57 protein-coding genes (1 of these 57 running past the window's edge) are annotated in these 57,671 nt (G+C 39.0%); 33 read left to right on the top strand and 24 right to left on the bottom strand.

What is annotated here, in order from left to right:
- The 3 genes from RFW85_RS18065 to RFW85_RS18055 all read right to left on the bottom strand — a co-directional run.
- On the bottom strand, positions 1-273 hold the 5' end (the start) of the coding sequence (locus RFW85_RS18065; RefSeq protein ID WP_309171752.1) for an NAD(P)-dependent oxidoreductase. The gene continues 594 nt to the left of window position 1, outside the view; the window shows 273 of its 867 coding nt (coding positions 1-273); its start codon is at positions 271-273; its stop codon lies off the left edge, out of view.
- A 12-nt stretch (positions 274-285) separates the two neighbouring features.
- Positions 286-1,074 carry a crotonase/enoyl-CoA hydratase family protein gene (locus RFW85_RS18060; protein ID WP_309171751.1) on the bottom strand — a complete coding sequence of 263 codons (789 nt, stop codon included), beginning with the start codon at positions 1,072-1,074 and terminating at the stop codon, positions 286-288.
- Positions 1,075-1,167: 93 nt separating this feature from the next.
- The gene (locus RFW85_RS18055; RefSeq protein WP_086264969.1) at positions 1,168-3,975 is read right to left on the bottom strand and encodes an ATP-binding protein; all 2,808 of its coding nucleotides are present in this window, start codon (positions 3,973-3,975) and stop codon (positions 1,168-1,170) included.
- Between the two features lie 172 nt (positions 3,976-4,147).
- Between RFW85_RS18055 and cysM the strand changes: the two genes are divergently transcribed.
- From cysM to RFW85_RS18035, 4 genes are read left to right on the top strand one after another with little or no spacing between them, the layout of a single operon-like run.
- Positions 4,148-5,080, top strand: coding sequence for a cysteine synthase CysM (gene cysM, locus RFW85_RS18050; protein ID WP_002117176.1), 933 nt, complete (start codon positions 4,148-4,150; stop codon positions 5,078-5,080).
- 12 nt (positions 5,081-5,092) lie between these two features.
- Positions 5,093-5,911, top strand: coding sequence for a 3'-5' exonuclease (locus RFW85_RS18045; RefSeq protein ID WP_005066255.1), 819 nt, complete (start codon positions 5,093-5,095; stop codon positions 5,909-5,911).
- 9 nt (positions 5,912-5,920) lie between these two features.
- Positions 5,921-7,312, top strand: a complete 1,392-nt coding sequence (rlmD, locus tag RFW85_RS18040; protein ID WP_170247672.1) for a 23S rRNA (uracil(1939)-C(5))-methyltransferase RlmD — start codon at positions 5,921-5,923, stop codon at positions 7,310-7,312.
- Positions 7,313-7,342: 30 nt separating this feature from the next.
- Entirely contained in the window at positions 7,343-9,649 is a 2,307-nt protein-coding gene (locus RFW85_RS18035; RefSeq protein ID WP_002117181.1) for a bifunctional (p)ppGpp synthetase/guanosine-3',5'-bis(diphosphate) 3'-pyrophosphohydrolase, read from the top strand.
- Between the two features lie 40 nt (positions 9,650-9,689).
- Here RFW85_RS18035 and RFW85_RS18030 read toward each other — a convergent pair whose 3' ends face one another.
- The 5 genes from RFW85_RS18030 to RFW85_RS18010 all read right to left on the bottom strand — a co-directional run bounded on the left by RFW85_RS18030 (position 9,690) and on the right by RFW85_RS18010 (position 14,457).
- Positions 9,690-10,694, bottom strand: coding sequence for a CsgG/HfaB family protein (locus RFW85_RS18030; RefSeq protein WP_170247673.1), 1,005 nt, complete (start codon positions 10,692-10,694; stop codon positions 9,690-9,692).
- Positions 10,695-10,764: 70 nt separating this feature from the next.
- Complete coding sequence (gene lpoB / locus RFW85_RS18025) at positions 10,765-11,367, bottom strand: penicillin-binding protein activator LpoB (protein WP_046812598.1); 603 nt, start codon at positions 11,365-11,367, stop codon at positions 10,765-10,767.
- A gap of 53 nt (positions 11,368-11,420) precedes the next feature.
- Positions 11,421-11,831, bottom strand: coding sequence for a YcfL family protein (locus tag RFW85_RS18020; protein WP_170247674.1), 411 nt, complete (start codon positions 11,829-11,831; stop codon positions 11,421-11,423).
- Between the two features lie 19 nt (positions 11,832-11,850).
- Positions 11,851-13,215, bottom strand: a complete 1,365-nt coding sequence (locus tag RFW85_RS18015; protein WP_133480842.1) for a COG3014 family protein — start codon at positions 13,213-13,215, stop codon at positions 11,851-11,853.
- Positions 13,216-13,683: 468 nt separating this feature from the next.
- Entirely contained in the window at positions 13,684-14,457 is a 774-nt protein-coding gene (locus tag RFW85_RS18010) for an SDR family oxidoreductase (protein ID WP_170247675.1), read from the bottom strand.
- Positions 14,458-14,569: 112 nt separating this feature from the next.
- Here RFW85_RS18010 and mazG point away from each other — a divergent pair, with 112 nt between their 5' ends.
- The 9 genes from mazG to yjgA all read left to right on the top strand — a co-directional run bounded on the left by mazG (position 14,570) and on the right by yjgA (position 21,204).
- Positions 14,570-15,376 (top strand): nucleoside triphosphate pyrophosphohydrolase, encoded by an 807-nt coding sequence (gene mazG / locus RFW85_RS18005; RefSeq protein WP_170247676.1) that lies wholly within the window; start codon positions 14,570-14,572, stop codon positions 15,374-15,376.
- Positions 15,345-15,749: a ComEA family DNA-binding protein gene (locus RFW85_RS18000; RefSeq protein ID WP_170247677.1), complete on the top strand. Its 405-nt coding sequence runs from the start codon at positions 15,345-15,347 to the stop codon at positions 15,747-15,749. Before mazG ends, RFW85_RS18000 begins: the two co-directional genes overlap by 32 nt.
- Positions 15,750-15,874: 125 nt before the next feature.
- On the top strand, positions 15,875-17,338 hold the full coding sequence (gene pcnB, locus RFW85_RS17995) for a polynucleotide adenylyltransferase PcnB (protein ID WP_086264971.1): 1,464 nt from the start codon (positions 15,875-15,877) through the stop codon (positions 17,336-17,338).
- Positions 17,335-17,817, top strand: coding sequence for a 2-amino-4-hydroxy-6-hydroxymethyldihydropteridine diphosphokinase (gene folK, locus RFW85_RS17990; protein WP_086264972.1), 483 nt, complete (start codon positions 17,335-17,337; stop codon positions 17,815-17,817). The genes pcnB and folK overlap by 4 nt, the downstream gene beginning before the upstream one ends.
- A 45-nt stretch (positions 17,818-17,862) precedes the next feature.
- Positions 17,863-18,672: a 3-methyl-2-oxobutanoate hydroxymethyltransferase gene (gene panB / locus RFW85_RS17985; protein WP_002117298.1), complete on the top strand. Its 810-nt coding sequence runs from the start codon at positions 17,863-17,865 to the stop codon at positions 18,670-18,672.
- A gap of 3 nt (positions 18,673-18,675) precedes the next feature.
- On the top strand, positions 18,676-19,524 hold the full coding sequence (gene panC / locus RFW85_RS17980) for a pantoate--beta-alanine ligase (RefSeq protein WP_170247678.1): 849 nt from the start codon (positions 18,676-18,678) through the stop codon (positions 19,522-19,524).
- A gap of 23 nt (positions 19,525-19,547) precedes the next feature.
- Complete coding sequence (gene rapZ / locus RFW85_RS17975) at positions 19,548-20,399, top strand: RNase adapter RapZ (protein ID WP_002117179.1); 852 nt, start codon at positions 19,548-19,550, stop codon at positions 20,397-20,399.
- Positions 20,396-20,665: an HPr family phosphocarrier protein gene (locus RFW85_RS17970; protein ID WP_000567533.1), complete on the top strand. Its 270-nt coding sequence runs from the start codon at positions 20,396-20,398 to the stop codon at positions 20,663-20,665. Before rapZ ends, RFW85_RS17970 begins: the two co-directional genes overlap by 4 nt.
- 2 nt (positions 20,666-20,667) lie before the next feature.
- Entirely contained in the window at positions 20,668-21,204 is a 537-nt protein-coding gene (yjgA, locus tag RFW85_RS17965) for a ribosome biogenesis factor YjgA (protein WP_002117241.1), read from the top strand.
- A 43-nt stretch (positions 21,205-21,247) separates the two neighbouring features.
- On the opposite strand, the gene RFW85_RS17960 is transcribed toward yjgA, so the two are convergent.
- A complete protein-coding gene (locus RFW85_RS17960) occupies positions 21,248-22,885 on the bottom strand; it encodes an acyl-CoA synthetase (RefSeq protein WP_170247679.1) in 1,638 nt (545 codons plus the stop codon).
- Positions 22,886-23,279: 394 nt separating this feature from the next.
- On the opposite strand from RFW85_RS17960, the gene thrS reads away from it, so the two are divergent.
- The 4 genes from thrS (at position 23,280) to RFW85_RS17940 (ending at position 27,089) form a co-directional block, all read left to right on the top strand.
- Positions 23,280-25,202, top strand: coding sequence for a threonine--tRNA ligase (thrS, locus tag RFW85_RS17955; RefSeq protein WP_002117224.1), 1,923 nt, complete (start codon positions 23,280-23,282; stop codon positions 25,200-25,202).
- A gap of 5 nt (positions 25,203-25,207) precedes the next feature.
- Positions 25,208-25,759, top strand: a complete 552-nt coding sequence (gene infC, locus RFW85_RS17950) for a translation initiation factor IF-3 (RefSeq protein WP_075383312.1) — start codon at positions 25,208-25,210, stop codon at positions 25,757-25,759.
- A 227-nt stretch (positions 25,760-25,986) separates the two neighbouring features.
- Positions 25,987-26,607 (top strand): glutathione S-transferase N-terminal domain-containing protein, encoded by a 621-nt coding sequence (locus tag RFW85_RS17945; RefSeq protein ID WP_170247680.1) that lies wholly within the window; start codon positions 25,987-25,989, stop codon positions 26,605-26,607.
- 53 nt (positions 26,608-26,660) lie between these two features.
- Entirely contained in the window at positions 26,661-27,089 is a 429-nt protein-coding gene (locus RFW85_RS17940; protein WP_170247681.1) for a YqaA family protein, read from the top strand.
- Between the two features lie 40 nt (positions 27,090-27,129).
- Here RFW85_RS17940 and nreB read toward each other — a convergent pair whose 3' ends face one another.
- A complete protein-coding gene (gene nreB / locus RFW85_RS17935; protein WP_309171750.1) occupies positions 27,130-28,380 on the bottom strand; it encodes a nickel resistance MFS transporter NreB in 1,251 nt (416 codons plus the stop codon).
- 38 nt (positions 28,381-28,418) lie between these two features.
- Between nreB and RFW85_RS17930 the strand changes: the two genes are divergently transcribed.
- From RFW85_RS17930 to RFW85_RS17910, 5 genes are all read left to right on the top strand, one after another.
- Entirely contained in the window at positions 28,419-28,631 is a 213-nt protein-coding gene (locus RFW85_RS17930) for a hypothetical protein (protein WP_032062463.1), read from the top strand.
- Positions 28,619-28,813 (top strand): 50S ribosomal protein L35, encoded by a 195-nt coding sequence (gene rpmI, locus RFW85_RS17925; RefSeq protein ID WP_002054552.1) that lies wholly within the window; start codon positions 28,619-28,621, stop codon positions 28,811-28,813. The genes RFW85_RS17930 and rpmI overlap by 13 nt, the downstream gene beginning before the upstream one ends.
- 11 nt (positions 28,814-28,824) lie before the next feature.
- Complete coding sequence (rplT, locus tag RFW85_RS17920) at positions 28,825-29,184, top strand: 50S ribosomal protein L20 (RefSeq protein ID WP_000124858.1); 360 nt, start codon at positions 28,825-28,827, stop codon at positions 29,182-29,184.
- Between the two features lie 91 nt (positions 29,185-29,275).
- Entirely contained in the window at positions 29,276-29,833 is a 558-nt protein-coding gene (locus RFW85_RS17915; protein ID WP_170247682.1) for an NADAR family protein, read from the top strand.
- 57 nt (positions 29,834-29,890) lie between these two features.
- On the top strand, positions 29,891-30,394 hold the full coding sequence (locus RFW85_RS17910; RefSeq protein WP_170247683.1) for a GNAT family N-acetyltransferase: 504 nt from the start codon (positions 29,891-29,893) through the stop codon (positions 30,392-30,394).
- Between the two features lie 3 nt (positions 30,395-30,397).
- On the opposite strand, the gene RFW85_RS17905 is transcribed toward RFW85_RS17910, so the two are convergent.
- On the bottom strand, positions 30,398-31,390 hold the full coding sequence (locus tag RFW85_RS17905; RefSeq protein ID WP_170247708.1) for a hypothetical protein: 993 nt from the start codon (positions 31,388-31,390) through the stop codon (positions 30,398-30,400).
- A gap of 158 nt (positions 31,391-31,548) precedes the next feature.
- On the opposite strand from RFW85_RS17905, the gene pheS reads away from it, so the two are divergent.
- From pheS to RFW85_RS17890, 3 genes are read left to right on the top strand one after another with little or no spacing between them, the layout of a single operon-like run.
- Positions 31,549-32,529, top strand: coding sequence for a phenylalanine--tRNA ligase subunit alpha (gene pheS, locus RFW85_RS17900; protein WP_002117277.1), 981 nt, complete (start codon positions 31,549-31,551; stop codon positions 32,527-32,529).
- Positions 32,530-32,561: 32 nt separating this feature from the next.
- Positions 32,562-34,943 (top strand): phenylalanine--tRNA ligase subunit beta, encoded by a 2,382-nt coding sequence (gene pheT / locus RFW85_RS17895; protein ID WP_170247684.1) that lies wholly within the window; start codon positions 32,562-32,564, stop codon positions 34,941-34,943.
- A complete protein-coding gene (locus RFW85_RS17890) occupies positions 34,940-35,236 on the top strand; it encodes an integration host factor subunit alpha (protein WP_000126166.1) in 297 nt (98 codons plus the stop codon). The genes pheT and RFW85_RS17890 overlap by 4 nt, the downstream gene beginning before the upstream one ends.
- 140 nt (positions 35,237-35,376) lie before the next feature.
- On the opposite strand, the gene RFW85_RS17885 is transcribed toward RFW85_RS17890, so the two are convergent.
- Positions 35,377-35,616: a hypothetical protein gene (locus tag RFW85_RS17885; protein WP_086264983.1), complete on the bottom strand. Its 240-nt coding sequence runs from the start codon at positions 35,614-35,616 to the stop codon at positions 35,377-35,379.
- Positions 35,617-35,710: 94 nt separating this feature from the next.
- Here RFW85_RS17885 and RFW85_RS17880 point away from each other — a divergent pair, with 94 nt between their 5' ends.
- Entirely contained in the window at positions 35,711-35,836 is a 126-nt protein-coding gene (locus RFW85_RS17880; protein ID WP_170247685.1) for a hypothetical protein, read from the top strand.
- 190 nt (positions 35,837-36,026) lie between these two features.
- Here the strand turns inward: RFW85_RS17880 and rho are convergent, their stop codons facing one another.
- Together rho and trxA are read right to left on the bottom strand one after the other, a co-directional pair.
- Positions 36,027-37,295, bottom strand: coding sequence for a transcription termination factor Rho (rho, locus tag RFW85_RS17875; RefSeq protein WP_002117304.1), 1,269 nt, complete (start codon positions 37,293-37,295; stop codon positions 36,027-36,029).
- Between the two features lie 322 nt (positions 37,296-37,617).
- Positions 37,618-37,944, bottom strand: a complete 327-nt coding sequence (trxA, locus tag RFW85_RS17870) for a thioredoxin (protein ID WP_002054512.1) — start codon at positions 37,942-37,944, stop codon at positions 37,618-37,620.
- Positions 37,945-38,220: 276 nt separating this feature from the next.
- Here trxA and ppx point away from each other — a divergent pair, with 276 nt between their 5' ends.
- From ppx to RFW85_RS17845, 5 genes are read left to right on the top strand one after another with little or no spacing between them, the layout of a single operon-like run.
- Complete coding sequence (ppx, locus tag RFW85_RS17865; RefSeq protein ID WP_170247686.1) at positions 38,221-39,741, top strand: exopolyphosphatase; 1,521 nt, start codon at positions 38,221-38,223, stop codon at positions 39,739-39,741.
- A gap of 18 nt (positions 39,742-39,759) precedes the next feature.
- Positions 39,760-40,581, top strand: a complete 822-nt coding sequence (locus tag RFW85_RS17860) for an acetyl-CoA carboxylase carboxyltransferase subunit alpha (protein ID WP_005066304.1) — start codon at positions 39,760-39,762, stop codon at positions 40,579-40,581.
- Positions 40,518-41,918 carry a tRNA lysidine(34) synthetase TilS gene (gene tilS / locus RFW85_RS17855; protein WP_170247687.1) on the top strand — a complete coding sequence of 467 codons (1,401 nt, stop codon included), beginning with the start codon at positions 40,518-40,520 and terminating at the stop codon, positions 41,916-41,918. The genes RFW85_RS17860 and tilS overlap by 64 nt, the downstream gene beginning before the upstream one ends.
- On the top strand, positions 41,893-42,729 hold the full coding sequence (gene proC, locus RFW85_RS17850) for a pyrroline-5-carboxylate reductase (RefSeq protein WP_170247688.1): 837 nt from the start codon (positions 41,893-41,895) through the stop codon (positions 42,727-42,729). The genes tilS and proC overlap by 26 nt, the downstream gene beginning before the upstream one ends.
- Before the next feature lie 21 nt (positions 42,730-42,750).
- The gene (locus RFW85_RS17845; RefSeq protein WP_003655065.1) at positions 42,751-43,320 is read left to right on the top strand and encodes a YggT family protein; all 570 of its coding nucleotides are present in this window, start codon (positions 42,751-42,753) and stop codon (positions 43,318-43,320) included.
- A 53-nt stretch (positions 43,321-43,373) separates the two neighbouring features.
- Here the strand turns inward: RFW85_RS17845 and polA are convergent, their stop codons facing one another.
- Entirely contained in the window at positions 43,374-46,145 is a 2,772-nt protein-coding gene (gene polA / locus RFW85_RS17840; protein WP_170247689.1) for a DNA polymerase I, read from the bottom strand.
- A 154-nt stretch (positions 46,146-46,299) separates the two neighbouring features.
- Here polA and RFW85_RS17835 point away from each other — a divergent pair, with 154 nt between their 5' ends.
- Entirely contained in the window at positions 46,300-49,104 is a 2,805-nt protein-coding gene (locus RFW85_RS17835) for a DUF2339 domain-containing protein (RefSeq protein WP_170247690.1), read from the top strand.
- Here RFW85_RS17835 and RFW85_RS17830 read toward each other — a convergent pair.
- Positions 49,094-50,011, bottom strand: a complete 918-nt coding sequence (locus RFW85_RS17830; protein ID WP_170247691.1) for a mechanosensitive ion channel family protein — start codon at positions 50,009-50,011, stop codon at positions 49,094-49,096. The two genes, RFW85_RS17835 and RFW85_RS17830, sit on opposite strands and share 11 nt — an antisense overlap.
- 9 nt (positions 50,012-50,020) lie before the next feature.
- Entirely contained in the window at positions 50,021-50,842 is an 822-nt protein-coding gene (locus RFW85_RS17825; RefSeq protein WP_170247692.1) for a hypothetical protein, read from the bottom strand.
- Between the two features lie 96 nt (positions 50,843-50,938).
- Here RFW85_RS17825 and gspE point away from each other — a divergent pair, with 96 nt between their 5' ends.
- A complete protein-coding gene (gene gspE, locus RFW85_RS17820; RefSeq protein WP_170247693.1) occupies positions 50,939-52,429 on the top strand; it encodes a type II secretion system ATPase GspE in 1,491 nt (496 codons plus the stop codon).
- 55 nt (positions 52,430-52,484) lie between these two features.
- On the opposite strand, the gene RFW85_RS17815 is transcribed toward gspE, so the two are convergent.
- From RFW85_RS17815 to RFW85_RS17785, 7 genes are all read right to left on the bottom strand, one after another.
- Positions 52,485-52,916 (bottom strand): organic hydroperoxide resistance protein, encoded by a 432-nt coding sequence (locus tag RFW85_RS17815; protein WP_005066315.1) that lies wholly within the window; start codon positions 52,914-52,916, stop codon positions 52,485-52,487.
- 88 nt (positions 52,917-53,004) lie between these two features.
- Positions 53,005-53,442: a MarR family winged helix-turn-helix transcriptional regulator gene (locus RFW85_RS17810; RefSeq protein WP_170247694.1), complete on the bottom strand. Its 438-nt coding sequence runs from the start codon at positions 53,440-53,442 to the stop codon at positions 53,005-53,007.
- A gap of 165 nt (positions 53,443-53,607) precedes the next feature.
- Complete coding sequence (locus RFW85_RS17805) at positions 53,608-53,982, bottom strand: DUF4951 domain-containing protein (protein WP_005804300.1); 375 nt, start codon at positions 53,980-53,982, stop codon at positions 53,608-53,610.
- 14 nt (positions 53,983-53,996) lie between these two features.
- On the bottom strand, positions 53,997-54,821 hold the full coding sequence (locus RFW85_RS17800) for a carbon-nitrogen hydrolase family protein (protein ID WP_309171749.1): 825 nt from the start codon (positions 54,819-54,821) through the stop codon (positions 53,997-53,999).
- A 25-nt stretch (positions 54,822-54,846) separates the two neighbouring features.
- The gene (gigB, locus tag RFW85_RS17795; RefSeq protein ID WP_002117273.1) at positions 54,847-55,368 is read right to left on the bottom strand and encodes an anti-anti-sigma factor GigB; all 522 of its coding nucleotides are present in this window, start codon (positions 55,366-55,368) and stop codon (positions 54,847-54,849) included.
- A gap of 102 nt (positions 55,369-55,470) precedes the next feature.
- On the bottom strand, positions 55,471-56,439 hold the full coding sequence (gigA, locus tag RFW85_RS17790; protein WP_002117221.1) for an RsbU family protein phosphatase GigA: 969 nt from the start codon (positions 56,437-56,439) through the stop codon (positions 55,471-55,473).
- Positions 56,440-56,550: 111 nt separating this feature from the next.
- Positions 56,551-57,429 carry a VacJ family lipoprotein gene (locus RFW85_RS17785; RefSeq protein WP_171545191.1) on the bottom strand — a complete coding sequence of 293 codons (879 nt, stop codon included), beginning with the start codon at positions 57,427-57,429 and terminating at the stop codon, positions 56,551-56,553.
- Between the last annotated feature and the right edge of the window lie 242 nt (positions 57,430-57,671).

Genomic DNA, 57,671 nt, shown 5'->3' with positions numbered 1-57,671 from the left:
AATTACCTGTTTAGCTTTTAAATTAGGCTGAATTTGTTCAAATACTGCTTCTACAGCTTTGTCATCTGCTAGGCAGGTTAAAATAATTGGATACTCACCAATATCTGAAAGTTCTAAAGGCTGTGCGCCGATATCAATCAGTTCTTCACATGCAGAAAAGGTTCGATTCCAAACTGCAACTTGAAAACCAGCCTGAATAAGACGGGTTGCCATGCGGCTCCCCATCAGCCCTATACCTAAAAAAGCAATAGGGGTATTACGATCAAAATTCATAATCTAAGCTCTTTATTTATATTGGCGTGGTAAAAAATTAACTTCCGGATGTTTGTCTTTTTTACGAGCAAGTTTGCTATTTTTACCAAGTAATAATTTAAGTTGCCAGATTTTTTCTAGACGTAATGACTTTTCAGGTTGGTGTTCCATTGCATCAAGTACACGTTTTGCTGCAGTTAGGGCATCAGGTGAGCGTTGTAACATTTCAGCAGCTATTTCATTGGCTTTTTCTAGTGGAGAGTTGCTTAAATGAGTCACAAGACCAATTTCTTTTGCATAATTCGCATCAAAAACACGGGCTGTTAAGGTGAGTTCTTTTGCAAGGTCAACACCAATTAAGCCTTTCAATGAGCGAGTAAGTCCCATATCTGGAACTAAGCCCCAACGGCTTTCCATAATCGACATTTTAGTGTCTGGATGAGAAATTCGAATATCAGCTGCTAAGGCAAGTTGCATTCCGGCGCCAAAACAATATCCTTCAAGAGCTGCAATCACAGGTATAGGTAAATTTTGCCAAATCAGGAATGCTTTTTGGAACAAGCTTTGTCCAGGCTTCACAAGCTCCCAAATGGCAAAGGCAGAATTTTTTGGATTGTTAAGATCAGATAAATCAATTCCGGCACTAAAAACTTGTGCTTCACCTGTCAAAATCACACAGCGAATCTCTCTATCCTTTTTAATGGCTTTTGCTGTGGAAACGAGTTCTTTTAATAAGGCAAAACTCATGGCATTGCGTTTGTCGGGGCGGTTTAGATAAACTGTTGCAATGCCATTATTCTTTTCAATACGTAAAAGTGCCATGAAATTCCCGCTTATTTTTTTATCGATAAGCGGAGCATAACATGGCTGTAATTTGGAAACATGACAGCTCAGTCATACCAGTTGGTAGATATGCTAGTCAGGAATCACCAAGATTTGATGAGCAGCACTTTCAACTTCTTTAACAACAAGTCCTAACTCATCAAAGCGTCTCATAACTTCTTCAATAAATCCTTCATCGGCTATACGGCGTTCTTTGCGTAGTGTTGAAATAAATTGCTCAAAATCACCTGTCACTTGTTGCAGTTTTGGAGTACCTACATAGCGGGTAGCACCATAAAGACGATGTAAAACATGCTCAAGTTGAGGGAAGTCTTCAAGCTCGATGAGCTGCTGCATTTCGTCTAGCTCAGTTGGGAAACTATCAACTAACATTTTAAGTAAATCTTGAGCAAGATCTTCTTTATTTGCTGCAAGCTGCAAACTTTGTTGCCAGTTTAGAATTTCTGGGTCTAATGCTTCTGCAACGACATGATGGTCTTTATCTAGAGCTTTTGATGTAAAGTTGTTTTTGGTCCATTGCGTTAAAATTTGGATAATTTGTTCCATTTGAATTGGCTTGGTAACATAGTCATTCATGCCTACTTTGAGGAGTTTTTGCTTTTCATCAGCAAGGGCATGCGCTGTTAATGCAATAATTGGAAGCTGCATTTCACCATCTAAAGTCGACTCTAATGAGCGAATAGCGCGAGTTGTATCAATACCTGACATAACAGGCATTTGAATATCCATAAATACCAAATCAAATGGTTTAAGCTTCTGGTCAATTCGCTCTTGGATCAGGTTCAGCGCTTCTTGACCGCTGAGAGCTTTAGTTGTTCTAACGTTGAGTTCACCTAGCAAGGCTTCTAAAACAATTAAGTTAGGTAAGTGGTCATCGACTGCCAGAATGTGTAAACCTTGACCATTAAAATCTTGTTGCTCCTCTTCAAAAATAGGCTGATCATTTAATAATTGAATGAGTCCGCTTCGACTTAATGGTTGATATAAAGGGCGAGCACGATATTCATTGAGCATATTTGGCTCAAGTGTCATTTGATAGCCATAGACTGCCAAATTGCCTTGATAACGACTACGGATTTCTTTTAATAACGCTTCAGTATCGCCGCTGTGGTCAACAATGAGCCATGTATTGTCTTTTTGATCAAGATGCTTTAAACGACTAAATAAGTCCAGAATCGATTGTGTCTCGATATGAGGAACATGATAGTTCTCAAGGTAATAACGTAAAACACTTGCTGTAGCAGGGTGGGCAAGATAAGACACCACTTGTAAATGTTCAAAGTGCGGGTGTTCAATCTCGTAATCTTCATCTACCACAAATTGTGCTGTAAACCAGAAGGTCGAGCCCTTTTCTGTTGGGGCGCGTTCTTGGTTATCCTCAAAGCCAATTTGACCATGCATGAGATGGACAAGCTGTTTAGAGATCGCAAGGCCTAAACCTGTACCGCCAAATTGACGTGTAACGGATGCATCACCTTGCGAGAATGATTCAAATAATTTTTTACGGTCAGTTCCGCTTAAACCAATACCACTGTCTTGAACACTAAAATGAAGTAGGCATTGTCCGATATCATCATGTTCCATACGAACACGAACAATAATTTCGCCATCTGGAGTGAACTTAATCGCATTTGAAATCAAATTAGTTAGAATTTGTTTAAAGCGTAAAGCATCACCAATCACTTGTTGTGGAATATTGTCCGCATAATAAAAAGCCATTGCGATATGCTTTTGAGCAGCCAGTGGAGACAGCATATCCATGACATCAAAGACAGCTTCTTCTAAATCAAACGGTGCTGTTTCAAGCTCTAACTTACCGGCATCAATTTTTGAGAAATCTAATACATCATTAATTAATGCTAATAAATGGGCAGATGATTTGCGAATAGTTTGCAGGTAAAGGTTTTGTTCGTTATTTAGATTTTGCTGACGAAGTAATAAATGAATAAAGCCATCAATACTGTTTAGAGGTGTTCGAAGTTCATGACTAATATTGGCAAGGAAAACTGATTTTGCTTGGTTCGATGAAATCGCTTGGTCACGTGCTTGACGATAAGTGATGTTTTGAACTTCTAAGGTATCTAACGTTCTACGTAAGTCTTCTTCGGTTTGTTCGGTGTGTTCTTTTAACTCTAAAAAGCTAAAGTGTAATCGTTTAACAACGTTTGCAATATCTCGCTGTAATAAGCGTAATTCACCTGTACTGTTAATGACCATATGCTGGTCCAACGTGTCTGCATTTAAACGTTGCAACTGCATGCGAATTTCGTACATCGGTGCAATCCAGCGACGCGAGTAAAAATTCAAGCAAAGTAAAAGTAACAATAAGGTCATTAAGCCAGTAATGACGAGGGCAATCAAAATACGGTAACGTGCCAATTCTAGTGGCTGATTATCCATTTCAATGACGAGCCAGACAGGTGCTTTTCCGGGTGTGTCGCTAATCCGCTGTCCATAAATATTGTTGTGGTTATAAGATATTGGACCAAAAAAATTACTACTTTGCGTAAAGTTTGGCCAGTAGCGATTATCGCGATAACCGATACTTAAATAGGTCTGGCCATTACTATCAATTAAAGCAGCACGTTTTAGATTTTTTTCACTAAACATGCTTTGCATGATGTGCTGGGCGTGATCATATTCATCGGGCTCTAGTTCAACAAGCTTATATAAATCGATCGCGATTTGATTGTAGCGAGCTAAAATTGCTGAGGCATGATGTAGCTGTTGTTGTTTTACTGAATGTGAGGTTTCAGTTAAAACCAGAAAAGCACCAACACACGTTAAAATCATGATGGGCACAAAAATAAGAGCAATTAATTGTCCATATGCATGATTCAGACGTAAGCGTTTCGATAAGGTTTTATTGAAATTAGACATGGCTACATCAGATTTATCTCTCTGTAGGGCATCTTATCACGCTTTATTTTAAAACAGACGGCATTTTATAAATGACCGAGCTTTAATCGCTTTCATGAAAAAGCATATTGAAATGGGTGCAGTACCGAGCATTTTTTCATACAATAGGCCCACCTCGATATAGGTGTTGATCATGAGTAATACACAACCTGATTTTTTAGCCGACGAATTTTTGTTAGATCACTATGTAGGTAAGACGCCTCTAGTTCGTTTGCAGCGATTAGCTTCTCATACGCAAGCGATAGTTTTAGCAAAATTGGAAGGTAATAATCCGGCAGGTTCTGTAAAAGACCGTCCTGCATATAACATGATTATGCAGGCAGAAAAACGTGGTCAAATTAAACCGGGTGATACATTAATTGAAGCAACCAGCGGTAATACAGGTATTGCTTTGGCTATGGTTGCGGCAATGCGCGGCTATAAAATGAAACTTATTATGCCGAACAATATGAGCCAAGAGCGTAAAGACGCAATGTTGGCTTATGGCGCAGAGCTGATTGAAGTGACACCACAGCAAGGAATGGAAGGTGCACGTGATTTAGCCTTACAAATGGAAAAAGAGGGTAAGGGGCACGTTTTAAATCAGTTTGGTAATCCTGATAATGTTGAAGCTCATTATCTAACGACTGGTCCTGAAATCTGGAAACAAACAGGCGGTAAAATTACCCATTTTGTGAGTTCAATGGGCACAACAGGTACCATTATGGGTGTTTCTAAATATTTAAAAGAACAAAACCCAGATATTCAAATTGTTGGTTTACAGCCAGCAGACGGATCAAGTATTGCCGGTATTCGCCGTTGGCCAAAAGAATATTTGCCTACTATTTTTGATAGTAGCCGTGTTGATCGTATTATCGATATTCCACAAATTGAAGCTGAAAAAACTATGCGTAAATTAGCTCGTATGGAAGGTGTTAGTGCTGGTACATCTTCAGGCGGTGCAGTTTGGGCATCAATTAAAATTGCAGAAGAAAATCCGGATGCTGTTATTGTTTGCATTATCTGTGACCGTGGCGATCGCTACTTGTCTACAGGTCTGTTTTCAGTACAGGACGATAACTCATAATTGAGAGAAATAATGCGTTTCCCTACCTTAGTTTTTGATATTGAAACTTTAACTGATTTAAAAGCGGGTGCGCATTTATATCATCTTGATTTACCTGAGGCCGATGTAGAGCAAGCATTGACGAAAATCCGTCGCCAAGAATCTGGTATGGACTTTCAGCGTTTGCCTTTACATGAAATTGTTTGTATTTCTGGCTTATGGATCGATGAGTCTGGTTTTCGATTATTTTCTTTTAGTCGAGAACAATATTCTGAAGCAGAAATTTTACAGAAATTTTTATCTATTTTTGATAAGCGCCATCCGACTCTAGTAAGCTGGAATGGTTCACAATTTGATTTACCAGTTATCCTATTTCGCGCTATGTATCATGGGCTATCTGCCCCCGGTCTGTTTGATCAAGGCGAGATTGATAGCCAGAAGCGTTTTAATAATTACCAAAACCGTTATCACCATCGCCATATAGACTTAATGGACGTTATGGCAATGTTTAATGGCCGTAATTTTCAAAAGCTTGACGATATTGCCTGTATTTTAGGTTTGCCGGGTAAGCGTGGTGAGTCGGGTTATCATGTGCCTGAATATGTTCGTAATCAACAGTGGTTAAAATTGACGAGCTATTGTGAAGGGGATGTGCTCAATACATGGTTTATTTATTTGCGTTGGTTAGTACTAAAAGGCCAATTAAATGCAGATGAGCATAACCATTGGATCAGTTCGAGTATTGAATATTTACAGACTATGCCACAGCAAGCCGATTTCCTTGAAGTATGGGAACGTACTTCGAAACATACCGAATTTACTTCTCACTATTTTAATTCTTCAGATTTTTAGGTTCATTCTTTGAAACAACAAGCCAAATCTCGCAACCTTCAACAGCCTGAATATATTTTTCAGGTTGAAACACTTTCTCATGAGGGGCGTGGAATTGCGCATTATGGTTCTCATCCTGAGCACCCTGCAGATAAGCATGGCAAAAAAGTTTTTATTCGTTATGCATTGCCAGGAGAAACTGTAAAAGCTCGGATTACCCATCAAGCGAAGCGTCTTGAAGAAGCTGAAATGTTGCAGTTGTTAGGAGAACCTTCAGCACATCGTATAGAGGCAATTTGTCCTCACTATGGTATCTGTGGGGGTTGTAGCATGCAGCATATTCACCCTGATGAACAAATCCGTTTAAAACAAAATGTACTCCAGTCACATTTACAGCATTTTGCAGGTATTCAACCTGAACAGTGGCTAGAACCGATTCGATCTTTACAAAGTGATTATCGTCGTCGTGCTCGAATAGGCGTGCGCTATTTGCCAAAACCAGATCGCTTAATCATGGGTTTTCGCGAACATCATAGTAATCGTTTAACTTCGATCCATAGCTGTAGTGTTTTGGATAAAAACTTATCAAATAGTCTGCCTGAGTTACGCACTTTACTCCAAAGTCTAAAAGGCAAAGCGCACATTGGTCATGTAGAATTAGCAAAAGGTGATAATGAAATTTCTTTATTGGTTCGTCATGTAGAAAAATTAAACAATTCTGATGTCAACCAATTAAAGCAATTTGCGTTACACAAAGGGTGGCAGTTGTATTTGCAACCTAAAGGTCCTGAAAGCATTCATCGTATTGATGATGAACAAGGTGCTTTACGTTTACACTATGCCTTAGAAAGGTTTAATGTAAATTTTGCTTTTTCGCCATTGGATTTTACTCAGGTCAATGCCACAGTAAATGAACAGATGGTTCAATTGGCATGTGAATTGCTTCAATTGCAACCAGGTGAAAAGGTACTTGATCTATTTTGCGGTTTGGGCAATTTCTCACTCCCGTTAGCACGATGTGTTGGTGAGAGTGGTCAGGTTGTCGGTGTTGAAGGGAGTGAAGAAATGGTGCAGCGAGCAACAGCTAATGCGAGATGCAATAGTTTGGTGCAAGCAACCTTCTTTTCACAAGATTTAACAAAAGATTTTTCGCATCATTCTTGGGCAAATCAAGGATTTGATGCATTATTGATTGATCCTCCTCGTGCTGGTGCATATGAAATTATGCAGTATGTATCAAATTTTGGAGCAAAAAGAATCGTTTATGTATCATGTAATCCAGCTACACTGGCAAGGGATGCGGGTGTTTTGGTCCAATATGGTTACCAGTTAAAAAAAGCAGCAGTGATGGACATGTTTACGCATACCGAACATGTTGAATCCATTGCACTATTTGAAAAAATTCAAGAGATAAACGATTAAAAACATGAGTTACATATTGAGGAGAATGGTATGGTCACAGTACGTGAACAGTTACCTGAACAACTAACCGAGTTGTCAGAGGAAACGACTGTAGAGCATGCCGCCGAAACGCAAATCGGTTTAGCCTCATGGTTGGATCGGGTGCGTGAAATATTAGATGGGGCGGAGCTTGAACAACTTGAAAAAGTCGCTCATTTAACCCTGCAAAAAGAGTTAGATTCAACGGTTAATCATCGTTCCAATACTTTTGCTACAGGCGTTGGAATGGCCGACATTCTGGCACATCTCCATGTAGATGAAGATACTTTATCAGCAGCAATGCTTTATCGTAGTGTGCGTGAAGGCATTACCGATATAGAAGAAGTAAAACAGAAATTCGGGGAGCAAGTTTACAACCTTGTCAAAGGTACTTTGGCAATGGGTAAACTCTCAGAACTTATTGAAAAAAATAAACGGTTAGAAGATCACTTTAATAATAATCAACGAGAACATTTAAGCGGCATTTATAAAATGCTGATTTCGGTGACCGAAGATGTTCGTGTTGTTTTAATTAAGTTGGCTGAGCGTACTTATTCTTTGCGAGAGCTTGCAAATTCCTCTCGTGAACGCCAAGAACGTGTAGCGCGTGAAATTCTTACTATTTATTCGCCGTTGGCACATCGACTTGGTATTGCTCAGCTTAAATGGGAACTTGAAGATCTTGCATTTCGCTATTTGGCACCAGATCGTTATAAAGAGATTGCTTCATTACTCAATGAAAAGCGTTTAGAGCGTGAGCATTACATTCAGTTCGTCATTGACCGTTTGAAAAATGAGTTAGCGTCTTACGGCATTGAAGCTGAAATTACAGGGCGTGCAAAACACATTTATTCGATTTATCGAAAAATGAAGAGCAAAAACCTGAGCTTCGACCAACTTTATGACATTCGTGCTTTACGTGTGTTGGTCAATAGTGTGCCAGAGTGCTACCACTCTTTAGGTATCGTACATCAAATCTGGCGTCATATTCCGCACCAGTTTGATGACTATATTACCAACCCGAAAGCCAATGGTTATCGTTCTTTGCATACAGCTGTAATTGCTGAAAATAAATCTCTTGAAGTGCAAATTCGTACTCATGAGATGCATGATGAAGCAGAGTTAGGCGTATGTTCACACTTTAACTATAAAGAAGGTTCAAAGAATACCGACCATTCTTTTAACCATCGTTTGCATTCATTACGTGCTGTTTTAGAACATTATCAAGAACGTAATGAAACGACGGTACATCAAAACGAAGATGAAACAGAAGGCTTTGAACAGTTACAAGACTTTGAAGGCTTTGAAAAGATTTATGTTTTCAGTCGCGATGGTGATATTAAAGAATTGCCGCGTGGCTCAACAGTTTTAGATTTTGCCTATCATGTGCATACAGAAGTAGGGAATAAGTGTTATGCAGCGCGGGTCAACCAGCGTTATGTACCACTTACCTATACTTTAAAAACAGGTGAACAGGTTGAAATTTTAACTAAAAAAGATCGTGAACCAAACCGTGACTGGTTGGTGAACTCTCTGGGTTATATCAAAACCTCTCGTGCACGTGACAAGTTGCGTCATTGGTTTAGACAGCAAGACCGTAGTAAGAATCTTGAAGTAGGCCGAGAACTGCTTAATAAAGAGTTGGCTCGTCTTGCGATTCACCCAAAAAGTATCGACCTAAATGATTATTCATCACATTTTAATGTGAAGACTGGCGACGATATTTTGGTGAATCTGGTCAGTGGCGATATTAGCTTACATGCCCTGATTAATCAGGTGAACCGCCAAATGCATCTAGATCAGGATGAGCCTGAACTAGTACTTAAACCAACATTAAATCCACGTGCCAGCCATACGCTATCAGCACATGGCATTTTAATTGATGGCTTAGATAATGTAGAGCTGCACATCGCTCAGTGCTGTCAGCCGGTGCATGGTGAATCAATCGCTGGATATATTACTTTGAACCGTGGTGTCAGCATCCATAAAGTCATTTGTTCTGACTATCAACGTATGATTAAGCAAGAGCCAGAGCGTGCTGTTGAAGCTGATTGGGAAATGCAGCCAACACGTGGTCAAAGCGTTCAAATTGTGGTGGAAGCTTATGATCGTCGTGGTCTGCTTAAAGACTTAACTCAGGTGATTTTCTCTGACCAAATCAATATTCGTCAGGTTAATACAATTTCTGAGGCCGATGGTATTGCTAATATGAAGTTGCTCATTGAGGTTAAAGGTTTAGCACAGCTTTCTCGCTTATTGGCTCGCCTAGAGCAGCAACCGGGAATTATTAGTGCTCGACGCATGATTCAAGGCGTTTAATAAATTAAGTAAAAAGGCTGTCAAATGACAGCCTTTTTATTTACCAGCGAATTGGTTTTTCGCTAGAACCTGAAGGAAGATCTGCATCTGATAATGGTGAAGAATTTACCTCATTATCAAAACTATCTTCGTTTTGAGAGTAATGATTTGATTTCAAAGATAAACCACGCAATACATCATTAACGACTTGATCTGCGAAAATTTCGGTACTAGAAGGTGGGGTATCTTGTGTGACTAAATTACCAACATTTGCTTGTGGTGGCTGCTTAATAGAACCAGCTGCTGCAATTTTGCCTGTATTTACTTCAATTACACGCCAGTTTAATTTAATCGCATCACGTTCGGCTGGAACTGCGCCGTAAAAAGATTGACCTTGAACCGTGCGGGCTTCATTAATTCTACCAACAAGAATATAGTCTGCACCCACTTTTTGGGCAATTCTTGCCATTTCGGATGGCGCACCATCCCAAGCGAGGAATGCATTTTCGCTTGCCATCTCTTCAATATAATCTCGACTTACTAAACTTAGTTGTCGTGAATTTGCCATTTGCGTACCAATTAGATCCGCTACTTCCTGCACAAACTCATATGGGTCTTCACCCGATGCTAAGTTAAATTTTGACTCAACTACTTGAAAAGGAAAAACTGCGATTCTTCGTAAATGTTGATCAGCTACATTTGATTGATATTTACTAATATAAGCTCGAACGCGGGCTTTATAATTTTTACCTGAACCAGAAACACTAAGCACTTGAAAACGGTTAATTGCACCTGAAGACTCTGTTTGTACACTGAACACAGGTGAGCTTTTGCCTTGATATGACCAGTGGTGATCTGTCATAACCATATTAACTTCTTCAGCCATCCCCATTTGTGAACTTACTTTTGTTCCATTCACAGATTGAGCTGCTGTTAATAAAGCTTCTGCAATAGCTTGTTGCTGGGTTGGTCCACTACCTGAAGCTTCTTTCATCACTTCTTGTAGCGCGGCAAAACTTGAGGTGGCAGTAAGACTTAATAGTACTGCGCAAAATATTTTTCTCATAAAGGCTCTTTTTATTTATAGAGCATAGCAATTAATAATTGCCATGCTATAAAGGATTATTTAGAAAAGCTTATAAGCCGAATGTAGATTTTTTTGCAGATTTGCGAATTTCTTTTTCACTGGTCCATTCAACGATTCCAGTTTTTAAATTCAGTAGTTTTAAAGTGAATTTATAGTAAACATCACTCTTGCCGCCCGAGTTTTTAACGATGCTAGATAAATTACCATTCAGCATATACTCAGCACCAATCTGTGTGCCGGATTTTACGGCAGTGCGTTTATCTACCATTCCGCTACGTTGTTGATAAGCCATCTGGTCTGCTACTGCACCCACAGAAGTCATGTCTACAAAGCGGAATTTTCCTGAATTGATTAGACGGTTTTGAATCGTATCGGTAATAGACTCTGTATCGATATGCTCTTGAGATTTGTTCTTAATTTTATCAACAAATAAAACAGGACGACGATTTTTTGTCATATCAATAATTGGTGGGAAGGCAAGCATGTCATCCACCATTTTTGTCGCAATTTGCTGTAAATCTGTAGAACCAAAATCTTTTGTTAAAGTTTCAACAGATTGCGCATCACCATAGCTAACTGTTTGTGAAGCACAACCAGAAAAAAGTGCAGCGCTACTCATTGCTGTAATCATGAATAGTGATTTAATTTTCATTAAAATGTCCTGTATCTATCTTTAAATAATGTTGTGAATTTAGGTTTAAAAACTTAATCTTTTTTCATGTAAATCAATACATCGACTGCACTAGGGTTAGGTGCAACTGACTGAACAGTTTTAACTTCACGACCTTGTAAGCTAATAGGTTTCCAAATTGCGCCTTCTGGATTAATTTCAGTTCCTTCCGCATCAAACCATACAATTTTGTATTGGAAGTCTTGGGCATAGAACCAACCATTTTTTAGAGCAAGGGATGCGCGCTTAATATCGCCTAAAGACGTCATGTTGACGCGACTAACACCAATCCGGGTAGCTAAAATCGGGTTGTTAGTTTGAGTGCGGACAGTACTCTGACCTGTGGTAATGTCAGTTTTTGTTTGCATAGCATTTGGAGCTGTACAACCTGTAAAAAACGCAGATGCAATTGAGAGTAGGCTCAAATAAATTACGGCCTTTTTCATTTTGAATATCCTTTAATCATTAATGAGTAATAGCAAAACTATCGGTTAAAATTTCTTGATTTGCTTCTATGCCATGAATAAACACAGTTTGATTTGGTTTCACATCAATATTGAGTTCTTGAGTCATATAGCCATTTTTTAGTTGGATAGTATGAGTGCCTGTTGGCAAAGTGAGACGGGCAACTTGAGCATTACTTGGTAGAGTATTCCACGCACGAACATCGGCTTTTTCAGAAGCTGTGTTGTAGATGTTCCCAGCAATTTGACCAATAGCCCCTAGGTGATTCCCAAGTTCTTTTTGGACCATATATTTTGCTGTTGTGCGCGCAATTTGCGATGTCATATTGGCAGCTACATTTTCTTTTAATGTTTTTACAGCTAATGCACCTATATCAGTTAAGGTAGAGGTGCTAGTCATAGGTCTACCATTTACAAGTACCTGAAGACTAGTAGGGCTTTTATAAGTAGAAGGGTTGTAGCTAGCAAATGAAACATTGATCAGGCCGTTTGGAGTAGGCAATGCAAATGTATTGGGTATTTTTTGAGGTACTAGGCCTTGCTCTAAGAAAATTACAACTGGATATTGTTGAGATTTTTTACCTGAAGACATGTCTAAGCGTTTAACATCATTTTTGATGAAGTCATTAGGCTGCAATTCATAAGCTTTTTTGAAGTCAACGAGAGCATCGTTTTCTTCTCCTAATGCTTCCCAAAGAGTGGCTGCCATGTAAAATGCATAAGCATTTTGATATGTATTTTTAACTTTCCCAGCAATTGTATCTAGGCCAGCAAAAGCTTCGTCAAAGTTCTGATTATGATCGGAACCAGCTTTTTCTTTAGCTTTTTCAGCTTCCTTCGTGTGGGCAAGTTCAATTTCACGCTGAATACGTTGGGCGATACGCATTTCTACACCAGCGCTTTCTGGATTATTGAGAGCCATAAAATTTATGGCTTGATAAACATGTGCTAAAACTTGTTCATATTCTGGGATTTTGTAAGGAATAACACTGTCATTACTTACAAGTGAGAGAGCTTTAAATCCGAGTTCTGAGGCACTGATTTTTGCTTTATTATTTCTTTGTTCTAACAGTACAAACGCAGCTTCAAAGGATTTCTTACTTTCTTCATATTGATGATTAGCTTGTTGTAAGCGACCTTTTTCAAGTAGGTAGAGTGCAGCATCGCTCCCTTTAGCTTTTTTCTCTAAAAATTTATGAGTTTCTTCTGGAATGGGTTGCGTGAGGTTTGCACGGAAGCTCTGAGCGGTTTGATTGTAGTCATCAAAAAAGCCAGCTTGAGCAGTAGGTAAAACACTGCTAAATAGAATAGCCAGAAGAGTTTTTTTGTGTCGTTGTGATTGCTTAATTATTGAAAAATCTGTCACAAAAAATACTCACAAGTTTACAAAAATAAACGAACTATAATTTTGTAAAGTGAGTATTTCAATAATTTTATTAACTATTAGTTTTATTTGTTCTATTGAAGAGTAAACGCAAAGCCTTATCTAATATAGCGTTAAAGGTTTTTGAAGCTTTATATTTTAAGTGTTTGTTTGTTTGAAAAATAATCTAATTAAGTTTTTATAATAATTTTAATCTTAGCTTTTAAGTTTTATTTATCGCTTTAATCAGAATTAATTGGATTCTTAAATTTAAATAATTGATATGTTTATTTTTTTAATATTCATCTTTTTTATTTGAAGGTTTTTTAATTAATAAGTGATGATATGTATTTTATTGAAGCCTTTTGATTTAGAGTAACTTAAAAAAGTGTTTCTCGATTGTTGTATTATAAATATATATAAAATTGTTTTGGTAAAAAGGCTGTCAAATGAGAGCCTTTTTATTGCAAATTATTTTCTAGATAAATAGATGTTGGTTAGTCGATTTACAAACTGAGGGCTTAAAGTTGAGAGCTGATAAAGCAGTTTGGTTTTTATACCCACTGGAGTATGGGTAGGCGTCCAGAAATGAGCCTTTTTCTCTACAAGCGTAAGCACCTGCTGAGCAATATCATTTGGGGTTAAATCTATCCCCATATTCTGAATGGTGCCTGTATCCATATTGTTAACCATTGCAGTTTGTACAAATAGCGGCATCACATCTAAAACGCGAATACCATATTTTTTCCATTCCACATCTAAACCTTCAGTAATTCCACGAACTGCAAATTTACTAGCCGAATAAGAAATCAAATCAGCTTGCCCATAAATTGCAGAAGCTGATGACAGATTAATGACGCGTGCAAAAGAAGCTTGCTTTAAGTAAGGGAGAGCAGCGTGACAGCCATTGATTACGCCGTTTACATTAATATTTATTGTTCTTTGGTGAGCTTTAATATCAGTCGTTTCAAAAGCACCAGAATATAAAATACCTGCATTATTTACCAAGATATTAAGTTCACCAGCCCATTCGGTAAATTCTTTTAATATGTGTTGCCACTGGCTGTAATCACTTACATCTAGATAGCCGGCACGGGCATTGGGGCCTAAGTCATTTGCTAGTTCCTGAGCAAGCGATTCATTAATATCGTAAATGCCTACTTTATATCCTTGTTTGTAGAATACGCGTGCAATTTCAGCCCCAATACCTTGAGCGGCACCACTAATCAGAATACTGTATCTCATCTTTTTTCTCTTTGTCAGTACAATAGTGCGACTGATTTAATCGCTTTGATTTTGATCATAACAAATTAAAATCTTAGTTTGACTGACCGACTTTTTAAACTTGAGGGTTACCATGGATAAATTGCTTAAAATCATGCAAGAGTTACGTGAAAAATGTCCGTGGGATCAACAACAAACCCCAATGTCACTGACTAAATATGCGATTGAAGAAGCATATGAAGTCGAGGCGGCCATCCGCCATGGCGATATTAATGAAATTAGAAATGAACTAGGCGATTTGTTATTACAGGTTGTGTTTCAATCACAAATGTTTAGTGAGCAAGGCGCTTTTAACTTTCAAGATGTTGTTGAGGCAATAAGTGAAAAGTTAATACGCCGCCATCCACATGTTTTTCAGGCAGATCAATTTAATAATTTAACGCCAGAGCAAGTAAGTAAGCTTTGGAAACAAATTAAACAGCAAGAAAAACAAGGCAAGCCGCAATCAAGATTAGATGAAATAAAGCATGGGCCAGCATTGTTACAGGCGCAAGAAATTCAAACAAATGTAGCTAAGGTTGGGTTTGATTTCGAAACGGTAGAAGATGCGTATGAAAAACTAGAAGAAGAGTTGGATGAGTTTAAGCAGGCCCTAAAAAATCAAAATATTGATGAAATTCAAGACGAATTTGGAGATTGCCTGTTTTCATTAGTCAATGTTGGACGTAAACTTGCGATATCAAGTGAAGCATCACTTTTATCAACAATACATAAATTTAGAAGCCGTTTTGCTTTTATTGAAGATCAAGCGAAAAAACAGCAAAGAACATTAGAAGACATGACACTGTCTGAAATGGATGAATTGTGGAATCAGGCAAAGCGGCAGTTAAAGTTAGGGGAAAAAACACATGCAATTCAGCATGAATCTTTGGAAAAATAAGCACAATATTTTCATTATTTTATTTTGGAGCCTGATCTCATCAACGCTAGTTCAGGCTCAATCTTTTGATCAAAATTTTAAGGAGTGGAAGGTTAAACAGCAGATGTATGATCAGAAGTTGAGCATGCAACACGCCTCTCATTCTAATAGTCCAAAAAGCTCAGTTATGACTGATTCATCAGGACAAATTCATTTGAATCAAGCCAATATTGATGAGCTCCAAAAGCTAAAAGGTATTGGTGAGAAAAAGGCTCAGGCGATTGTAGAATACCGTCAAAAGAATGGCGGCTTTAAAAATATTGATGAATTTAAAAACGTAAAGGGTATTGGTCCAGCCATTTTTGAAAAGAATAAAACACGGTTGGCTTTATAAATCATCTTTCTGTCAATTATCATTTCATGCGCAAACTACAGAGAATCAAATTGCCCTTTGTGTGCGTTAGAGCTATGATTAGCGACAACTTGTTATTTACGTCCTGACGTAGGAGACAGCGTCTTTTGCAAACCTTGCGAGCGTCAAAATGTGGTTTGTCCACAGCCCAACTTCCTTCTTCGATTTTAGATGTGATCGATAGCCTGACTAAAGCTGGCTATGAAGCTTATATTGTTGGGGGTGGTGTCCGTGATTTAATGCTAGGGCTTAATCCTAAAGATTTCGATGCAGTCACTAATGCAACACCTTCCCAGATTAAAGAAGTTTTTGGTCGACGTTGTCGAATCATTGGCCGTCGATTTGAATTAGCACATGTCTATTCAGGGCGTGAGCTTATTGAAGTTGCAACCTTCCGTGCTCCTCCAAAAAAAGCAGTCACCAGTGCTTCAGGCATGATTTTACGTGACAATAACTGGGGAACCATCGAACAAGACTTTGCTCGCCGTGACTTTTCAATCAATACGCTATATTACCAACCGCGTAAGAGTATTGTGCTTGATTTCTGCAAAGCAATTGATGATGTAAAAAATAAAACTCTACGTTTATTGGGCGATCCGGCACAGCGCTTCGAAGAAGACCCAGTGCGTATGCTGCGAACTCTACGTTTTGCAGCCAAGTTAAATTTCAAAATTGACTCAGATATTCTCAATATATTTGATGCAGAGATGACGCAACTATTGCGTGATGTTTCTCCGCATCGTTTATATGATGAATCTCAGAAGCTCTTTACAATGGGACATTTGGCGCGTGTTTTGCCAATGTTGATTGAATTTGGTGTTTGGAAACAACTCTTTGCCGATATTCAGCCTAACCTCACTCCATTTATTTTAAGAGCAGCAAAGAATACAGATCAACGTATTCAGGTTGGTAAAACAATTAACCCTGCTTTTTTCTATGCAGTCTTATTGTGGCAACCATTTTTAGAGCGTTGTGAATTTTATTTATCTAAAGGTGTGGTACCAGCTGAAGCTCGTGCACAAGCTGGTTTAGATGTCTTAAAACGTCAAGCAACCCGCACAGTGATTCCTCGTTTTGCAGAAACTTTTATTCGTGAAGTTTGGGAAATGCAGACCCGTTTGCTTAATCCGAAACCACAGCAAATTGAAGCATTGGCTGGACACGCGCGTTTCCGAGCTGGTTTTGACTTCTTGTTACTTCGTGAAAAGTCAGGTGATGACACTACGCAAGGAATGGGAAGCTGGTGGGAAGCCTACCAAGAAATGTCGAATGACGAAAAAGAAGCAGCAATTAGCCAGTACAATCGTCAGAAGGCTAGAAACCGTCGTAAAGCTGTTGCTGAACCTGTTGAAAACAATAAAGTTGAGATGGAAATCGAACCTTTGGTTGATATTCCTGAACCACGCAGCCGTCGTGGGAAAAAAGAACGTGCTCGACAAGAACAATCGATGGGTCGTTTCGTTGAAAAAGCCACTGCTTCAGAAGCTGGGGTGATGGGCGACCATCCGATTTTGAAGCGTAAGCGAGTACAACGCGATTTAAGCCAAGTTATTTTTGGGCCAACGCAATGACAACGAAGACCTATATTGGTTTAGGAAGTAATTTAGGCGATTCACGCCAAATCTTATCTGAAGCCATTACTAAGCTTAAAACTTTAGGTGAAGTGAAAGTTTCTAAACTTTATCAAAGTCCGCCTATGGGCCCTCAAGATCAACCAAATTATTTAAATGCAGTTGCAGAGCTAAATACGGATCTCACGCCTTTAGATTTGTTAGACCAGTTACAGCGATTTGAGCAAGAGGCTGGTCGTGTACGCCTTCGTCGTTGGGGGGAGCGTACATTAGATCTGGATTTGCTTATATATGGTGATAAAAAAATTCAAAATGAGCGCTTAACTGTGCCACACATTGGAATTCTAGAGCGAGATTTCGTTGTAATTCCTTTATTAGATTTAGACGCTGATTTACATATTAATGATCAGCCACTTAAAAATTTAGAACTCATACAGCAGCCCACGCTGACTGTACTTGCTGATGAGTCTTGGGCTTAGAGCCTGACTTATTACGTTCTGCAAACTCCTGTAGAGGATACCATCATGATTAGTCTAAGTGACTTAAGAAAATTTAAAGCCGAAGGACGTAAGTTCTCTTGTCTAACTTGTTACGATGCGAGTATGGCAAAAGCAATGGAACTTGCTGAAATTGATACAATCTTAATTGGTGATTCTCTTGGAATGGCAATTCAAGGTCGTGACTCAACTTTACCTGTAACTGTTGAGGACATGGCTTATCATACAGCGGCTGTGCGTCGCGGTAACCAGCATGCTTTGATTATGACTGACTTACCATTTATGAGTTATGCCACCTTAAATGATGCTTTGCAAAACGCAAGAACAGTTATGCAAGCTGGTGCCCAGATGATCAAAATCGAAGGCGGCGCTTGGCTAAGTGAAACTGTACAAGTGTTAACTCGTAATGGTGTACCTGTGTGCGTACATTTAGGTTTAACTCCTCAATCTGTACACGTATTTGGCGGTTACAAATTACAAGCTAAAACACGTGAAGCAGCTGATCAACTTATTGCTGACTGTACGGCAGTGGTTGAAGCTGGCGCAGCAGTTCTATTGCTTGAATGTGTTCCTGCTCAGTTGGGACAAGAAATTGCTGAACTATTTCCAAATACACCTGTGATTGGTATTGGTGCGGGTAATGCGACTGATGGTCAGGTACTTGTAGTACAGGACATGCTTGGTTTAACTTTTGGTCGAGTTGCGCGTTTTGTCCGTAACTTTATGAAAGAACAATCTGGAGAAACAGCAATCCTAGACGCTTTTAAAGCTTTTCATGCTGCCGTGCAGGATCAGTCATTTCCAGCCAAAGAACATACTTTCCACGTTGAGCTGTAATTCATGAAAACAGAAACCACCATACAAGGTCTTGCAGCTTCTTTAAATCCTGCTAGAGCTGCGCGTAAAATTATTGGTTTTGTCCCAACAATGGGAAATCTACATGAAGGACATCTCACACTTGTTCGTGAAGCGAAAAAGTTATGTGATGTTGTGGTTGTTAGTATCTTCGTAAATCCAACTCAATTTGGACCGGGTGAAGATTTTGATAACTATCCTCGTACTTTAGAACAAGATAGTCGTCTATTAGCCGATGTCGGTTGTGACATTATTTTTGCACCATCAGTTGAGCAAATGTACGGTACTCAGCCACGTTTAACCAATATAAGTGTTAGCCAAATTACTGATGCTTTATGTGGTAGTTCACGTCCTGGGCATTTTGATGGCGTAGCTTTGGTAGTAACCAAACTCTTTAATATTGTGCAACCTAACTATGCTTTCTTTGGTCAAAAAGATTATCAGCAGTTAGCAGTGATTCGTCAGTTTGTACAAGACTTAAATATCCCGCTCGAAGTAATTGGTGTGCCAATTGTTCGTGCAGCAGATGGCTTGGCTCTTAGTTCAAGAAATGGTTATTTAAGTCCTGAGCAACGTCAGGTCGCTCCGGTTATTTATCAGAGTTTAAAGCAAGCTGAGCAGCATTTACATCAAGGCAAAGATCTACAACAAGTTTTAGAAGATATCAAAACTCAGTTGACAGATAATGGGTTTGTTGTGGATTATGTCGAAGCTCGTCAGTCAAATCTGTTACCTGCTACTCAGTTTGATCGTGATATTGTGTTGTTCGTCGCGGCAAAATTGGGTGCAACTCGTTTGATTGATAATTTAGAAGTTGCCTTTACACCCCAATAAACAGATCAAAGGACAGCCATGCCATGAAGCGTATACTTATCGTGACAGGACAGTCTGGTTCAGGAAAATCTTCGGCGCTCCAAGTGTTAGAAGATTTGGGCTATTACTGTATTGATAATTTGCCTTTGGCATTGCTGCCCGAAATTGTGGCAAAGCTAGATCATGAAAATAATCTAGAGCAGTTGGCATTAGGTGTGGATGTTCGAAGCACTCGTGCAGATATGCAAGAGTTCGATCATGTTTTTGAGCAACTACAAAAACATGGCACAGTTGATGTGATTTATCTGACTACGCAAGATCAGGATTTGATTGCACGTTTTAGTGCATCGCGTCGTCCGCATCCATTGGCTAATCGTTTTAAAAGTCTGTTGCAATGTATTCATGAAGAAAAGCAGTTACTGCTCCCAATTCAGTTCCGCGCTACGGTTCATATTGATACAACAGATAAAAGTGTTCATGATCTAAAGCATATTTTACTGTCTAAATTGGGGCAGTCAGATAAGCTCATCGTGATATTGCAGTCATTTGGATATAAACATGGCATTCCTTTAGATGCTGATTATGTTTTTGATGTACGGCATTTACCAAATCCGCATTGGGATTTAGAATTGAGACGTTTTTCTGGTTTGGATGAGCCAGTAAGACTATTTTTAGAAGCAAGTCCGCAAGCAAACGAAATGTTTGATGATATTCTTCACTTCTTAAAAAAATGGCTTCCAGCATTTGCTGAAGGACATCGTCACTATATGACGATTTCTATTGGTTGTACTGGTGGTCAACATCGTTCCGTTTATATCGTAGATAGACTAAAACAAGCACTTGAGGCAGAATGGTCTGTTCAGGTCTTACACAGAGAAATGAAGCACTGGTCATGATAGACACAACTGTTGATGTAATTAATAAACTCGGTTTACATGCTCGTGCATCAGGAAAACTGATAGAGGTCACTACAAAATTTCGTTCGTCGATCCAAATTGGAAAAGGCGATCATTTAGTAGATGCAAAAAATATTATGTCTTTGCTGATGTTAGGTGCAGGTAAAGGGACCACTTTGCGATTGGTCATTGATGGTACCGACGAAGAGCAGGCATTAAATGAAGTACAGGCGTTATTCGCCGCAAAATTTTATGAGGCAGATTAATCGTGGCACGTCGTCCCCAACGTTATACTGAAGAAGATTTTGGCTCTTTAGAAGGACGTGCAAGTAAAACAGAACAGAAAAAAGCAGTTCAACGTATGGCTGCTTTAGGTGAGCAATTAGCACAACTTTCTGTTAAACAGATTCAAAAACTCCCAGTTGATGAACGTTTAATTGATGCGTTAATGGAAGTACAGAACATTAGTTCTTTTGAAGCTCGTCGTCGCCAGTTTCAACGTATTGGTAAATTATTGCGTAATGAAGATGAGACCGTTATTTTGTCTTATCTAACTCCGCAGCAAGGCGCAAAAAAGCAGGCTCAATTGATGCGTTGGGTTGATCGTATGATCGAACAAGGCGACCCTGCAATTAATGAATTTAGTAAAATTTATAATGCTTCGGAACGTCACACCTTGCGTCAGCATGTGTTGAGAATCAACCGTGATAAGAGTCAGCAAGTGAGTGAAGCAGAGCTTGAAGCATCAAAAGGTAAATTTGTTAACTATGTGCAGCAAATTGCTTTATTGTCTGACCAAGGCTAATGCTCTTCCATAAAAAGCGACGCTCAAGGCGTCGCTTTTTTATTTATACATTTGCAGCTCTTTCTTTTGCCCATTCACGCAAAATGAATTTCTGTAATTTGCCTGTCGATGTTTTTGGAATTTCCGTAATAACCACATCTTTAGGCACTTTAAAGCGCGCTAATTCTTTTTGGCAGTGTGCAATAATTTCTTCAGGTGTTGCTGTAGTACCCATCTTTAATTCAATAAACGCGCATGGTACTTCTTGCCAACGTGCATCGGGTTTAGCGACTACCGCAGCGGTTAATACAGCAGGGTGTTTATACAACACATCTTCTACTTCTAAAGATGAAATGTTTTCTCCACCTGAAATAATAATGTCTTTCGAACGATCAGTAATTTTTGCATAACCATCTGGGTGACAAACAGCTAGATCGCCCGTGTGAAACCAACCTCCAGCAAAGGCTTCTTGAGTCGCTTTAGGATTCTTTAAATAGCCTTTCATGACAATATTGCCACGGAACATGATTTCTCCCATGGTTTGACCATCATTAGGTACAGGTTTCATAGTCTCGGGATCTAATACACGCATGCTGTCTTGTAATGGGTAGGGTACGCCTTGACGGGAATGAAGTTGGGCTTGCTCAGCAATTGATAGCTCATTCCATCCAGATTGAGAAGCGCATAGTGCAGAAGGTCCATAAGTTTCTGTTAAGCCATATACATGGTTTACGTTAATCCCCATGTTTCGCATCCCTTCAATAATGGCAACAGGTGGAGCTGCCCCGGCAACCATGACTTCAACATGGTGATCAAAGTTCGTTTGTTTTTCTTTAGGTAAGTTAAGAATCATTGAAAGAACAATAGGCGCACCACAGAAATAATCAACTTTATGGGTTGCAATCAATTGCATGACTAATTCTGGATCAACTTTGCGTAAACAAATATTGGTTCCACCACTTGCTGCTATGCTCCATGCAAAACACCAGCCATTACAATGAAAGAGGGGGAGTGTCCATAAATACACAGCACGCGGTTTCATTCCACAAGCCAAGATATTGCTTGCAGCGTTAAGATAAGCCCCGCGATGATGATAGACCACGCCTTTGGGATTACCTGTAGTGCCAGATGTGTAATTTAAGCTAATCGCATCCCATTCGTCTTCTGGTAAATGCCAAGAGAAGTTAATATCGCCTTGAGCGATCCACTCTTCATATTCAAAAGAACCTAAAAACTGATTTTCGCCTTCATATTCTGTATCAGCTACATCAATCACAATAATGTGTTGATTCGGAATAAGTGAGAGGGCCTCTCTTGCCAAATTCACAAATTCAGGGTCAACCAACAGTACTTTACTTTCAGCATGTTCCAACATGAAAGCGATTGTTTTTGCATCTAAACGTGTATTGAGAGTATTAAGTACCGCACCAGCCATAGGAACTGCAAAATGCGCTTCAATCATGGCTGGAATATTTGGCAATAAGACAGATACCGTATCATTTTTCTCAATTCCCAGTTGCTTGAGCTGAGATGCAAATTGACAGCAGCGCTGATAAGTTTCTTTCCATGAAATTTGGCGTTTACCATGAATAATCGAAGCTTGATTCGGGTAAATATAAGCCGCACGCTCTAGGTAGCGTAGAGGTGATAACGCAACAAAGTTTGCGGGTGTGCGTGGTAACTCATCATAAGCACTAACCATGTGAAACAACTCCGTGTTCTATTTTTAATTCATTCTTTGAAAATATGATTTAATATTAATCAAAGCATTTATGCTTTAGTCTTAAAGGACGATACCCTCCAGTCAAAAAATGAGCAGAAATGCTATTTTCTTCATCTTAAACCACTTGTGTTAAACATGTTTAAAAATCATCTCAATATATTTTTTAAGTCATTTATTGCTGTTTACGCGATAAACAAAATGTATTTATGATTTTATGGACCCAAAGGTTTTCACATTGCTTGAACAAGTGTAAAATCTTTCAGGTTTTTTTAACTTTGATTTACACCGTTTTTATATTTTGAGGTTCGCCTCGATCATAATCTCGCGGTGAAATGCTCCTTCGTATAGGGCATCACTCCTTAAGGATTTTTTTATGCCAATTATCACATTGCCAAATGGCGATCAAAAGAGTTTTGATCACGCTGTATCTGTTATGGAAGTTGCCCAAAGTATTGGGCCTGGTCTAGCAAAAAATACTGTTGCTGGCCGTGTAAATGATCGCTTAGTTGATGCATGTGACTTAATTACCGAAGATTCGACCTTACAAATTATCACTCCAAAAGATGAGGAAGGTCTTGAAATTATTCGCCACTCTTGTGCACACCTTGTAGGACATGCTGTTAAACAGCTTTTCCCAGAAGCCAAGATGGTGATTGGTCCAGTCATTGAAGAAGGTTTTTACTACGACATCTGGATGCCACGTCCTTTTACCTTGGATGATATGGCAGCTATCGAAGAGCGTATGAAAAAGCTCATTGATCAAGATTACGATGTCGTTAAAAAAATGACACCACGTGATGAAGTTATTGCTGAATTTACTGCGCGTGGCGAAGAATATAAATTACGCTTGATTGCAGACATGCCTGAAGAAACACAAATGGGCTTGTACTACCATCAAGATTATTTGGATATGTGTCGTGGTCCACACGTACCGAATACCAAATTCTTAAAATCATTCAAGCTCACTAAAATCTCTGGTGCATACTGGCGCGGTGATGCGAAGAATGAACAGCTTCAACGTATTTATGGTACAGCATGGGCTGATAAGAAACAGCTTGCTGCATACATCAAACGTATTGAAGAAGCTGAAAAGCGCGACCATCGTAAAATTGGTAAAGCTTTAGACTTGTTCCATATGCAAGAAGAAGCACCAGGTATGGTGTTCTGGCATCCAAACGGTTGGACGATTTACCAAGTTCTTGAACAATACATGCGTAAAGTTCAGCAAGACAACGGTTACCTTGAGATTAAAACACCACAAATTGTAGACTTTACATTGTGGGAAAAATCAGGTCATGCGGCGAACTACGCTGACAACATGTTTACGACTCATTCTGAAAATCGTAATTATGCCGTTAAGCCAATGAACTGCCCATGTCACGTGCAAGTTTTCAACCAAGGTTTGAAGTCTTACCGTGATCTACCGATTCGTTTAGCAGAGTTTGGTTCTTGTCATCGTAACGAACCATCAGGTTCTTTACACGGCATTATGCGTGTACGTGGCTTTACACAAGATGACGCACACATCTTCTGTACTAAAGAACAGATCGGTCAAGAAGTTGCTGACTTTATTAAGCTGACTTTAGAAGTTTATAAAGATTTTGGCTTTGAAGAAGTGCAAATGAAACTTTCTACACGTCCAGAAAAACGTGTGGGTGATGATGCGCTTTGGGATATGGCTGAAAAATCTTTAGCAGATGCTTTAGATGCAGCGGGTCTGGAATGGGAATTGCAACCTGGTGAAGGCGCGTTCTATGGTCCGAAAATTGAATTCTCATTGAAAGACTGTCTCGGTCGTGTATGGCAGTGTGGTACTATTCAGTGTGACTTCAACTTACCAGAACGTTTAGATGCGTCTTATGTGACTGAAGACAATGATCGTGATCAGCCTGTGATGTTGCATCGTGCAATTCTTGGCAGTTTTGAGCGTTTTATTGGTATACTAATTGAACACTACGCTGGTTTCATGCCACCTTGGTTGTCGCCGTTACAAGCATGTGTCATGAATATTACCGACTCACAAGCTGAAGCTTGTGAGAAAGTCGTAGCAAAACTCAAAGAAAATGGCCTTCGTGCTATTTCTGACTTGAGAAATGAAAAAATCGGATTTAAGATTCGTGAGCGTACTCTAGAGCGTATTCCTTACCTATTAGTTCTTGGTGATCGAGAAGTTGAAGAAGGTACAGTGAATGTGCGTACCCGCTCAGGAAAAAATTTAGGTACTATGTCAGTAGATGCATTCATTGACTTAGTGAAGTCTGCCGTCGCCGAACGTGGCCGGTATATTGTGGAGTAAGAAAGATTAAACAGCCTGACCGTAACCAACAACAAGGTGCAAAAAGCAACCGTCCAGCAATTAACGACGAGATCCGTGCAAAAGAAGTACGCCTCGTTGGTGCTGACGGTGAGCAAAAAGGAATTGTTTCATTAAATGAAGCACTGCGCGCTGCTGAAGAGGCAGATCTTGACCTAGTTGAGATCGTTGCAAACGCCGAGCCGCCTGTTTGTAAAATTATGGATTACAACAAGCACTTGTTTGACCTTAAGCAGAAGCAAAAAGATGCGAAGAAAAAACAGCATCAAGTGCAAGTGAAGGAAATCAAACTGCGCCCTGCAACTGATGTTGGTGATTATCAAGTTAAGCTTCGTGCTATTTTGAAATTCCTTGAAGAAGGAAACAAAGTGAAAATCACTTTACGTTTCCGTGGTCGTGAAATGGCTCACCAACAACTTGGCTTAGCTCAATTACAAAAAATTGAAGCAGATGTCGCTGAGTTTGGGGTTGTGGAACAAGCACCTAAAATGGAAGGCCGTCAAATGGGTATGTTACTTGGACCTAAAAAGAAAAAGTAATACTCAAAAAAAGCACTGCAAAAGCAGTGCTTTTTTATATCCTTATCATAATAAAAAAGATGATTTAATTTTCTCTGTTCAGTTTTATTTAAGACAATTGCTATATCTTTTAAAAGAAATTCAATTCTTGAATTTTATGTATTTTTTAGTGTTGGAAACCTCATCGTTTCTCTTAAAACATGCTATAACGCAAGATGCAGTCATGATAACGATGAATAGGAAATAGAATGATTGATCTCTATTATTGGGGAACTCCCAATGGACATAAAATCACAATTGCCTTAGAAGAAATGGGACTGGATTATACTCTTTACCCCATCAATATTTTAGAAAATGATCAATTTCAACCAGACTTTCTGAGAATTTCTCCAAATAATAAAATTCCGGCAATTGTTGACCAAGATGGACCTCGTGGTGAGCCAATTTCAATATTTGAATCAGGTGCGATCCTGCAATATCTAGGTCGAAAAACTGAATTATTTTATCCAACTGATGAGCAAGAGCGAGTTGAAGTTGAACAATGGCTCATGTGGCAAATGGGTGGGCTAGGGCCTATGCTTGGGCAGAATCATCATTTTAACCGCTTTGCACCAGAAAAAATTCCATACGCGATAGACCGCTATGTAAATGAAACTAAGCGCTTATATGGTGTGCTGAATAAGCAGCTTATTGGTCAGAAGTTTGTTGCAGGTGAATACTCGATTGCTGATATGGCAATTTTACCTTGGATCTTGCGCTATGAATGGCAAGGTATTCAGCTAGAGGATTATCCTTATGTGCAAGAATATATTGTTCGCTTGACGGCACGTCCTGCGGTACAAAAAGCACTATCAATTAAAGTTATTTAACTTTTATTGGTAGCGTAATGAATAAAGTGAAAGGTGATTTGGTCTAATTTAATATGCTAAGTTACTTTTTACTTTTTTTGAGCGCGTTTGGGGCGGCTACATTATTACCGTTACAATCAGAAGCTGTACTCGCCACCTTATTATTAAAAAAAGAATATTCTGCTTTTCTTCTCATTTCTATCGCCACTTTCGGAAATGTACTGGGCTCGTGTGTGAACTGGTGGCTTGGTTTAAAAATAGAGCAGTTTAAACACAAAAAGTGGTTTCCTGTTTCTGAAAAGCGTTTAGAGCAAGCTCAAAGCTTTTATCATAAGTATGGGTTTTATTCGCTGCTTTTAAGTTGGACACCTATTATTGGTGACCCACTTACTTTAGTTGCAGGTTTATTCAAAGAAAATTTTTGGCGTTTTTTAATTATAGTTTTGATTGCTAAAGCAGGACGCTATATTTTTATTTATTGGGTGATTACAGATTTTATTTAAGATAAAAGCATCCGAAGATGCTTCTATTAAAACGATTTAATTAGTCTTCTGAGCTTTTAGTAATATCGACTTTAAATAGATCATTGGTTTTTAGCCAACAGAAAGTGACCACTGCAAGTGTCATACAACCACCAAAAATAGTCGCTGCAATCGTTCCTAAATATTTAGCTGCCAACCCTGACTCAAATGCACCCAGCTCATTACTTGATGAAACAAACATTCCGTTTACAGCAGCAACGCGACCACGCATATTTTCTGGTGGAAAAATTTGCAAAATGGTTTGTCTAACCACAACTGAAATACTGTCACAAGCGCCTGTCATAGCCAACGCAAATAGTGATAACCACATTTTGTTTGAGAATGCGAAAAGAATCGTGAAAACACCAAATCCTGCAACAGCAAGTAGCATGTTACGCCATGCATGTTGAGTTGGCGGGAAGCGAGTCAAAGCAATCATAGTGACGAGCGCTCCAATAGAGGGGGCCGCACGCAAATATCCAAGCCCTTCTGGACCGACTTTCAAGATATCTTCTGCGAAAATTGGTAATAATGCGATGACTCCACCAAATAAAACAGAAGCTAAATCAAGAGAAATTGCCCAAAGAACAATTTTGGTTTTCCAGATAAAACGGAAACCATCTCCTAAACTTTCTAAAACATTAGCAGTTTCAATTTTAGGGAAAGTACGCTTATGCAATAGGTTAATTAAGATAAAACAAATAGCAAGTAAAACCGCAACACTAAATAGGCTTGTTTCTCGGCCTAAATAGGCAAGCATGAAACCACCAAGCATTGGCCCGATAATTACACCACTTTGCCAACCGATTGTCGTCCATGTTGCACCATTTGCATACAGTTCACGAGGTATCAAAAATGGTTTTAAAGACGTTGCAGAAGGATTGTAAAAGCCACGAATTGTACCCAAACCAAAAATAACAGCATAAATACCCCATGAAAGGAAATTTACGCTGATATGACCTAGACCATGCAGATGGAACAGCGACCATAGTACTAAAGGAAGAGGAACCGAGAAAAATAAACAGATTTTCATAATAATCTGTTTATTAAACCGATCTGCAAAATAGCCACCCCAAAGAGAAAGAGCAATAAAAGGAATGGCTTCTGCAAGTCCTATTAAACCTAGAGTCAGAGGATCTTTGGTGATTTGATAGAGTGAGTAAGCAACAATAATTTCTTGAATCAGAATTGCTAAAGTTAAGCAAAATTGATTAATCGTAACAATTGAGAAATCTCTGTAGCGTAAGGCAGCAAATGCATCATGTTTCTGCATTAGGAATATCGTATGTTGATAATTTGATCGTATTATAAATGGAAAAAAGCGCAGGTGCTTTATTTATTATTGATATTGCTAACACCGTGGAAGGCGAAAAAGTCTTTCTTTGCATCATAAAAACAGTAACTAATAGTTTTAATTTTAGTCAGCATACTATAAAATACGCGCTTCCTTACCTGCAGGTCGATTTTGCAATGGTGCGATCGTGCCGAACAGGTGCCCAAAAGAGGTTACTATGGCTAAGTTAAAAACTCGCCGTGGTGCAGCTAAACGCTTCAAAGCGACTGCAAACGGTTTTAAGCGCAAACAAGCATTCAAGCGCCACATTTTGACCAAAAAATCTGCTAAACGTATCCGTCAATTACGCGGCTGTGTAATGGTTCATGTTTCTGACATGAATTCAGTTCGTCGTATGTGCCCATACATCTAAGGAGATTATAAATGGCTCGTGTAAAACGTGGTGTAGTGGCTCATCGTCGTCACAAAAAAATTCTTGCTCGCGCTAAAGGTTACTACGGTGCTCGTTCACGCGTTTACCGCGTAGCGTTCCAAGCGGTAATCAAAGCTGGTCAATACGCTTACCGTGACCGCCGTCAAAAGAAACGTCAATTCCGTGCTCTATGGATTGCGCGTATCAATGCTGGTGCTCGTCAAAACGGTTTGTCTTACAGCCGTATGATCGATGGCTTGAAAAAAGCTCAAGTGATCATCGACCGTCGCGTATTAGCTGACATCGCTATGCATGATGCAGTAGCATTTGCTGCTTTAGCTGAAAAAGCTAAAGGCGCATTAGCTGCATAAGCTTAGAGATTCAAAGAAAGACCGCTTTTTAGCGGTCTTTTTTATTTTTAGTGGTTCTATTTTAAAAAGAGATAACAATCAGAGATAAAAGATGAAAGACGAAAAATTTCTAAATGATTTAATTCAAAAAGTACAGCAAGGTCATCAGGTCAAATATTTATATTTCTGGGGGCATATTCCTAAGAAAGCTGGTGTTGTTGATAAGAGTTGTTTTAGTCAGTGGTTTCCTGCGCAATTTGAAGTAGAGGGTATTGAATACTTTACTGCTGAACACTATATGATGGCGCAAAAAGCAAAATTATTTAATGATGAAGAAATTTTTGCACGAATTTTGCAAGTTAAACATCCTAATGAAGCGAAACAGCTAGGTCGTAAAGTGCGTAATTATGATGAACAAGTATGGCAAGAAAAGCGTTTTGACATTGTGGTGCGAGCAAACTCTGCTAAATTCTCTCAGCATTCGGAATTGAAAAAATTCTTATTAGCAACGAAAGATCGTATTTTAGTTGAAGCATCTCCAGTCGATAAAATTTGGGGAATTGGTATGGCGCAAGACCATCCACATATTCAAGATCCATCTCTATGGCAAGGACTAAACTTATTAGGTTTTGCTTTAATGCATGTTCGAGGACTACTTTTACCTGAGTAGGTTGGTGTGAGACCAATCAATACTTCACTTTAAAAGTAGTGGCGTGAGGGAAGTGAATTGAAATCATTAAATGACATGGATATTCGTATAGCATCACTTAAGGATGCATTATCTATTGCAGAAGTACATGTACAGAGTTGGAAAGAAACCTATACAGGTATGATTAAGCAAGAAATATTGAATGAGCTTAACGTACTAGATAAAGAACAGTTATGGAAAGAGATAAGCAGAAGTCCTGATCATAAGTTATTTATCTATACTGAAAATGGAGTAGTGAAAGGCTTTCTCGATGGTCATTTAAATCCAGAGAATAATATTGCTGAAATTATGGCTTTTTATCTTTTAAAAGAAGTTCAAAAGCAAAGCATTGGACGTGAGTTATTTCAAAAGTTCTACCAATGTGCTTTAAATCAAGGATACAGTTTTATTCGCTTAGAAGTCTTTAATAAAAATCCAAGTCGTTTCTTCTACGAAAAAATGGGAGCTAAATTAATTGGGGAAACCGAACTACCTGAGTTCGGCCCCGAAATAACAGAGTTACTTTATCAATGGAAACTCTAATCTTTAAAGACCAAAATAATAAGCCAAAGCACAAATAATAATCGTCAAAACAATCAGCTTAATAACGCCTAAACCATTGCCTTTATGGTGGTGAGACTTAAGATGCTGTGAATTTTCATTTGATTGCTCAAATGGAGATGCTTTAACTATAGGCACCATCTGAGCTGTCTGATAATGGTTGGCAACTTTTACAATAAGCTTGGCAAACAAATCATCAGTTTTTTGTGTAAAGTTTCTTAAATTGATGAGTTGCTCTTGGTCTAAGTCTTCCCCTAAAGGATCATTTGCAAGGCGTTTCTTTTGTTCTAAATAATCAGCTAATGCTTGAGTATGAGATAAAAGTTGATGGGCATAATCTGCGGGATAATTTTCTGGAATTAAAGCAAGTCTTGGTTCTAAGCTTTTAATATTTGTACCATCAAAAAGAGCATTTTGAAATTCTGGTTCCTCAAAGCCTGCTGCGTACTTACTCTGGAATAATTCACTATCCATAAAATCGGCGATTTCTTGCCATGGCGGATTTTTTAAATCAACTTCAATTTTTTTTGATAATTTTTCATTGAGTTCAAAACGCCAGAAAGTTTCTAAACGAAGCTCACAGGTTTGTGAGGCAGGGGCTTCGAATTCATTATCATTGTTATACCATTCGGCAAGCTCATGGCCAAAAATCCATGCAAACTTCTTATCGTTTTGATGACTCACAATAAAATGAGTATAAGGTAAGAGCTCGACATTGCTATTCGGATTTTGCTCTTCATTGAGAAGGCTTGATAAATGTAAGCTAAGCTTCGAGGTGCCTTGTTTTTTTAATGCTTCTAGCCAAACTTGGAAGTGTTGAGCCAATAAATGCTGAGAAGTTAAGTCACGAAACTGAAAACTATGATGGTCGAAAATATGATGTTGTCGCCATTGGTTAAAGCTTAAATTCTGACGGAGGTATTCATTACCATATGTCACAAGCGTAAGTTGTTGTTTCCAAATCTGATTAAGCGCCATAATAGTTGATCTCATTGACGATGCTATTATCTTATACGTTTTGTCTTTTTGTTGCCTAATACATTTTTCATGATGGATAAACTTCATCAATTCGATGAAAAACTGTTAGAATGCAGTGTTTTATTATATTTTTTAAATTTGTTGCTTTGAGAGTTAATATGTCACTGGAAGCCCTGACCACAGAAGCGCTTGCTGCCATTGCAGCAGCTCAAGACCTTGTTGCACTTGATCAGGTGCGTGTGCAATTTACAGGGAAAAAAAGCCAGCTTGCAGAACAATCGAAAGCATTAGGGAAAATGGACCCTGAAGAACGCAAAGTACAAGGTGCTGCGATTCATGCTGTTCGAGAAACAATTAATACTGCATTAACAGAACGTCAAGCGGCACTACAACAGGCAGCACTTGCACAAAAGCTAGCAAGTGAAACGATTGATATTACATTGCCGGGCCGTGGTCAACGTATTGGTACAGTCCACCCTGTTACTCAGGTACAAGAGCGAATTTGCCAGTTCTTTACTAAAGCTGGTTTTACAGTTGCAACCGGTCCAGAAGTTGAAGATGACTATCACAATTTCGAAGCATTAAATATTCCTGGTCACCATCCAGCACGTGCTATGCACGATACTTTCTACTTTGATGCCACTCACTTGCTACGTACGCATACCTCTGGGGTACAGATTCGTACAATGGAGACGAGTGAGCCGCCAATTCGTATCGTATGCCCTGGCCGTGTTTACCGTTGTGATTCGGATCAAACGCATTCGCCAATGTTCCACCAGATCGAAGGCTTATATGTGGCTGAGAATACAAGCTTTGCTGAATTAAAAGGTTTATTGATTAACCTACTGAATGAATTTTTTGAGAAAGATTTAAAAGTACGTTTCCGCCCATCATATTTCCCGTTTACAGAGCCTAGTGCAGAAGTAGATATCATGGATGAGCGTGGACGTTGGTTAGAAGTTTTAGGCTGTGGCATGGTACATCCAAATGTATTGCGTGCTGCGGGTATTGATCCTGATAAATACAAAGGCTTTGCTTTTGGTTTAGGGGTAGAGCGTTTTGCAATGTTGCGTTATGGCATTAATGATTTGCGTATGTTCTATCAAAATGATGTGCGTTTCTTACGCCAATTTGCCTAACAATTTTTCAGGATTAAAAAAGGTTTATAAAGATGAAGATTAGCGAAAATTGGTTACGTACATGGGTTAATCCAGCAATTGATAGTGAGACATTGTCTGATCAGTTAACTATGCTTGGGCTTGAAGTTGATGAATTAGCACCTGTGGCTAAACCATTTACAGGTGTCGTGGTTGGCGAAGTTTTAACAGTTGAGCAGCATCCAGATGCAGACCGTCTGCGTGTAACAACAGTGAATATTGGTACAGGTGAATCTCTGCAAATTGTATGTGGTGCTCCTAATGTCCGTGCTGGAATGAAAGCACCTGTGGCAACCATTGGTGCCGTATTACCAGGTGATTTTAAAATCAAAAAAGGTAAGCTTCGCGGCGTTGAGTCACAAGGTATGCTGTGCGGCGCTTCTGAAATTGATCTTGAAGATAAGATCGATGGTTTACTCGAACTACCAGCTGATGCTCCAGTAGGAGTAAACATCCGTGAATACTTAAAACTTGATGATAACGTCATCGATATCAGTATTACACCAAACCGTGGTGATTGTTTCAGTATCCGTGGTATCGCACGTGAGATTGCAGTAATTAACCAACTGCAAATGAATGAACCTGAAATCAAATCAGTTGATGCGACAATTGCTGATGAGAAGAAAGTAGTGATCAGCACTGAAGGTGCGCCACGCTACTTAGGGCGTGTAATTAAAAACGTTAATGTAAAAGCTGCTACTCCTGAGTGGATGGAGCAGGCTTTAGCACGTTCAGGAATTCGCACGCACAGTATTTTGGTTGATGTGACGAACTATGTCCTCATGGAATTGGGTCAGCCAATGCATGCTTTCGATTTAGCTAAAATCGAAGGGACTATACAAGTGCGTCAAGCTCAGCCACAAGAAAAATTACAACTCCTTAATGATCAAGAAGTTGAATTGCAAGAAGATATCATGGTGATTGCTGATGACCAGAAAGCTTTGGCAATTGCTGGAATTATGGGTGGTTTAGCATCAAGTGTAACTGATGATACAACTGACATTTTCCTAGAAAGTGCTTTCTTCGCACCACTTGCTATTGCTGGACGTGCTCGTCGTTTTGGCTTGCATACCGATTCTTCACAGCGTTATGAACGTGGTGTAGATTTTGAATTGCCGTTAATTGCGATGAACCGTGCTTCGCAGCTTATTCAAGAGTTGGCAGGTGGTGAATTTGGTCCAATTACTGTTGCTGAAAAAACTGAAATTTTACCAAAACGTGAAGCAATTGAACTGAAACAAGCTCAGGTAGACCAATTGTTGGGATATCAAGTGACGGCTGATTTCATTGCAGATGCTTTAACTCGACTAGGGTGTGAAGTAACTGTTAAAGCTGAAGGTGAATGGAGTGTAGTACCTCCATCACATCGCTATGACATGGCTATTTATCAAGACCTAATTGAAGAAGTGGCACGTATTGATGGTTATGACAATATCCAAATTAGCTTACCAAGCATGGATGTTCAATTAGCTAAATATCAAGACCGTTTTGAAATTGCAGAGTTACGCCAAACTATCGTGACTTTAGGCTATCAAGAAGCAATTAGTTTTAGTTTTGCTGATGCAAAACTTGAAAAGCAATTGAACCCGCAAGTAAATCCGTTAATGCTAGCAAATCCAATTTCAAGTGATTTGGCTGCAATGCGTAGTACTCTACTTTCAAGTTTAATCCCTTGCGTACAATATAATCTCAACCGTCAACAAAGTCGTGTTCGTTTCTTTGAATTAGGACTTCGTTTTGATTATCAAAATGCTAAAAGTATTGCAGATCTAAAACAGATTCCGACTTTAGCTCTAGTGGCAGTTGGCTCGCAACAACCTGAATCTTGGCATGTGAAGCCTCAATCAATGGATTTCTTTGACTTCAAAGGAGAGATAGAAGAGATTTTGGCTGCTGGTCGTGTCAAAGTTGAATATGTACGTTCTGAGCGTGCATGGTTGCATCCGGGGCAGTCTGCTGAAATTTTAGTTGATGGACAATCAATTGGTTACTTAGGCCATCTGCATCCATCTTTAGAAAATGAGCTTGATTTAACAACAACGTGGGTTGCTGAGCTTGATCAAACAGCCGTTTTGCAATCTTATGTATCTAATTTTACAGAATTATCACGTTTTCCTTCGATTAGACGTGATATTGCGCTTTTAATCTCTGATAATATAAATGTTAGAGATATTCAGCAGTTAATCGAAAAAACTGGTGGAGAGCTTTTAGACTCTACATGGTTATTCGATGTGTATACGGGGCAGGGTGTCGAAGAAGGTAAGCGCTCATTGGCGTTTGCACTATTATGGCAACATCCTTCACGTACGCTTGAAGATGCTGAAATTAAATCTGGTATGGACAATATAATCCAAGTGTTGGAAAACACTTATCAAGCGACATTGAGGGCCTCATGACAGCATTAACTAAAGCAGACATGGCTGATCATTTAAGTGAGTTAACCAGCTTAAATCGCCGTGAAGCAAAACAAATGGTCGAGTTGTTCTTCGACGAGATTAGCCAAGCGCTTATTGCAGGGGAGCAGGTTAAGCTTTCTGGTTTTGGTAATTTCGAGTTAAGAGATAAACGCGAACGTCCAGGACGTAACCCTAAGACAGGTGAGGAAATTCCAATTTCTGCGCGCCGTGTAGTTACATTCAGAGCGGGTCAGAAGTTTAGACAACGCGTTGGAAATGAGCAGATCGATTGATCTGCTTTTTTTATATTTTAGAAAGCTTTACATAATTTTATTGGGCAGCAATATAGGGTCGCTTAATCTTAGAAAATTAAACTTTAAACATAAAAAAAGAGGACAAAATGTCCTCTTTTTTATCTAATCTAAATTATAGATTAGTGTGCAGCAGAAGCAGCAACGTCAGAAGCAGCAGCAGCAACGTCAGAAGCAGCAGCAGCAACGTCAGAAGCAGCAGCGTCAACAGCTACAGCAGCTTCAGAAGCAGCAGCAGTAGCTTCAGAAGCAGCAGCTACAGCTTCAGAAGCAGCAGCAGGCGCTTCTTCTTTCTTAGAACAACCAACGAAAGCTAAAGTAGCAGCAACAGCAGCAGCAACAGCGAATTTTTTGAATAACATGGCATCACTCTCACAAAAAAGATTTGAGATTAAAAAAACCTAAGTTGGACTGTTTTGCTTTTATTATTCCTAAAACGTAGCTAGGTAACAACGCATGGAGCAGTCTAACTGGTCTGCCGCTATGCTATCACTGCACATGCTGAAATACTACTGTCGCTTGTCAAAAAAACGTATGAAAAAGAGAAAAACAGACTGTTTTTTAACAGAAAAAAACAATTAACTGACTACTATATATTGGAAAAGGTAGAGGTAAGCTACTAAAAAAACTAAGCTTTTTTATGCAAAAATATTTATTATCAAAAGCTTATAAATAATTTTACATAAAAATAAGCAAAATGTATTTTTGTGTAAAGCTTGTCAACCAAATAAAAAGCCACTCAAAAGAGTGGCTTTTTTGAAGGCTTAATTACTTAAGTTGAAGCTTTACGTTTCATTTGATCAAAGAAATCATCATTTGTTTTGGTTTCTTTCATACGGTCAAGTAAGAATTCCATTGCTGCCAATTCATCCATAGGGTGAAGTAGCTTACGGAGGATCCATACTTTGCGTAATTTATCTTCATCCATTAAACGCTCTTCACGACGTGTGCCAGATTTTTTGATATTCATAGCAGGGAAGACGCGTTTTTCAGCAATACGGCGATCAAGCGTAATCTCTTGGTTACCTGTACCTTTGAATTCTTCATAAATTACATCATCCATTTTACTGCCTGTTTCAATCAAAGCAGTAGAGATGATCGTAAGTGAACCACCTTCTTCGATATTACGTGCAGCACCGAAGAAACGTTTAGGGCGCTCTAATGCATGAGCGTCTACACCACCAGTTAACACTTTGCCTGATGATGGGATTACTGTGTTATAAGCACGTGCAAGACGAGTAATAGAGTCAAGAAGAATCACAACATCTTTTTTATGTTCAACAAGACGTTTAGCTTTTTCAATGACCATTTCTGCAACTTGTACATGGCGAGCTGGTGCTTCATCAAATGTTGAGGCAATAACTTCACCGCGAACAGTACGCTCCATTTCAGTTACTTCTTCTGGACGTTCGTCAATGAGTAGAACAATCAAGAATACTTCTGGATTGTTTCTAACAATCGATTGAGCAATATTTTGAAGTAACATTGTTTTACCCGCTTTCGGCGGTGCAACAATAATAGAACGTTGGCCTTTACCAATTGGCGCAACTAAATCAACGACACGAGCAGTTAAGTCTTCTGTCGTACCATTACCTAATTCCATAACCAATTGTTCGGTCGGGAAAAGGGGAGTTAAGTTTTCAAATAAAATTTTATTACGAGAATTTTCTGGCGTGTCGTAGTTAATCTGGTTAACTTTGAGCAACGCAAAATAACGCTCACCTTCTTTTGGAGGGCGAATAGTACCTGTGATGGTATCACCTGTACGCAAGTTAAAGCGTCGGATCTGTGAAGGACTCACATAAATATCATCCGGACCTGCTAAATACGAACCTGCGGCAGAACGCAAAAAACCAAAACCATCAGAGAGAATTTCGAGAACGCCATCACCAAAAATTTCTTCGCCATTCATCGCATGGCGTTTCAAAATGGCAAAGATAATATCTTGCTTTCTGTTACGAGCCATACCTTCCAGGCCCATAAATTCAGCAATTTTAATTAGTTCGCCGATTGGTTTTTTCTTGAGTTCAGTTAAATTCATAAGGGTCAGAATTAGGAAAGAGTAGAGTGTGGTTTAAAAAGGAGAAAAATCGCTCGCATACAAAAAAGATTATCGCAATTGTATTTACACAATAACAATTCAGAAGTCTGATTAATTGTTTCGAAGAGAAATGTGAAAAAACAATTTCTGTTGCCGAGTGGCGATCTTTATGTTTGTGTCTTGTAAGAAGCCGGACGAAGATGATTCCCTTCAGTGCCTCTTGAGCATGCAATATAAGCCAGCCTAGCTAATTTGTCAATTTATAGGCGAAAAAAATACGCTATAAAAAAGTATAGCGTATTTTCTTTTTTAGCATTTTGACTTAAACATTTTCATCAATAAAGCTAACAAGTTTAGAGCGAGGTACAGCACCAATTTGTTGAGCTACAACTTCACCATTTTTGAAAAGTAGTAAAGCAGGAATGTTACGGATGTTGTATTTCACTGCTGTATCTTCGCAAGAAGTCACATCAACTTTAACAATTTTTACTTTACCAGCATATTCACTTGATAGGTCTTCAAGCACAGGCGCGATCGCTTTACAAGGTGCACACCATCCTGCCCAGAAGTCAACAAGTACAGGGGTTTCAGCATCTAAAACATCTGCTTGGAAGTTATCATCAGTTGTATTTACAATAGTCGCAGACATGGTACGGCTCCAATTTTTAGAAAAAAGTGCTATTACAGGAGAAAATTATCTCTATAAGTATTACATAGCTACTTAGTTCAATGTAAGGGTTTGATGCTATTATTCAAGGCTTAACTAAATTTGTCTAATGGATGCTCACGATATCCATCATCGACTTGTACAATCAACTTATAAATAGAAAAATTTAAATGACAGCTAATTGTTGATGAAAATGGCTTTTCAATTGCATTCTTGTGAATTACTCTAGGCGTGAATTGTTATGGGTTTAGTTCAATAATGTCTGATTTTCTGATTGATGAAGAATTACTTGCCGCCATTGATATGGGGTCGAACAGTTTTCACCTTGCAATTGCACGGGTAGATCATGGCGAAGTTAAAAAAGTTGCTTCGATGTCAGAAAAAGTACAGCTTGCAGCTGGTTTAGATGAGAATAAAAACCTAACAGAAGCCGCTCAGCAACGAGGCTTAGCCTGCTTGGCTCGTTTTGTGGGAAGATTAAGTTCTGTTCAACCGAATCGCTTACGAATTGTGGCGACCAATGCTTTGCGTCAGGCAAAAAATGGTCATGAATTTATTCAAAAAGCAGCAGAAATTTTGCCTAAACCTATTGAAATTATTGCTGGGCGAGAAGAAGCGCGTCTGATTTATCTTGGCGTATCGCATACCATGGCAAATGGTGGTCGACGTTTGGTTGTAGATATTGGTGGTGGTTCTACTGAGTTCATTATTGGTGAAGAGTTTGAACCTATTTACACTGAGTCATTGCAAATGGGATGTGTGGCTTATACAAAAGCCTACTTTGCTGATGGCGAAATCACACAAAAAGCCTTTGATAAAGCAGTAGTTGCTGCGCGTAAAGAACTTTCAGCTATTGCAACAACGTATAAAATGGAAGGTTGGGATACTGTCGTTGGTTCTAGTGGAACGATTAAAGCTTGCCGTCAAATTATGGTGAATATGGGCTTGAGCGATGAACAAGAAAACGTTACTCGAGAAGGTTTATATAAACTCAAAGATAAATTACTTAAGTTTAAAAATATTTCTGAAATTGATTTTGAAGGGTTAAGAGAAGATCGACGAGCAGTTTTGCCAGCCGGATTGGCAATTTTGTACGCAGTTTTCGAAGTTTTGGAAATTGATCGTTTGGCATATTCTGATGGTGCATTACGTGAAGGAGTCATGTATGACCTGTTAGGTCGTTTTAAACATGAAGATATCCGTGATCGCAGTGTACAGGCTTTAATGGGGCGTTATAACGCAGATCCGAAACAGGCAGAACGAGTTGTAAATACAGCACAACAATTATTTGATGGTGTTGCAGATTCCCTTAATTTAACGAGTGAAGACAGTGACTTACTGCGTCGAGCCGCCTATTTGCATGAAATTGGTTTAGCAATTAGTCATGGTGGTTATCACCGTCATGGTGCTTATTTATTGCAGCATTCTGATATTCCGGGCTTCTCACAAATTGATCAAAATCACCTTTCACATTTGGTCGCTCACCACCGTCGTAAATTGCGAAATGATGTAAAAAATGAAATTTTGAAGGCTGGTGGTAATAAATTACTTTATCTATGTTTATTACTTCGCCTAGCAGTTTTACTCAACCATAGTCGAAGTGATCAGATGCTTCCTGCCATTGAACTGACCATCATAAATGATCAACAATGGCAACTTAGTGTTTCTGGTGATGCCAAACAATGGCCATTGTTAGTTGCCGACTTGCATGATGAGCAAGAGCAGTTTAAGCATTGGGACATTGAATTGAATATTCAGTCGGAAAAATTTATCGATTAAAGGGATAATATTCGACCTATGAAAAAAGCTACTCAGTCCAAAGCATGGACAACGGTTCAAATTGCACGTCATCCTGATCGTCCGCAGTTTCTAGATTATGTCGGTGAAATCTTTACAGAGTTTGATGCCTTGCATGGTGATCGTTTGTTTGGTGACGATGGTGCGATGGTAGGTGGTCTTGCTCGTTTTGATGGTCAGCCTGTAATGGTTATTGGCCAACACCGTGGTCGTAGTACCCGTGAAAAATTAAAGCACAACTTCGGTATGGCTAATCCAGAAGGTTACCGTAAATCTCAACGCCTATTAGATATGGCTGAGCGCTTTAACCTTCCGGTCTTCACATTTATTGATACTATGGGTGCTTATCCAGGTGTTGGTGCTGAAGAGCGTGGACAGGCTGAAGCAATTGCAACTAGCCTTGCTCAACTTTCAAGTTTGAAAGTTCCTGTTGTTGCAACAGTACTCGGTGAAGGCGGTTCTGGTGGTGCTTTAGGTATTGGTGTTGCTGACCGAGTAATTATGTTGTCACATAGTATTTATTCTGTGATTTCACCAGAAGGATGTGCATCTATTTTGTGGAAAACTGCTGAAAAAGCGGCTCAAGCAAGTGAAGCTTTAGGTTTGACAGCAGATAAATTACAATCTCTAGGTATTGTTGAATATGTAGTAGATGAAGGCGAAGGGGCTCATTTAGACCCTGAGCAAGTCATGCAAAATCTAAAAGTAGTTTTGAAGCAAGCTTTGGATGAGTTGCTACCAATGGATGCAAATGAACGATGCGAAGCACGTTATCAACGTTTAATGAAGTTTGGCAGCGAAAATTTAGGCATTGCGTCTTAAAACAGGCTCAAGAGTTTTCAGAAAATAGTACTTTTCTTATTGGATGTAGTGGCGGCATGGATTCAATGCTGCTACTACATTTGATGTCTCAAATTTTCCCTCATAAGATCCGAGTAATTTATATAGATCATCAACTGCAATCAAAAAGTGCAGAGTGGGGCGAACTCGTTGCTAAACAAGCGACTCGTTTAAATATTCCTTATACCATTCAAAAAGTTCAAGTTACTGAGGGTAATTTGGAAGCTCAAGCACGTCAGGCACGTTATCACGCTTATCTACAACATTTGCAAGCCAACGAAATTTTAGTGCTCGCTCATCATCAGCAAGATCAGGCTGAAACGGTAATATTGCGTTTATTGTCAGGTGCAGGTGTTGATGGGCTTGCTGCTATGCAGTCTATTGATCATCGTGTAGATATGACAATTTGGCGACCTTTTTTGGATTTAACCCGTGAGCAGATTGCCGAGTGGACTACTCAACTTGAGATTGAGTATGTAGTTGACCCTACAAATTATGATATTCATTATGATCGGGCATGGTCGCGTGAAGAACTTTGGCCATTTTTACAAAAACGATTTCCAAAAATGCAGCAAGCACTTAGTCGTACTAGTTACTTGATGCAAGATGCTTCTGAAATTTTAGAAGAAGTTTTAAAAGTTGATTTGCAAAATTGTGGTACGAAAGAATGTTTGGACTTAACTCAGCTATTAAAACTATCTTCTGCTCGACAGCGTCAATTACTTTCGGTTTGGATGAAAGGCGATGGGCAATATCGGCCCGCCTTTGAAATGGTTGAACGGTTAAAAAATGAAGTAATCGATTCCAAGTCTGATGCACAAGCAGCATTACACTGGAACCAGTTTTACTATGTCCGTTATCAACACCATCTTTATAGATTGAGTCGACAAGTTTTTCTTGCTGAAAAATTAAACCCAGTTGAAACCGAGACAGAGCATCATTTTCAACTAGGGGAAATAGTGGATTGCGCTTCAGGAAATTTTCAAATTACTCAAAAAAATATGGGTTTGGCTGCATTTCTATTAAATAAAAATTTAAAAATAATTCGACGCCAAGGTGGTGAAAAGGTCCATTTATATGGTCGTGTTGGGCAATGGCCATTAAAAAAAGCAATTCAAGAAGCACATATTTTGCCTTGGCTTCGTCATACAATTCAAATATTAGTCATAGATAATGTTATGCTTGGGGTTTTTACACCGAAAGGATTTTGGTTGGCTCAGTCTCCGTATTGTGAGCAAGGAGGATGGCAACCAGATTTAATTTCTTATTCTTGTAATCTGGTAAATGGCGAAGATGGTTATGACAAGTGCAGTAAATAGTAATATCTGTTTTATTGGTGGTGGTAATATGGCCCAAGCTTTGATTGGCGGGCTCATTTCAAGAGGTTTACCGCCAACACGTATTACCGTTTCAGATCCTGTTGAGCAAATACGTCAATTATTGCAAGAAAAAGAAGTCCATGTGACACAAGATAATCTAGCTGCAATTAAAAATGCTGATGTCGTTGTACTGGCAGTAAAACCACAAGTTTTGGCGACTGTTTTACGTCCTTTAAAAGGACTGTTATCAGATAAATTGGTTATTTCAATTATTGCTGGTGCTGAAATCCAAACGATATCAAACTTAATTGATAGCAATCGAATTGTTCGAGTTATGCCAAATACGCCAGCTCTAGTTCAGACGGGTGCGCATGGTATCTATGCAAATGATGTAGTAGGTACTTCGGATCGTGAATTAACAAGTCAGATTTTAGCAGCCACAGGCTTAACAATTTGGGTAAACTCCGAAGCTCAAATTGATGCGGTAACAGCAGTTTCTGGCTCAGGTCCTGCATATTTCTTCTATCTCATGGAAAGTATGATCCGTGCGGGTAAAAATTTAGGACTTGATGAAAAAGTTGCAACTGCGTTGACTCTTCAAACGGCATTAGGTGCAGCTCAAATGGCAATTACGAGTTCAAATACTCCTTCTGAACTTCGTAAGAATGTGACATCGCCAAATGGCACAACTCAAGCTGCACTTGAAGTTTTTGACCGTGCACAAATCTCCCAAAATATTCAATCTGCATTGGCTGCTGCACAGAAGCGTAGTCAAGAATTGGCTCAAGAATTGAGTGACAGTGCGAAATAGCTTAAATAGGATAAGACAACTATGGGTGCAAATTCTGCGCTAATTTTTGGAATTTTAATTAATGTCGCGATTTTATTGGTCTTTTTCCGTTTTTTAATGCAATTGGCGGCAGTAAGTCCTTATAATCCTGTGGTTTTATCGACCGTAAAGGCGACTAAAATTGTTGATATTTTTGGCCGAATTTTTCCGACGGTCGCAAAAGGCCGATTTAATTTGGCTGCGTTGGTTCTTTTAATTACATTGTATTTACTGAAGATTTTCGGTGTGATGTATCTTTCTGGCTCTATGCCAAATAGTCCGATTCATTTACTAATTCTGACATTTGTAACCATGATTCAGGACCTGATTCGTTTCTGCCGTTATTTAATTTTCGCAACAATCATTTTGAGTTGGGTGGTCATGTTCACTCAATCGCGTTCACCTTATATTGAAGTGATTCAAGATTTAGCTGAACCATTACTCGCACCATTCCGTCGTTTATTGCCTAATATGGGAATGATTGACTTATCTCCAATTTTGGCCTTTTTAGCGCTTTATATTGCCGAGATCTTAATGAATGAAGTTGCAAAAGTTCTTTTAACAGGACTTTAAGTTAACGCAATAAAAAAGGGCTGTTAATACAGCCCTTTTTTTATTTCTACTAATTAATGGGCATCATCCCAGTTTTGCCCTTGCCCAACTTCAACAACTAAAGGCACAGAAATTTTTACTACAGATTCCATGACAGTCGCGATTTGCTTAGAGAGCTCTTCGGCAATGTTTTGATCTGCTTCAAACACTAATTCATCGTGTACTTGAAGTAGTAGTTTGGCTTGATCTTTTGGTAAGATTTTATCGACTTCAATCATTGCAAGTTTAATGATATCAGCGGCACTACCTTGTAACGGTGCATTAATTGCAGCACGTTCGGCAGCCTTACGTACCATTACATTTCGTGCATCAATATCTGGTGTATAAAGACGACGACCTAAAATAGTTTCAACAAAACCTTGTTCCGATGCTACTTGGCGGGTACGTTGCATGTATTCGTAAATGCCAGGATAGCGCTGGAAGTATTGTTTGATATAGTTCTGTGATTCTTGACGTGTGAAACCTAACTGACGAATTAAACCAAACTCAGACATACCATACAGTAGACCAAAGTTAACTGCTTTCGCTTGACGGCGTTGGTCATTGGTCACATCTTCAATGGCAATACCCAATACTTCGGCAGCAGTACGACGGTGAACGTCTTGTCCATGCTGGAATGCGTGTACTAATGCTTCATCTTGAGAGAAATGAGCCATTAAACGAAGTTCAATTTGTGAGTAATCGGCTGCTAGTAAAACTCGTCCTTCTGGTGCAATGAATGCCTTACGAATTTGACGCCCAATTTGTCTACGAATTGGAATATTTTGTAAGTTAGGATCAGAAGAGGAGAGACGGCCTGTCGCTGTCAGTGCTTGGTGATAGCTCGTATGTACGCGATGCGTGTCGTTATGAGATTGCTCAACTAGACGATCAGTATAGGTACTTTTTAGCTTTGCTAAACCGCGATGTTCTAAAATAATTTCCGCTAAAGGATGTTCAATTTTTTCTAAAACACTTTCACTGGTGCTGTATTGTCCAGTTGCAGTTTTTTTACCGCCTTTAATTCCTAATTTATCAAATAGGATTTCACCTACTTGTTTAGGAGATGCAATATTAAAAGTTTCATCTGCAATTTCCATCGCCTGATTTTCAAGCCCTTCCATTGTTTTTGCAAATTCAACGCTTAATTTATCTAAGAAAGCATGATCTAGACGAATACCATCTTCTTCCATACCCGATAAAATACGGGCAACTGGCATTTCGATGTTATATAAAATATTTTCTAGCTCAGGAAATGGCTTAAGTTTGTTTGAAAGCACTTCATATAAACGATAAGTCACATGAGCATCTTCTGCAGCATAGTGAGCAGCAACTTCAATCTCAATTTGATTGAAAGTCTTTTGTTTAGCACCCTTACCAGCAATTTGTTCAAAAGTGGTGGTTAAGTGGCTTAAGTAGACACGAGCTACGTCATCCATGCCGTGACGAGTGGCTGCTGCATTCAATACATAAGATGCAAGCATGCTATCGAAATACCAGCCTTTAAGTTCTATGCCATGATTCGCAAAGATATGGGCATCATATTTAAGGTGATGCCCAATTTTTTTAACTGCTTCATTTTCTAGCACAGGCTTAATTTGAGCCAGAATTTGATTACGATCTAGTTGCTGCGGCGCATTTTCATAATTATGCGCTAAAGGCACATAATAAGCGTCTTGTGCATCAAAGGCGATTGAAAAACCAACCATTTCGGCAATACGGTAATCAAGGCTTGTAGTTTCTGTATCAATGGCAAAATGATCGGCATTTTGCATGCGTTGCAAGAGCTGATCCCATGCTTCTTGGGTTAAAACAGTGTGATAATTTGCAGTTCCAAGCTGGTCATCTTGACTAGTTAAGCTTGCTTGGTCTTCGGTTTCTATAGATTCAGCAGGTTTAACTTCATTTTGAACAACAGTTTGTGAAGCTTGTTGTTTATAGCTTGAGCTATTTGGATTGTTTGGGTGATCAAGCGACTGTAATTGGTTTCTAAACTCAAGCTCAGTATAAAGATTACGTAGAGCTTCAACATTTGGATCAGTAAGCTTTAACTCATGCCAATCGAGCTCTAAAGGAAGATCACAGACGATACTCGCTAACTGGTGATCAAGCTTAATATTGTCTAAGTTATCTTTAATATTTTGGCTAAGTTTGCCTTTAAGTTGGTCTGCATTGGCAATAATATTGTCTAAAGTGCCATATTCAGTTAGTAACTTAGCTGCTGTTTTTGCACCTATGCCAGGTACACCCATGATGCCATCAGACGCATCGCCCATAAGGGTTAAGTAATCGATAATTTGATTTGGCCAAACACCAAATTTTTCAAATACCCCATCGGTATCCATTACGCGATCTTTAAAGCTATCTTCAAGTTTTACATGATCATTGACGAGCTGAGCCATGTCTTTATCGCCGGTTGAGATAAGTACATGATGGCCTTCGAGTACAGCACGTTTAGCGAGCGTACCGATAATGTCATCTGCTTCTGCACCCGGAAGACTATATAAAGGAATCCCCTGAGCTTTAATCAATGCATGCAAATATGGAATCTGTTGAGATAACTCTTCCGGCATGGTCGGGCGATCACCTTTATAAATAGGTGAAAGCTTGTGGCGGAAAGTTGGCTCAGGCGTATCAAAAATGACAGCCATATGTGTTGGCTGCATACGGCGCATTAATTTTTGAATGGCAGAAATTGCCCCACGTATTGCATTGGTATGTAACCCTGTAGAGGTCGTCAATGGTGGTAATGCATGATATGCACGAAATAAAAAATAGGACCCATCAACCAAGACAAATGGTGGCATTGAACAATTCCTTAATCTGAATTACGGGTATTTTACGTGAAAACGGCCATGAATGCAGGTTTATGATTTTTGCAGTATTTTGTATGTATAAATATACGCTTGTATTGGCTTGAAGTAATATGACCTGTAATGAAGGTGTCATATTGCTAAGCCCATGTATAAAAAAGACAAACAGGGAATGATCATTGTTTTGATCGCTTTGACTTTGTTTTTAGCCATTTCAATTGGTTTTAAATTTCAGAGTGCTGTTGTTGCTTTATCTATTGCACTTACTGTCATTCTAGTTCAATTACTGTCAAATCTACATGAGCGTTTAACTCATTTAGAACAGCAGTTTTCTCAGCAGAAAACGCCACTTTATTCTATTCACATGCAAAGAACAGTGATTTATGCAGCAGCATTGGTTGCATTAGTTGCTTATATCAATCATTGGATGTGGATTGCTGGTGGGGCTTTACTGGTTTTATTACTATGTTTGATTCAAACCATCAGTGCATTTCATACTCGACTATTATACCTCGAGTCAGCAAAACAAACTGTTCATGTAAATGAGACCATACAAACAGAAGTTATAAATCCTGTAATAGAACAAGTTAGTTCCAGTAATACGGACACGCTAGTCCCAGCTAGAATGACACCTTTAAATCAAACAGAACAACCAGCCCATGTACAAACCGCATGGTGGCAACCAGCCGTGGATTGGATGATTCATGGCAATCCAATCTTAAGAGTTGCTGTTGCTGTGCTTATGGTTGGGGTGGTGTTGCTATTACGTTTTGCAAGTGAGCATTGGCAACTTAGTTTAGGTGTGAAACTTGGATTTATTGCGATTGCTGGAGGTGTGTTAACGGCATTTGGGTATACATTGCAAAAGAAAAATCAGCTTTTTGCTGTGGCATTGCAAGGTGTCGGGCTGGCTGTTGTATTCCTGACACTTGTGTTCTCACATCATTTTGGTGTAATTCCCAACCTAACTACAGCGAGTATTCTGTTTACGATTTTATTAGCTATTACGGTATTCCTGAGCTTAAAACAACAAGCTATTTATTTGGCAATATTAGCACTTGGTATGGCTTATGCGGCTCCTTTAGTTATTCCACAATATCGCCCTGATGTAACCTTCCTATTTAGCTATTACTTAGTAATTAACTTAGCAGTTGCTGCGGTTAATTTTATTCAGCCTTGGAAAATCTTAAATCAAATTGCTTTCTTTGCCACAATGTTTATAGGTGGTAGTGCAATTGCATTTTATGGAGAACCCGCAAAATTTAATACATTAGACTGGATTTTGTGGTGCCATATCGCGCTGTTTATTTGGTTAAGTGTTCGTTATAGCCAAAATATATCTCGGAAGTCAGCACATGAAAAACGCGAAGGGATTCGTTTACCACCACTCTTAGATGTGGGACTTATTTTTAGTGTGCCAGTACTGGGCTTTACCCTCCATGCTTACTTGGTACATGAGTCTACACAAGCATTGACGATTGGTGCAGCTGTCTTGGCGGGCACCTATGCAGTATTAACTTTCTGGATTAAGAAAACTCATCCTCAGCTTTCAGTTCTTGCAAAAAGCTTTTTCATTCTCGCAGTTGCATTTTTTGCCTTAATTTTCCCGCTTGCAAAAGGAGCACATTGGACAGCAATTGGTTGGGTTGCTCAAGGTACGGCTTTAATTGTGTGGGGAGTAACTGAGCGTTACCGTTTAAGCCGATATATTGGTGTAGTTTTAGTTTTACTCAGCTCTATTGCGCTGTTTTATCAGGTGTGGGCAAATGAAGAGTTCCCAACGCTAAGCACAAGCATCTATGCAATTGCCCAATTTATTTCTGCGTTTTATTTATTGCAATACAACAGTAAAGAGCAACGCTATTTTAGTGCAAGCATGTTTAGTGGCATTTTCTTGTGTTTAGGAATGTATGCGGGTGCTGTAGCTGGTGTAGAAATAATGGCATGGCATCATCATGCTTTGAGCCCATATTTGATGTTCGCCGTAGTTCTAATAGCAATATTTAGTGCAGTTGTTCACTATAAACTTCGTGTGCAATGGCAAAGTTTGCAGTTAATTTTAATTAGCCTGTTACTGTTGTTAGTTTTGGGTGATGCGTTTGCGAGTCAAGTGTTTACGTTGTTTAAATGGGTAGACTCATTACAACAAACTACTTTCTTAGTCGCTACCATTATTCTTGGCAGCTTATTTCTTATGGCTCAACCGCAGTCGAGTCAGTCTGGATACTTAAACATCTGGGCTGGTTTAAACTGGTTGGTGTTAGCAGTAGTTGGTTTGGCGATCTTTCCACAAATGCCAGTTGTTGCTCTGGCTTTTATCCCTGTGGTTTATTCGCTTTGGGCGTATAAGGCTCATAAAACGACACTATTGCATCAAATTCCTGTTTGGTGTTTAAACTTAATTTGGTTGTTAGTTGTGAGCGTTGATCGCCACTCCGCTGAGTACCTTTATTTTGTTCCCTTATTTAACTTAACGGATTTCCTTTCAATTGCGGTATTTGCAGGACTGCTCTTTATTATTTATCAACATGCTTTTGATCAAGATAAATCACTAGAGTGGACTTTTAAAATTATAACAATTTTAGGTGGTTTATTAGTGTTCAGTAGTGTGGTTGTTAGGGGCTTGCACTATTACTGGGCAACGCCACTCTGGAGCGTTTCAATTTGGACAAATGGTGTAGTGCAGTTAAGTTTGACATTACTTTGGGTTATTTTGGCATTTATATTAACTACATTCTCAAGTCGTAAAATGATTCGTCAATTATGGTTTGTAGGTGCTGCACTTTTAGGAATCGTGGTATTAAAGCTGATTCTGCTTGATCTATCGCAAAGTGCGACATTAACTCGGGTCATTTCGTTTATTGGAGCAGGTGGAGTAATGTTAATTATTGCTTATCTTGCGCCATTACCCCCGTCATCTACCGCACAGAAGAATCAAGAGCCTAAGCTTTAGGCTCTCGTTTTAATTCTTTTTGATTACTGTATTGATCGATATCATCGTCAGGAAAACCAGTAGATGGTCGATCAATCAAGCCCATTTTAGGAACAGGAATTTCAATTCGGTTATCTAAAAATCCATTTCTGATTCTTTCTTGCATTTCATCACGTACTTTTAAAGAGTTCTCTTGTCGACACCATATTGCAAATAAAAGCTCAATTGATGATTCACGAAAGGCCGTAACCGTAACTGCAGGTTTCGGATCATCCAATACGAGTGGATAATGTGCTGCTACATTAAGTAGAACTTCGCGAACTTTTATGATGTCTTCATGGAAGTTAATTGCGAGTGTAATTGGAATACGCCGTATCGGATATTTAGATAAGTTGTGTACAGGCGCACGAATAAGTTGTTCATTCGGCAAACGAATATAAACATTGTCGAGTGTAAGTAATTTCACGGAGAGTAAGTCGATTGAGATCACTTCGCCTTCAATAGTATTGCCACGAATGAGGGTAATTTGAATGGTATCGCCGACTTCAAATGAACCTTCACCAATCAAAAATAAACCACTAATCAAGTTGCTGGCAGATGTTTGCGATGCAAAACCGAGTGCTACAGTTAAAATACCTGCTGCACCGAGGAATACACTAAGTTTGAACCCAGCTTCTTTCAAACTCGTCATAATGAAAAGTAAGAAAATAAAATAAAAAATACCGCGGCGCCATACAAGGCGTTGATGAGCATTAAAACGTGAGCCAATGGTTCTAATAAACGTATTCGAAATAATACGAGCAAGAACAAAGCCAATAAAACACAGCACAACAGCGACTAAAATTTCACTAATACGCTCGGTATTGATATTGGTAAATATACTTTTGAGGCTATCAGCGATATCTTTAGGAATATTTGAATCAGCCATATAAACCTCTTAAAAGAATGAATCAAACATATTAAATAGTGCTCCACCAGGTGAACGCGGTGGGTGAACATAGGTCACTTCACCAGCAAGAGGTGGCGTACGGTTTTCAATACGAATGCGTGCCGGACGATCAGAACCCTCATAATAAACTTTAATTTGAGAAGTCCATAAACGACCAGTACTTTCACTATAAAAAAGAGGAAGCGCGGTAACTGGTACATTCATGCGATCAAAGCGTAATTGATGATTACTGGTGTTGTGAAAGTCGATTGGAGTTACAGCACGGAAAGCGCGTGGTGTTAATAGATTCAAATCAGTACGACCATCCACGGAAGTGGCATAACAGATTTCACCTTGCTGTGCATTAGGACCAAACCATGTGTCTTTAGGTTGAATTACAGGAATTTCAAACAAAGGCTCATGCTGGCTTTCGACTAAACCAGCAATCCATAATGGTGTACTTATATATAGAGTCCCACGTTGACCTGCTGGAATATAAATAGGATCAATCGGCTTAATGACCACAGAGCGGTCTGCCAGACGTGGCATCAGTAAAAATTCTGGATTGGTCTTTCGAAACATATAACGTTCTACTTGAACATTATGTGGAAAGGCGAAATGTGGATCTGCAATTGAATGCCAATCTTGCTCATTATCATCCTGAAGAGAGGGACGATAATATTCGATGCGCCATTCCTTTATGCCACGCGTTAAACGAAAGAGCATTGAACCGAATTGCCATGCTTTGGACTGGTTAATTTCAAAGTGCTGTTCACCCCACCATTTTAAAGAATTCTGGGGGTGAGGCTGATATTCATTATTTTCAAACAAGACGCAAAATTCCTCTACCGAGTTGTTAAACAGACTTCACGCTGTAATCTGCTTAGAGTACACTCAAAATCATCTTACTCATCATTATAAATTGTGATGCAAATATTGAAACAAATACAAGTTCCATATAGTTTTGCCAAGCGTCATGGTGTTTTATTTCGTTATGACGGTGATCAGGTATTTATTATTAGACGTCAAAACACTGAAAAAATTGCATTACAGGAAGCAAGACGCATCTTGGGTAAGCCAGCTCATTATCAATTATGTACTGAACAAGAATTTAATACGCTCTTAAGTACGAGTTACGCAGGTGATACAGGAGAATCACAACAAGTTGCAGCTGGTTTAGAAGATCATCCGGATTTATTGAGTTTGGCTGATCAGGTTCCTGAAACAGAAGATTTGATGGACCAGGAAGATGACGCACCTATTGTTCGTCTGATCAATGCACTTCTCTCTGAAGCAATTCGAGTTGGAGCTTCTGATATTCATATTGAAGCTTTTGAAAAGAAACTATCTGTACGATTACGTGTAGATGGACAATTACGTGAGATTGTACAACCACGCCGTGAGTTAGCGCCGTTATTAGTCTCGCGCATTAAAGTTATGGCGAAGCTTGATATTGCTGAAAAACGTATACCACAAGATGGACGTATTTCTTTACGTCTTGCTGGCCGTGAAGTGGATGTGCGTGTTTCAACTTTGCCATCGTCACATGGTGAAAGGGTCGTTATGCGTTTGCTTGATAAACAAGCGGGCCGTCTCAATATGACTCATTTAGGCTTAATGGCTAATGACTATGAGCGTTTAACTCAGTTAGTGCATCGTCCCCACGGTATTATTTTGGTCACAGGGCCTACAGGTTCGGGGAAAACGACCACCTTATACGCAGCCTTGTCTGATCTAAATGACAATACTCGTAATATCTTAACTGCTGAAGATCCAATCGAATATCAACTCGAAGGCATTGGTCAAACTCAAGTGAATACCAAAGTGGATATGACATTTGCTCGTGCTTTAAAAGCAATGTTACGCCAAGATCCTGATGTGGTGATGGTGGGGGAGATTCGTGATCTGGAAACTGCTGAAATTGCAGTTCAAGCATCTTTAACAGGTCATTTGGTTTTATCAACACTACATACCAATACCGCTATTGGTGCGGTTACTCGACTTAAAGATATGGGAATTGAGCCCTTCTTATTATCAAGCTCTTTAATTGGGGTGATTGCTCAACGCTTAGTTCGTACTTTATGTCCACATTGTATGACATGGCGTGAAGCTGATACTTTTGAAAAACAGGTTTTTCAACATATTCATAATGAACCGTTGTTGCAGTTACCTGAAGCCAAAGGGTGTGATCATTGTTCACATTTAGGTTTTAATGGACGTACAGCGATTTATGAAATCGTACCAGTTGATGAACCTATGCGCCGTCTAATTCATGGTAACGCAGCTGAATATGAATTAGAAAATCATGCTCGTGAGTATTCAGGTTCTATTCGTGATGATGGTTTGCGCAAAGTACTTGCAGGTAAAACGACACTTGAAGAAGTGCTTCGTGTAACCAATGAGGCAAGTGAAGCATAATATGTAAGATAAAAAAATGCCCGATTTGATGCGGGCATTTTTTTAATATTAAAACTTATTCAGTCACGATATTAAAGGTTACATCAATATTGTTGCGAGTTGCATTTGAATATGGGCAAACAATATGAGCTGCTGCAACTAACTTTTCAGCTTCTTCACGATCCATACCCACTAAGTAAACATTTAAAGTCGCTTCGATGCTAAAACCTGTAGGAATTGGTCCAATACCTACTTCACCCTCTACATAAGCATCTTTACTAATGTTAAATTTATCGCGGTTTGCAACGAATTTTAAAGCACCTAAAAAGCATGCTGAATAACCAGCTGCAAATAACTGCTCTGGATTTGTTACAGCACCACCAGCGCCACCCATTTCTTTAGGTACACCAAGTTGTACATCTAATACGCCGTCTGATGAAGTCGCACGGCCATCACGACCACCGGTTGCTTTAGCTTTTGCACGATAAACAACTTTTTCTAATGACATCGTTTTTATTCCTAAAATAAATTGAATGCAAATATATCGTACACGACTTAAATATTTTGACAAGTATATTTTTTAAAAAAATTGCTGTTTATTTGACTAAGTTTGTACGGAGTTTAGTAAGTTGATCTTTAAGGCCTAGTAGTGTTGTCATATCACATGAACTTGCTTCTAATACGCCTGCTGGAATATGGATTGCTTGATCTTTTAATTTTTTCCCTTCATCACTCAGTGTAATAATCACTTGTCTCTCATCTTGAGTTGAACGGGTACGATGAAGCAAATGGAGGACTTCTAACTTTTTCAAGATAGGGGTGAGGGTAGATGATTCTAAAAAAAGTTTAGCTCCAATTTCTGAAACAGTTACTTCATCTTGCTCCCACAACACTAACATAACTAAATATTGGGGATAGGTAATGCCCAAAGGTGCTAGAAGTTTTCTGTAGAGTTGATTAAGTGCTAAATTTGTTGAATAAATGAGGAAACATAATTGATTCTCAAGCTTTAAGTTTTGACAGTCTTGGTCCATATCTTCCTCAAAGAAACTAATATTGCTTTTGTAGTATATCGTGTTCTATTCAGTTTCTTAAATTTTCATAAGAATCGGTTATGAATAAAGTAAATTAAGGGATATAAAAAATGGAATAATTACATCAATTATTCCATAAGATAAAAATATTCTAGATGAAAGTGTTTACCACAAATCTGCAATCTTTTTCATTAAACGCGCACGATACTTCGCAGTAGGATTATTTGCATTGCGTTGTTGCTCTTGTTCATAAAAATCTTGCCATGCAGTAATCATTTCAAGCGTGGTTCCTTGTTTTTTAATCACAGAAACATCTGCTGGCTGAATATTTTCTAAACGTTGTCTTGCACCTTCTGCGCCCGTACCCCAGCCAATAATTCTTTGGCCAAAAGCGGGCAAGGGGATATTTTTAGGAGTTGCTGGAAGAATATCTGAGTTGAGCTGTGCAGCAGGCGAAACAAAATGGTTTGTTGTACCAAACTCTGCATAACAATGAATATTTGCCCCCAAGCAAAAAATGCTAAATAAGTATTTCCACATGAATAATTAAACTTTTAATAATGAACCAATTTACGGTGAGTCATCAGAGGCATTGAAGAGCGGACGAGTTCTTGTGCTGTTAAATCAAAGGGTACAGTGATTAAACCACTCCCTTCATATCCAATCATACTTAAAATTTGGCCACGACTATCTGTTGCCCCAGAGTGTCCCCAGGTTTGTCGTTTTTCACCATGCCAGCCCTGTTGTGCTGCGCCTAAAACATAACATTGGCTATCCATTGCCCGAGCTTGTAGCAAAAGCTGCCAGTGCATTTGTCCAGTTGTATAAGTAAATGCAGCAGGAGCAGTAAGAATGTGAGCGCCTTGTTGTCTCAGAGTTAGAGCAAGCTCTGGAAAACGTAAGTCATAACATACCATTAAGCCAATATTGCCAAAAGGGGTAGATGTGACTACTACGTCTGTTCCAGGTTCAAAGAAACGAGACTCTTGATAACCACCGATAGCATCACCCACTTGTACATCAAATAAATGAATCTTGTCATAACGTGCTTCTGTACGCTCAGGGCTGATACAAAGACTAACCGTCCGGACTCTACCATCTTGAATGGTAGATCCATCTGGACGAAATGGGCATGGTAAAGTACCGGCCACAATCCAGATTTGATATTGATGTGCTAGTTTCTCAAGCCGTTGTTGAATAGACTCAAATTGCTCAGCTGTTTCGCGTTGTTTTCCTGCTGCAAAACATACAAAGTTTTCAGGGAAAACAATCAGGCTGGCATTTTGCGCCTTACTTTGTTGAATCAACGACTCAATGACTTGAAAATTATTTTCAATATCATCTTGCGAGTTCATTTGAGCAACAGAAATAAGGGTCATATTCTAATCCGGCTTAATATTAAAGTCAGGCATTTTGCTTATCTGATACCTGTTCAAGCGTATCTTGTTCTTTCTGTAACTGCTTCACAAGTGGCTCAAACATATTCTGGTTGTTTGCATTTAGTTTCATCAATGTCTTATGTGCATCCAGAACTGTTCTTAGCATTGCATTATGGGTGATCTGTTCATCAGTTAACGTTAATGTGCAAACGTTAGGATCGCCACAATAATTCAAAATGACAAAAACCTGCCCTAGCCCCATACTGTTGGCTAAGGTTGTGATATCTGGATTGGTAGATAGCATCACAGCTTGAATATGATGAGTTTGTTTAAGCTTTAAACCTAGCTTAGCCAGGATGCCTAAGACCGTACTATCAATAAATGTTGTTTGGGTTAAATCAACGATTGCACCAACAACATTCTCTTGCTGTTCAATTCTGTTTAAAAGTTTGTCTAGACTTATACAAGAATGGGCTCGCACTTCACCAATAAGTTTGAAAATATGCGTTCCATTTAAACTTGCATATTCAACATGACCTGTTGACATATAAATGCCATTTTCAGAGAAGGATAGAAAAATTATCACATAGTGCCATCGCAGACTCAAGAGTGCTTAAGTCGTATATTATGTAATTAATTGATTCGTAAATTAATTCATTCGACAGAGACTGAAGATGGCAATGTCATCAGCCACATGATCGGGTGCTTGGAATGATTGATTTTGCAAATGATGAACCAATTGTTGGAACTGATCATTTAACCCACCATCAAAAGGTTCAAGGGCTCCATCTGAGCAAACAATGAAGCGTGCTTGGTGATTTAATGTACAAACATGCTCTTCAACTTCGAGTTCATCAGTCAAGCCTAATGGGAAGCTACTTGTTGTTAGAATTTTGGGAGCTTGATTAGGTTCAAAAATGATAGGAGGAGGGTAGTGTCCAGCACTTGACCAGCGAAGCGTATGTGTTTCAAGGTTTAAAATACCAACTACAATTGTAATATGTTTTTCAATATTTTCTTGAACCAACATTCCATTTAATTTTTTTATTAATTGTCTTGGTGTTTTAGAGCGGCCATGGAAAGCTGCCATCCAAGATGTTAATAAGCTGCTAGTTACGCCATGTCCTGAAACATCGGCAAGATAGAATAAAACTTCCTTATCGTTTAATTTCCAATAGTCATACCAATCACCAGAAAGATAAGCTGAAGGCTGAAAAAAAGTTTCGACTTGATAATTTAATAGATCAATTGGATTAGGCAATAGTCTTTTTTGTAGTTCAGCAGCTGAAGGTAAATCACGACTATCTTGGTTGCGTTTATATTGAGCATCAATTCTTGATAATGCTTTATTTAAATCGTTAGGTAGTTGATTCCATACCCAACCTGCAAGAGCACCCGCTTCCCAAGCTTGAGCTAAAGCGCTACCTTCATGTTCAAAAGCAATGACAATCGTTGGTAAATTCCATTTATATGTAAGGAAATCTTGTACATCTGCTATTGCAATGATGGTTGGATCATATAAATCTAAATCATCTATGTTAATGACTTGTAAGCCTGGCAGTTTATCCAAAGCTTGCTCTAAATAAGGGATAGAGCGTGTCGGTTTAATAAAATACATAGAAGAGATGGTAGTCCTTTTATATGATCACTTTATTCATCATAGAGTATGTATGATCAAAATCAAGGTATTGCCGAACTCTTAATCCGAGCAATACCTTGATTTCATCTTTTAAGGGTTTTGATTCTCATCTGGTGCATCTTCTGAGTCATCATCAATGAAAGATACATCAGCTGAGTCACCCTTTTTCTCTGCAATTTGGAATGCTTTACGTTGGAGATATAAATCTCGAATCATGGCGTATTGATCACCTTGTAAGGTCTGATCGAGATCCAGATATTGAGCGCGCGTATCAACCGCTTGTAACATATTACTTGACCAATAAAGACCATCTTGATCATCCATAACATATTTCTGTGGGCGTGCTTGGGCGTCTACTGCTAAACCAAAACCATCACGTAAGGTACTTGGACCGAAAAAAGGCAACATCAGGAATGGGCCAGAAGGAACACCATAGTAACCGAGAGTTACACCAAAATTCTCTTCCTCAGTTGGTAAACCTAAACGGCTGGCAGGGTCAGCTAAACCAAGAGTTGTTAACGTATTAATTGTAAATCGACCTAGGGTTTTTGCCGCACGACCAGGACGGCCTTGAATAAGCTGGTTAACAGCATTCCAAGGTTCTCCAAGATTTTTACGGAACTGACGATAAGAACCACGTACATCTTCTGGAGTCTTTTCTCTATATTGCACAGCAACTGGGCGTAAAAAATTTCGGTCCAACATGTCATTAAATGAGTAAATTGGACGATTTAATGATTGTAATGGGTCTTTTACAGGATCTGGTTGTGCCGCATTCGCATTAACTTTTAAATCTTTAACTTTAATATTTTTTAAATCTTTAATAATTTGTGAGCGCGTATGAGTCGGTGCTGTTTCTTCTAGTGAGCTAGCATCAGAAGATTCACTTATAGTATTTTCTTGAGCATATAGAGAGGTGCAAACACCTACAGATAATACGCTTAGTAAAATTAAATTAGAATAATTCATATAATTCCTTAACCGCCAGCCAGGCTAATACTTAAATGTGCAGTTGGGTGGAGATATGTTTTAATACAAAATTGATAACCTATTATCAATGTAAAATTGATCAAATAATATAGATAAAATGCTAAAAAGCATAAAAAGTATCCAGTTAATGATATTGATTTAAAAAAAGGGTTGCAAAGGGAATGTAATGGTCTATAATGCACATCCATCGGCGGTGATGTAGATAGAAACTTGTTGAAAAA

The sequence above is a fragment of the Acinetobacter sp. 12966 genome, assembly GCF_031196995.1.
Lineage (GTDB): Bacteria > Pseudomonadota > Gammaproteobacteria > Pseudomonadales > Moraxellaceae > Acinetobacter > Acinetobacter geminorum.
Note: the sequence above shows the minus strand (reverse complement) of the source record. Positions and strands in the feature narration are given on the sequence as shown.

What these genes read in the sequence shown, in the direction of transcription:
- RFW85_RS18060 (WP_309171751.1), bottom strand. Translation starts at nt 1,074, where the DNA reads ATGGCACTTTTACGTATTGAAAAGAATAATGGCATTGCAACAGTTTAT.
- RFW85_RS18055 (WP_086264969.1), bottom strand. Translation starts at nt 3,975, where the DNA reads ATGTCTAATTTCAATAAAACCTTATCGAAACGCTTACGTCTGAATCAT.
- cysM (WP_002117176.1), top strand. Translation starts at nt 4,148, where the DNA reads ATGAGTAATACACAACCTGATTTTTTAGCCGACGAATTTTTGTTAGAT.
- RFW85_RS18045 (WP_005066255.1), top strand. Translation starts at nt 5,093, where the DNA reads ATGCGTTTCCCTACCTTAGTTTTTGATATTGAAACTTTAACTGATTTA.
- RFW85_RS18035 (WP_002117181.1), top strand. Translation starts at nt 7,343, where the DNA reads ATGGTCACAGTACGTGAACAGTTACCTGAACAACTAACCGAGTTGTCA.
- RFW85_RS18030 (WP_170247673.1), bottom strand. Translation starts at nt 10,694, where the DNA reads ATGAGAAAAATATTTTGCGCAGTACTATTAAGTCTTACTGCCACCTCA.
- lpoB (WP_046812598.1), bottom strand. Translation starts at nt 11,367, where the DNA reads ATGAAAATTAAATCACTATTCATGATTACAGCAATGAGTAGCGCTGCA.
- RFW85_RS18020 (WP_170247674.1), bottom strand. Translation starts at nt 11,831, where the DNA reads ATGAAAAAGGCCGTAATTTATTTGAGCCTACTCTCAATTGCATCTGCG.
- RFW85_RS18010 (WP_170247675.1), bottom strand. Translation starts at nt 14,457, where the DNA reads ATGAGATACAGTATTCTGATTAGTGGTGCCGCTCAAGGTATTGGGGCT.
- mazG (WP_170247676.1), top strand. Translation starts at nt 14,570, where the DNA reads ATGGATAAATTGCTTAAAATCATGCAAGAGTTACGTGAAAAATGTCCG.
- RFW85_RS18000 (WP_170247677.1), top strand. Translation starts at nt 15,345, where the DNA reads ATGCAATTCAGCATGAATCTTTGGAAAAATAAGCACAATATTTTCATT.
- folK (WP_086264972.1), top strand. Translation starts at nt 17,335, where the DNA reads ATGACAACGAAGACCTATATTGGTTTAGGAAGTAATTTAGGCGATTCA.
- panB (WP_002117298.1), top strand. Translation starts at nt 17,863, where the DNA reads ATGATTAGTCTAAGTGACTTAAGAAAATTTAAAGCCGAAGGACGTAAG.
- panC (WP_170247678.1), top strand. Translation starts at nt 18,676, where the DNA reads ATGAAAACAGAAACCACCATACAAGGTCTTGCAGCTTCTTTAAATCCT.
- rapZ (WP_002117179.1), top strand. Translation starts at nt 19,548, where the DNA reads ATGAAGCGTATACTTATCGTGACAGGACAGTCTGGTTCAGGAAAATCT.
- RFW85_RS17970 (WP_000567533.1), top strand. Translation starts at nt 20,396, where the DNA reads ATGATAGACACAACTGTTGATGTAATTAATAAACTCGGTTTACATGCT.
- RFW85_RS17960 (WP_170247679.1), bottom strand. Translation starts at nt 22,885, where the DNA reads ATGGTTAGTGCTTATGATGAGTTACCACGCACACCCGCAAACTTTGTT.
- thrS (WP_002117224.1), top strand. Translation starts at nt 23,280, where the DNA reads ATGCCAATTATCACATTGCCAAATGGCGATCAAAAGAGTTTTGATCAC.
- RFW85_RS17945 (WP_170247680.1), top strand. Translation starts at nt 25,987, where the DNA reads ATGATTGATCTCTATTATTGGGGAACTCCCAATGGACATAAAATCACA.
- RFW85_RS17940 (WP_170247681.1), top strand. Translation starts at nt 26,661, where the DNA reads ATGCTAAGTTACTTTTTACTTTTTTTGAGCGCGTTTGGGGCGGCTACA.
- nreB (WP_309171750.1), bottom strand. Translation starts at nt 28,380, where the DNA reads ATGCAGAAACATGATGCATTTGCTGCCTTACGCTACAGAGATTTCTCA.
- RFW85_RS17930 (WP_032062463.1), top strand. Translation starts at nt 28,419, where the DNA reads ATGGAAAAAAGCGCAGGTGCTTTATTTATTATTGATATTGCTAACACC.
- rpmI (WP_002054552.1), top strand. Translation starts at nt 28,619, where the DNA reads ATGGCTAAGTTAAAAACTCGCCGTGGTGCAGCTAAACGCTTCAAAGCG.
- rplT (WP_000124858.1), top strand. Translation starts at nt 28,825, where the DNA reads ATGGCTCGTGTAAAACGTGGTGTAGTGGCTCATCGTCGTCACAAAAAA.
- RFW85_RS17915 (WP_170247682.1), top strand. Translation starts at nt 29,276, where the DNA reads ATGAAAGACGAAAAATTTCTAAATGATTTAATTCAAAAAGTACAGCAA.
- RFW85_RS17905 (WP_170247708.1), bottom strand. Translation starts at nt 31,390, where the DNA reads ATGGCGCTTAATCAGATTTGGAAACAACAACTTACGCTTGTGACATAT.
- pheS (WP_002117277.1), top strand. Translation starts at nt 31,549, where the DNA reads ATGTCACTGGAAGCCCTGACCACAGAAGCGCTTGCTGCCATTGCAGCA.
- pheT (WP_170247684.1), top strand. Translation starts at nt 32,562, where the DNA reads ATGAAGATTAGCGAAAATTGGTTACGTACATGGGTTAATCCAGCAATT.
- RFW85_RS17890 (WP_000126166.1), top strand. Translation starts at nt 34,940, where the DNA reads ATGACAGCATTAACTAAAGCAGACATGGCTGATCATTTAAGTGAGTTA.
- RFW85_RS17885 (WP_086264983.1), bottom strand. Translation starts at nt 35,616, where the DNA reads ATGTTATTCAAAAAATTCGCTGTTGCTGCTGCTGTTGCTGCTACTTTA.
- RFW85_RS17880 (WP_170247685.1), top strand. Translation starts at nt 35,711, where the DNA reads ATGGAGCAGTCTAACTGGTCTGCCGCTATGCTATCACTGCACATGCTG.
- rho (WP_002117304.1), bottom strand. Translation starts at nt 37,295, where the DNA reads ATGAATTTAACTGAACTCAAGAAAAAACCAATCGGCGAACTAATTAAA.
- trxA (WP_002054512.1), bottom strand. Translation starts at nt 37,944, where the DNA reads ATGTCTGCGACTATTGTAAATACAACTGATGATAACTTCCAAGCAGAT.
- ppx (WP_170247686.1), top strand. Translation starts at nt 38,221, where the DNA reads ATGTCTGATTTTCTGATTGATGAAGAATTACTTGCCGCCATTGATATG.
- RFW85_RS17860 (WP_005066304.1), top strand. Translation starts at nt 39,760, where the DNA reads ATGAAAAAAGCTACTCAGTCCAAAGCATGGACAACGGTTCAAATTGCA.
- tilS (WP_170247687.1), top strand. Translation starts at nt 40,518, where the DNA reads ATGCGAAGCACGTTATCAACGTTTAATGAAGTTTGGCAGCGAAAATTT.
- proC (WP_170247688.1), top strand. Translation starts at nt 41,893, where the DNA reads ATGGTTATGACAAGTGCAGTAAATAGTAATATCTGTTTTATTGGTGGT.
- RFW85_RS17845 (WP_003655065.1), top strand. Translation starts at nt 42,751, where the DNA reads ATGGGTGCAAATTCTGCGCTAATTTTTGGAATTTTAATTAATGTCGCG.
- polA (WP_170247689.1), bottom strand. Translation starts at nt 46,145, where the DNA reads ATGCCACCATTTGTCTTGGTTGATGGGTCCTATTTTTTATTTCGTGCA.
- RFW85_RS17835 (WP_170247690.1), top strand. Translation starts at nt 46,300, where the DNA reads ATGTATAAAAAAGACAAACAGGGAATGATCATTGTTTTGATCGCTTTG.
- RFW85_RS17830 (WP_170247691.1), bottom strand. Translation starts at nt 50,011, where the DNA reads ATGGCTGATTCAAATATTCCTAAAGATATCGCTGATAGCCTCAAAAGT.
- gspE (WP_170247693.1), top strand. Translation starts at nt 50,939, where the DNA reads ATGCAAATATTGAAACAAATACAAGTTCCATATAGTTTTGCCAAGCGT.
- RFW85_RS17815 (WP_005066315.1), bottom strand. Translation starts at nt 52,916, where the DNA reads ATGTCATTAGAAAAAGTTGTTTATCGTGCAAAAGCTAAAGCAACCGGT.
- RFW85_RS17810 (WP_170247694.1), bottom strand. Translation starts at nt 53,442, where the DNA reads ATGGACCAAGACTGTCAAAACTTAAAGCTTGAGAATCAATTATGTTTC.
- RFW85_RS17805 (WP_005804300.1), bottom strand. Translation starts at nt 53,982, where the DNA reads ATGTGGAAATACTTATTTAGCATTTTTTGCTTGGGGGCAAATATTCAT.
- RFW85_RS17800 (WP_309171749.1), bottom strand. Translation starts at nt 54,821, where the DNA reads ATGACCCTTATTTCTGTTGCTCAAATGAACTCGCAAGATGATATTGAA.
- gigB (WP_002117273.1), bottom strand. Translation starts at nt 55,368, where the DNA reads ATGTCAACAGGTCATGTTGAATATGCAAGTTTAAATGGAACGCATATT.
- gigA (WP_002117221.1), bottom strand. Translation starts at nt 56,439, where the DNA reads ATGTATTTTATTAAACCGACACGCTCTATCCCTTATTTAGAGCAAGCT.
- RFW85_RS17785 (WP_171545191.1), bottom strand. Translation starts at nt 57,429, where the DNA reads ATGAATTATTCTAATTTAATTTTACTAAGCGTATTATCTGTAGGTGTT.